Here is a 47164-nt window from a genome sequence, read left to right as displayed (position 1 = left end):
GACGTTGGCGGCGAGCGTGTGGCTGATGGTGCTGATCACGGCGTCGGTGCCTTCGCTGCTGTTCTCCACGATCACGTCGCCCGCGTTGTCCACGTAGTAGGTGTCGTCACCCCACTTGCCAATCATCGTATCTGCGCCGGCTCCGCCATTCAGCGTGTCGTGGCTATATGCGGCCGCCGCCGTCAGCACGTTGTTGAGATCGTTGCCTGTCCCGCTCATGTTAGAGAGGTAAGTTCCATTCAGCGTCAGATTCTCGACGTTCGCGCCCAGGGTGAAGCTCATGTTGCTGATCACCGTGTCCGTGCCTTCGCCCGCGTTCTCGACGATGACGTCGCCGGTGTTATCAACGGTGTAGGTGTCGTCGCCATCGCCGCCCGACATCGTGTCGGCACCCGCTTGGCCGTCCAGACTGTTGTTGCCGTCATTGCCGTACAACTCATTCGCCAGTGCGTTGCCGGTGCCGGAGAGGTTGGCAGAGCCCATCAGCACGAGGTTTTCGAGGTTGTTGCCGAGCGTATAGCTGACACTGCTCTGAACGGTATCGGTTCCTTCGCCTGCGAGTTCGGTGAGGATGTCAGTCGTGATGTCGACGACATAGGTGTCGTTTCCGGCGCCGCCGGTCATCGTGTCGCTTCCCGTGCCGCCGTCGAGATAGTCGTTGCCGAGACCTCCGATAAGGGAGTCGCTGCCCGCATCGCCGAACAGCAGGTCGTTGCCGTCACCGCCATTGAGAATGTCATTGCCCTGGCGGCCATAGAGCTGGTCGTCGGCGCTGCCGCCGGTGAGGGTGTCGTTCCTCTTGGATCCGTTCAGAATTGCCATCGTTTGATTTTCCCGTGGTTACAAACAGTTAAATGAGCTGTTCGTCTGATGCGAAAGATTTGCCGCCATGTGTTTTTTCGCTGCAAGGCGGCTGATGTTACGCAAAAGGGATATCAATGACAATGCGATTGCCATACTGAATATGCAAGTGACGAAAAGGCTGACGAGTGCCAGCGGACCTGTCGCGGCGCGATCAGGTTTGCTGTGCCACAGGTACTTCGGGATGAAGGCGAATATCGGCGTCGATGCCGAGTTGGACTGTGTGAATGTGATGGCCGCGACAGCCGCCAATGTGAGCCATCACAATGTGGCCAGCCACGTTGCCATTCAGTGCACCAAGTGCAAGGGGATGCCAAGGGGATGCACCGATGAGGCGCCAGGGCGCGGAAATCGGGCCGAGTACGGCCGAACCGCATCGCATCGGGCGAAAATGCCGAAGATCTGAAAGATCGTTTACCGGCTCGCGTTCGTGACGAGTTTGTCACCGGTTGAAACCGGCTTGTTCAGCGATTCCTTGGTTCCCACGGAGTAGGTGGGTGGGGATGCGGGAGTTCGTCCCGCCCTGAGCCGGGTGATCGGTGCGGGGTATTACTGCGCCTTGCCGAGCCCGAGTGGCGCGGGCGTGAGGCTGAGGATGCGCTGGTACAGCGTCTCGGCCTCGTCCTTGGGCTTGATGCCGAAGAGCGGGTTGTCGTTCTCGCGGAAGGCGATGGCGATCTCGGCCCAGTCCTCCGCGGTGAGCACGCGTTCGGCGATCGGAATCAGCGCGTCTTCCTCGGTGCGCAGGTGCTCCCATTCGAACTCGGCATAGCGTTCCGCGGTGTCGTAGAAGGCCTCTCCGGCTTGGGCATCGCCGCCCTGGAAGGCGACGAGCTGCTTCTTGAGGTCTTCGACCATCGGGTAGCCCAGCGTGTGCTCGCGTTCGAGGCGGCCGATGAGGCCGTCGGCCTCGCGCGTGCGCCGCTGCACGGCGGAGAACAGGTACTTGTCCTCCTTCGGGTGGTGCCAGCGGTCGGGGTAGGACACGATGTAGTCGAGGATCGCGCGCAGCAGCGGGAAATTGGGCGCCTCGCCCTTGCGCATGCCCTTGACGAGGTAGCGCAGCGAGTACAGCACCGCGCTGATCGCGAGGTGCTCGTCGCGGATGATCTGGACGGCTTCCGGTTTCACGTTCGTCTCTCTCTCCGGTGCTGCATGTTGTTGTGAGGCTGCGTCTTTCAGACGCGCTCGAAGGCGAGCGCGATGCCCTGGCCGACGCCGATGCACATGGTGGCGAGGCCGAAACGGCCGCCGGTGGTCTCGAGCTGGTTGAGCGCGGTGGTGACCAGGCGCGCGCCCGAGGCGCCGAGCGGATGGCCGATCGCGATCGCGCCGCCGTTCGGGTTCACGTGCTCGCCGTCATCGGGCAGCCCGAGCTGGCGCAGCACCGCGAGCCCTTGGGCGGCGAAGGCTTCGTTGAGTTCGATGGTGTCGAACTGGCCGATGTTCATGCCCAGGCGCGCCAGGAGCTTCTGCGTCGCCGGTGCGGGACCGATGCCCATGATGCGCGGCGACACGCCCGCGGCGGCGGAGCCGAGGACGCGCGCGCGCGGCGTGAGGCCATGGCGGCGCGCGGCGTCCTCGGAGGCGAGGAGCAGCGCGCAGGCGCCGTCATTGACGCCCGAGGCGTTGCCGGCGGTGACGCTGCCGTCCGGGCGCACGACGCCCTTGAGCTTCGCCAACGCTTCCAGCGTGGTGTCGGGACGCGGGTGTTCGTCGGCGCCGAAGATCAGCGGATCGCCCTTCTTGCGCGCGATCTCGACCGGCAGGATCTCGCGCGCGAAGAAACCGCGCTCGTTCGCGGCGGCCCAGCGCTGCTGGCTGCGCAGCGCGAAGGCGTCCTGGTCGGCACGCGCGACACCGAATTCCTGCGCGACGTTCTCGGCGGTCTCGGGCATCGAGTCGATGCCGAACTGCGCCTTCATCAGCGGGTTCACGAAGCGCCAGCCGATGGTCGTGTCCTCGATCTTCGCGCTGCGCGAGAAGGCGTTGTCGGCCTTGCCCAGCACGAAGGGGGCGCGGCTCATGCTTTCGACGCCGCCGGCGATCATCAGCTCGGCTTCGCCGGAGGCGATCGCGCGCGCGGCCATGCCCAGCGTGTCGAGGCTGGAGCCGCACAGGCGGTTGACGGTGGTGCCGGGCACTTCGACCGGCAGGCCGGCCAGCAGCGCGGCCATGCGCGCGACGTTGCGGTTGTCCTCGCCGGCCTGGTTGGCGCAGCCGTAGATGACGTCATCTACGGCTGTCCAGTCGACGGCGGCGTTGCGCGCGACGAGGGCGCGGATCGGCAGCGCGGCGAGGTCGTCGGCGCGCACCGACGAGAGGGTGCCGCCGTAGCGGCCGAACGGGGTGCGGATGGCGTCGCAGATGTAGACGGGGCGGGTCATGGAGGAAGTCCTCGATGGGGTGGGCGAGGCGCCGGTCCGGTAAGGCGCCCGCGTTTTATAGGGCGGAAAAGCCGGAGTCGCCTTCCGCCGCATGCGTCGCCCCCGGGGTGTGAGGAGCCGGCAACATCCGGCGGAAGGCGCTTCGCCTTTCCGCGCTGCTCTTAATAGGTCTCGACGTGGAAGCGCGCCTTCGCGAGCAGCTGCGGGCGCAGTGCGTCCCAGTCGGCGCCGTTCGCGCGGCAGATGTCGCGGAAGGCTTCCAGGACGCCGGCTTCCATGCCTTTGAGGCCGCAGATGTAAATGTAGCAGTTGTCGTCCTGTAACATCGCGAAGACTTTTTCGGCGCGCTCGCGTATCGCATCCTGCACGTAGCGCTTCGGCTCGCCCGGCACGCGCGAGAACGCGAAGTTGATGTCGATGAAGTCCTTCGGCAGCTTCTGCAGCGGGCCGAAGTAGGGCAGTTCCTCGGGCGCGCGGGCGCCGAAGAAGAGCATCAGCTCGCCGCCTTCCTTGCGGTCCATGCGGCGGCGGCGGCGTTCGGTCATCGCGCGCATCGGCGCCGAGCCGGTGCCGGTGCAGATCATCATGATCGACGAGCCGGGGTGGTTGGGCATCAGGTAGGTCGCGCCGTAGGGGCCGGTGACCTGCACCTTGTCGCCCTTCTTGAGGTCGCACACGTAATTCGACGCGACGCCGCGGGTCGGATTGCCTTCGTGGTCCTCGACGACGCGCTTCACCGTCAGCGACAGGTTGTTGTAGTGCGGACGCTCGCCGTCGCGCGGGCTGGCGACGGAGTACATGCGCAGCAGGTGCGGCTTGCCCTTTTCGTCGGTGCCCGGCGGGATGATGCCGATCGACTGGCCTTCGAGCACCGGGAAGGGCGTGGTGCCGAAGTCGAGCACGATGTGGTGGATGTCGCTCGATGCATCCTCGGCGGTGAGGCGGTAGTTGCCGGTGACCGTCGCGGTGATCGGGGCGGCCGGCGAGTAGATATTCACGTAGGGGTGCGAGGCGGACCACGGCGCCATCGCCGGGCCGCCCTGGCCGGCGGTCGCAACTTCGGTGATCTGCTGCACTTCGGCAGGCAGTTCGGCCGCGCCCATGACGGTCGCTTCGAGCTGGTCGAGCTCGGTGGTGTCGGGCAGGTAGTCCCAGGAATACTGGTCGGCGAGGCTGTGCGGCGCGGCCTTGTCGACGTTGCGCCATGAATCGATCGCGCCCGTCGGACAGGGCGAGATGCAGGCGAGGCAGCCGTTGCAGGTCTCGAACTTGACGACGTAGTTGCGGCTGTCGTGGGTGATCGCATCGACCGGGCAGATCTCTTCGCAGGTGTTGCAGCGGATGCAGATCTCGGGATCGATGAGGTGTTGCCTGGCGAGGTTGGCGTGCTCTGCGGGCGCGTTCATGGTTGTCTCTCTCCACGGCGGGAAACTGCGTTCCCGTTCTTATCCTGTTTAGGCAGAGGGTCGAAGAAGGCGTAGTGAGCGGGTCGAGGTCGTGACGAGAAACGCAGCCGTACAACTGTACGGCGAGTATCGCAGTCGCGAGATCGACCCGCGCAGTAGCCTTATTCGTGCCCTCTTAATTAAAGCGCACGTACTCGAAGTTGACCGGCTGGTTGTTGATACCACGGCCCGGCGCTGCGATCCAGTTCGCGAACTTGCCCGGCTCGATGCAGCGGCCCATCAGCGAATGCACGTACAGGCGGTCGCTTTCGGTCGGCAGCCAGTTGTTGTGCTGGTGCGTCCATTCGGCTTCCGACAGCAGACGGCCGTCGGGGCTGACGTGCGAGCCGGCGAACATGCCGATGCGGCGGTGGAAGCCCTTGTGCGGCAGCGTGAAGCGGAAGCCGAAGCCGAACTTGGCCGGGATGCGGTTCCAGCGGTCGACGCCGGCCTGCACGTCGGTGATCCAGTCGTCGCGCAGGCGCTCGTTGAGCGCCGACAGCGCGGGCACGTGGCGGGTCAGGATCTTGTCGCCGGCCACATCCATGACCTCGTATTCCGAGTTTTGCAGCGTGTGGTCGTCGGCGATCTTCTCTTCCTCGAAGCGGCCCTTGAGGCCGTTCGTGTAGTAGGTCGCGGCGTTCGACGAGATTTCGGCGCCGTACAGGTCGCTGGTGACGCTGTAGTGGAAGTTGAGGTACTTCTGCAGCGTGGGCAGGTCGATGACGCCGGCGGCGCGCAGCTTGGCGGGGTCGTCGGTGCCGAGTTCCTTCATCACTTCGCAGGTGCGCTGGATGACGCGGGCGATGCCCGATTCGCCGACGAAGAGGTGGTGCGCTTCCTCGGTGAGCATGAACTTGCAGGTGCGCGCCAGCGGATCGAACGCCGATTCGGCGAGCGAGGCGAGCTGGTATTTGCCGTCACGGTCGGTGATGAAGGTGAACATGAAGAACGACAGCCAGTCGGGGGTCTTCTCGTTGAACGCGGTGAGGATGCGGGGGTTGTCCGCGTCGCCCGAACGGCGCTCTAGCAGCGCTTCGCCTTCCTCGCGGCCGTCGCGGCCGAAGTGTGCATGCAGGAGGTAGACCATCGCCCACAGGTGGCGGCCTTCCTCGACGTTCACCTGGAACAGGTTGCGCAGGTCGTACAGCGACGGGGCGGTCAGGCCGAGGTGGCGCTGCTGCTCGACGGATGCGGGTTCGGTGTCGCCCTGGGTGACGATGATGCGACGCAGGGTCGAGCGGTATTCGCCCGGCACTTCCTGCCACACGTCCTGGCCCTTGTGCTCGCCGAAGGTGATCTTCTTCTCGCCTTCCTGCGGCGCGAGGAAGATGCCCCAGCGGTAGTCGTGCATCTTCACGTAGCCGAAGTCGGCCCAGCCCTTGGGATCGACGCTGACCGCGGTACGCAGGTAGACGTCGTAGTTGGTCGAGTTTTCCGGACCCATGTCGTCCCACCAGTTCAGGAAGGACGGCTGCCACTGTTCGAGGGCGCGCTGCAGGGTCTTGTTCTCGTTGAGATTGACGTTGTTGGGGATGCGTTCGCTGTAATTGATCATCTCTGTACTCCTCCGGATTTATCGTCTCGGCCCGGGGCTCGTCGGCTCGCCGGGTCTGTTATTGCTGCTCGCGTTTGCTGCGTTCTCCGCGCCGCGCCAGGGCGCCGGCTGCAACGGCAGCGGGACGGCCTGCCGCGCGGCGGCGGAGTGATTCGGGTGTGTGCTTACACGCGGTTCCAGTCGAACTGGGCCTTCTTGCCGGAGCCGAAGAGCTTCAGCGCGCCGTTCTCGCCGACGGCGTTGGGGCGGTTGAAGATCCAGTTCTGCCACGCTGACAGGCGGCCGAAGATGCGCGTGTTCATCGTCTCGACGGGGCCGAAGCGCAGGTTGGCTTCGAGGCCGGTGAGCGCGTCGGGCGACAGCGCGGCGCGTTCCTCGATGGCGATACGCACTTCGTCGGCCCAGTCGAGGTCGTCCGGGATCGCGGTGACGAGGCCCAGTTCCATCGCCTCGGCGGGCGACAGCAGGCTGCCTTCCTTCGCCTTCACGGCGGCGATCGGGCCTTCTTCCTGGTAGAAGCGGGCACTGATGCGCGACAGCCCGTTCACCATCGGCAGCGGGCCGAAGTTCATCGCCGACAGGCCGATGCGGTTGTCGGCGTCGGCGGCGTCGCGCATGTAAGTGCGGTCGGCGGCGAGGGCGACTTCCAGCAGCGTGCCGGCGAAGCACGAGCCCGGCTCGATCAGCGCGTACAGGCTGCGCGAGGAGACGTCGATGCGGGCCAGCGTGCGGCGCAGCATGCCGAGCGTTTCACGCACGAACCAGTTGTCCTGGTTGGCGACGATCGTCGCGTCCATGTCGAGCACGACCTGGGCGTCGCCGGTCGTGCGCAGCTGCCACAGGCCGACGTCGAGGTGGTTGGTGCGCAGGTTCAGGATCGCGTCGTCGAGTTCGCGCGCCATCTGCAGCGGCCACCACTTGATGCCCTGGGCTTCGATCTCGGCGGCGGTCCTGGCGGTGACGGCGGACGGCGCACGCACGGTCAGGGTCACGGTGCGACCGTCGGCGTCGATCGTCGCGTCGACGAACTCGTAGTGGTAGCCCGTCGCGTCGGTGGTGCGTTCGAGGCGGGCGAGCTGCACGCCCTTGGCGCCGGCGGGGCGGTCGGAGGTCTTGGCGAGTTCCTTGGCGCGGGCCTGGATGTGTTCGGCGAACTGCTGCTGCTTGACGACGTCGTCGACCAGGCGCCAGTCCTTGGCGCGGTTGCCGCGCACGCCTTCGGAGATGGTGCAGAAGATGTCGGCATGGTCGCGGCGCACGCGGCGCTTGTCGGTGACGCGGGTGAGGCCGCCGGTGCCGGGCAGCACGCCCAGCAGTGGCACTTCGGGCAGCGACACCGAGGAGTTGCGGTCGTCGACCAGCACGATTTCGTCGCAGGCGAGCGCCAGCTCGTAGCCGCCGCCGGCGGTGGTGCCGTTGCACGCGGCGAGGAACTTGAGGCCGGAGTACTGGCTGGAGTCCTCGATGCCGTTACGCGTCTCGTTGGTGAATTTGCAGAAGTTCACCTTCCACGCGTGGGTCGACAGGCCCAGCATGTAGATGTTGGCGCCGGAGCAGAAGATCTTCGGCTTGCCCGAGGTGACCACCACGGTGCGCACTTCCGGATGCTCGAAGCGGACGCGCTGCAGGGCGTCATGGAGTTCGATGTCCACGCCCAGGTCGTACGAGTTGAGCTTGAGCTTGTAGCCCGGGCGGATGCCGCCGTCCTCGTCGATGTTGAGCGTCAGGGTGGCGATCTCGCCATCGGTCGCAAGCGACCAGTGACGGTACTTCGACGGCTCGGTACGGTAATCCACCAGTTCTCCGACCGGCTTGTTCGCGACTGCTTCCATGGTTGTCTCCTCTCTCTCTGTTTGTGGCTCAGCCCAATACGAGCTGGCGTAACTTGATGAAACTCTGGTCGACCGTCTCGCCCGAGGTGTCGAGCACGGTGTCTGCCTTGGCATAGAGGGGCAAGCGCGCCTCGAGGATGCGCTTGAGGTCCTCCATCGCCTCGTCGTTGCCCGCCATCGGCCGCAGGTCGCCCTGGGCCATCACGCGGGCCATGTGTTCTTCCGGCTGCGCCTTGACCCACACGGTCATGCATTGCGACAGCAGCATCTCGAAGCTTTCCGGCTGCGACACGACGCCGCCGCCGACCGAGATCACCGCGCGCGGGTTGTCGCGCAGCACGCGCTCCAGCGTGCGCTTCTCGATGCGGCGGTAACCCGACTGGCCGTACAGCGAGAAGATCTCGCGCCCCGGGATGCCGGTTTCCTTCTCGATCTCGCGGTCGAGCTCGATGAAGGGCATCGTTTCTTCCTGCGCGAGGCGCTTGCCCAGCGTCGACTTGCCGGCGCCGCGCAGGCCGATCAGCGCGATGCGCTTGCGGCGCACGGCCTCCTCGTGGCCGAAGTCGCGCATCAGGCGGAACACGACTTCTTCCAGGCGATGCTGCGGCAGGCGCTCGAGGAAGCGGCGGATCAGGCGCTTCTCGACGGTGTCTTCGGTTTCCGGCGCGAGCAGCTCGATCAGCGAGACGTTGAGCGCGCGGGCGATGTTGTGCAGCAGGACGATGGACACGTTGCCGTCGCCGCCTTCGAGGTGGGCGAGATGGCGTTCGGACACGCCGGCTTCGCGGGCCACGAGCTTTCTCGTCATGCCACGGCGGTCGCGGATCTCGCGGACACGCTTGCCGAGCGTCGGCAGGATATTGCTCTCGGTGACCTGTTCGGCCGCCGGAAGCGCTTCCTGCTGCGATTCGGTAGTGGGTTCGAGGCTCATCGGGGTTCCTTTCTTGCAGCGAACTGCATCGGTTGAGTTGAACAATAGTGCAGCAAGATCGATGCGTCAACACCTAAAGTGCAGTTTAATTTGTGCTGCACTGCAGTAATCTGCGGTTTTCATCCAGTATAGGATGGCGGTGGTGGTGATGCTGTGTCAAAAACTGCAGCTTTGGATGACTTGTTTGAAACGAAGTGGAAGTAAAGTGCTTGACGAAGAATTTCGCGCGTGTATTCTATCTCCACCGATTGCGCTCTGGGCGCGACGCCAGAACATCAGACATCCGGCGCAAGACCGTGATGCCTCAACAGAGAGAGGAGACAGACAGGTGAAGCTGGCCAATTACGTATACGGGCAATGGATCGAAGGCGCGGGCGAAGGCACGGCGCTGACCGACCCCGTCACCGGCGAGGAGCTGGTGCGGGTCTCTTCGGACGGCATCGACGTCGCACATGCACTGGAGTTCGCCCGCACGGCTGGCGGTGCTGCACTGAAGGCCCTCACCTACGAGGAGCGTGCGGCGAAGCTGGCGGCGATCGCCGAGTTGCTGACGGCCAAACGTGCAGAATATTTCGACATCTCGCTGCGCAACTCCGGTGCGACCGAAGGCGACGCGGCCTTCGATGTCGATGGCGCCATCTTCACCGTCAAGAGCTACGCCCGTGCCGGCAAGGCGCTGGGCGCTGCGCGCCACCTGAAGGAAGGCAGCCGCGTGGCGCTGGCCAAGACCGATGTCTTCCAGGCCCAGCACTTCCTGATGCCGCTCACCGGCGCCGCCGTATTCATCAACGCGTTCAACTTCCCGGCCTGGGGCCTGTGGGAGAAGGCCGCCCCGGCGCTGCTCGCGGGCGTGCCGGTGTTCGCGAAGCCGGCGACGCCGACCGCGTGGCTCGCCCAGCGCATGGTTGCCGACGTCGTCGAAGCGGGCATCCTGCCGCCGGGGGCGATCTCCATCGTGTGCGGATCGGCGCGCGACCTGCTCGACCACGTCACCGAATGCGACGTCGTGTCCTTCACCGGTTCGGCGGACACCGCGGCGCGCATGCGCACGCATCCGAACGTCGTTGCGCGCTCGGTGCGCCTCAACGTCGAGGCCGACAGCGTGAACTCGGCGATCCTGGGACCGGATGCCAAGCCCGGCACGGCCGAGTTCGATCTCGCGGTGAAGGAGATCGTGCGCGAGATGACGATCAAGACCGGCCAGAAATGCACCGCGATCCGCCGCATCCTGGCGCCCAACGGCACGGCGCGTGCGCTCGCCGATGCGGTGTCCGGCAAGCTCGCCGGCTGCAAGGTCGGCGATCCGCGCAGCGAAGGCGTGCGCGTCGGGCCGCTGGTGAGCAAGGCGCAGCAGGCCGCGGCCTTCGAGGGCCTGGCGAAGCTGAAGCAGGAGTGCGAAGTCGTGTTCGGCGGCGATCCGGAATTCGAGCCGGTCGGCGCCGACGCTGCGGTGTCCGCCTTCGTGCAGCCGACGCTGCTCTTCTGCGACAAGGGCCTTGCAGCGCGCTTCGTCCATGACGTCGAAGTCTTCGGCCCGGTCGCGACCATCGTCCCCTATGCCGGCACCGCCGATGCGATCGCGATCGCGCGGCGCGGCCACGGCTCGCTTGTCGCCTCGGTGTATTCGGGCGACGCGGCCTTCCTCGGAGAACTCGTGCCGGCGATCGCCGACCTGCACGGCCGGGTGATGGTCGTCGATGCCGCGGTCGGCGCAAACCACACCGGCCACGGCAACGTGATGCCGACCTGCCTGCACGGCGGCCCCGGGCGCGCCGGCGGCGGCGAGGAGCTGGGCGGCCTGCGCGCGCTGGCGATGTACCACCGCCGCTGCGTCGTGCAGGGCGGTCCCGCCGTGCTCGACGCCCTGTCGCGTGACGCAGTCGACGCCGCACTGCTCGGTGCATGAACTATAAAGCCTATACGCATCCCGCCCCCTGACCCCAACCCCCAGTTCCGACGGAGAGACGGAGACATGACGCCAGACCAGTTCCAGGCGCTGATCGCGAAGGTGACCGGCGAGATCGCCGGCCGCCCCCTCGACGGCCAGCTCGCCGACTTCCTCAACGAACGCTTCCCGGCCACCGGCGCCGAGTTCCAGGCCATTGCCCAGGCCTGTGCCGACGCCGTCGCGGCCGGGTGGATGTGCGAACGCGAGCACGGCGGCATCAAGTTCGGCCGCGTCATCAAGCCCTGTGACGCGCTCCACGGCTTCAGCGTCGACGTCGTCGAGATGCAGGACCTCGTCGGCCCGCAGCATGCGCACCCCAACGGCGAGATCGACATGATCATGCCGCTCGAAGGCGACGCGAAGTTCGACGGCCACGGCGCGGGCTGGTTCGTGTATGGCCCCGGCAGCGTGCACCGGCCGACGGTGAGCGACGGCCGCGCCTATGTGTTGTACCTGCTGCCGCAGGGCGCGATCGAGTTCACCAAGCAGTAACGCGATGCCCGCAGCCGCATGGCGCATGAAATCGGGCACGGCGCAGCCCCCGGCGCGGGGTGTTTCGTGCCGAGGCGTCCGCCACGCGCCAACGAGGCGCGGAATACCCCGTGACGGGGGCGGGTTTTCGCCACGCGACCCCGGAAAACCCGTCGCATACGGGTAACACCGAAGCACGCAACGACGCCGGCACCAAGACCGGCACGGAATACCCCCGGCAGCCGCCGGAAGAACGGAGGAGAGAAGGAATGACCACGCTCAGCGCAGCGGACCACAGCACCAGTCCGCCGACCATCACCCTGCCGCGCCAGTACAACGCCGCGGACGACCTCATCGGCCGCAACCTCGACGCCGGCCGCGGCAGCAAGATCGCCTACATCGACGACCTCGGCCGCTACAGCTTCGACGAACTCGCGGCGCGCGTGAACCGCTTCGCCAACGCGCTCGGTGCACTGGGCATCACGCGCGAGCAGCGCATCCTGGTGTGCGTGCATGACACGATAGACTTCCCGACCGTGTTCCTCGGCGCGATCAAGGCGGGTGTCGTGCCGATCGCGGTGAACACCCTGCTGACGCAGTCCGACTACGAATACATGCTCGGCGACAGCCGCGCGCGTATCGCCGTCGTCTCGGCGCCGCTGTATGACACCTTCGCGCCCCTGCTGGGCAAGGTCGAGTCGCTCGAGCGCATCGTCGTCGCGGGCGGCGAGGGAGCGGATTCGGTCGCGGGGCTCATGGCCAATGCCTCCGACAAGTTCGAGGCGGTCGCGACGACCTGCGACGATCCGTGCTTCTGGCTGTATTCGTCGGGTTCGACCGGTGCGCCCAAGGGCACCGTGCATATCCAGTCCAGCCTGATCCACACTGCGGAGCTGTACGCCAAGCCCATCCTCGGCATCCGCGAGGACGACGTCGTGTACTCGGCGGCCAAGCTGTTCTTCGCCTACGGCCTGGGCAACGGCCTGACCTTCCCGCTGTCGGTCGGTGCGACCGCGGTGCTGATGGCCGAGCGCCCGACGCCCGCGGCCGCCTTCAAGCGCCTGCGCGAGCACAAGCCGACGATCTTCTACGGCGTACCGACCCTGTACGCGTCGATGCTCGCGGATGCCGACTGTCCGACGCGCGACGAACTCGCGATCCGCATGTGCACGTCGGCCGGCGAAGCGCTGCCGGAAGAAATCGGCCTGCGCTGGACCGAGCGCTTCGGCGTCGAGATCCTCGACGGCATCGGCTCGACCGAGATGCTGCACATCTTCCTGTCGAACCGCCCCGGCGACGTGCATTACGGCACCACCGGCAAGCCGGTGCCGGGCTACCAGGTGCGACTCATCGACGACGACGGCAATGTCGTCGAAGGCCCCGACGAGCCGGGCGAGCTGCAGATCTCGGGGCCGACCAGCGCGGTGATGTACTGGAACAACCGCGAGAAGACGCGCGCCACCTTCCAGGGCCCGTGGACGCGCAGCGGCGACAAGTATTCGCGCAACGCTGAGGGCTATTATGTGTACGCGGGGCGCAACGACGACATGCTCAAGGTCAGCGGCATCTACGTGTCGCCGATCGAGGTCGAGTCCTGCCTGATCCAGCACCCGGCGATCCTCGAGGCGGCGGTGGTTGGCCACGAGGACGAGGAGCGCCTGATCAAGCCCAAGGCCTTCATCGTGCTCAAGCCCGGATACAACCGCTCGGAGCAGCTCGCCGCCGAGATCAAGGCGCACGTGAAGGCGCATCTCGCGCCCTACAAGTATCCGCGCTGGATGGAGTTCGTCGATGAGCTGCCAAAGACGGCGACGGGCAAGATCCAGAGGTTCAAGTTGCGCGCGCTGGCAGGAAAGCCTTGATCTGGAAACGAGATAACCGTTCGGGCTGAGCCTGTCGAAGCCCTAAGTGCCCTTCGACAGGCTCAGGGCGAACGGATGTGCTTGATCACCGGGCCAAAGACAGTACGAACGAACCGAATACAAGGGGCAAAACCCCACCCATCCCCGTGGAGGAGACACCATGAAGACGATGCATAACACCCGCCGTACCCTGATGCAGGCGGCGATCGGCGTGATCGCCGGCACCCTGCTGCCCCTGGCCGCCGCGCAGGCCGCCGAGAAGATCAAGGTCGGCCTGATGCTGCCCTACACCGGCACCTACGCCGCACTGGGCACGGCGATCACCAACGGCTTCAAGCAGTACGTGCAGGAGCAGGGCGGCAAGCTGGGGGGCTACGAGGTCGAGTACTCGGTCGTCGATGACGAGTCCGATCCCTCCAAGGCGACCGAAAACGCATCCAAGCTCGTGAAGCGCGACAACGTCGACGTGCTGGTCGGCACCGTGCACTCGGGCGTCGCGCTGGCGATGGCCAAGGTCGCGCGCGACACCAAGACGCTGCTGATCATCCCCAACGCCGGCGCGGACGAGCTGACCGGTCCGCTGTGTGCGCCGAACGTGTTCCGCAGCTCCTTCTCGGCGTGGCAACCGGCCTATGCGATGGGCAAGATCGTCGCCGAGCGCGGCCACAAGAACGTCGTCACGGTGAGCTGGAAGTACTCCTTCGGCGAGCAGTCGGTTGCGGGGTTCAAGGAAGCCTTCGAGAAGGCCGGCGGAAAGGTCGCGAAGGAACTGTATCTCCCCTTCCCGAACGTCGAGTTCCAGCCCTTCCTGACCGAGATCGCGTCGCTCAAGCCGGACGCCGTTTTCGTGTTCTTCGCCGGCGGCGGCGCGGTCAAGTTCGTGAAGGACTACGACGCCGCGGGGCTGAAGAAGTCCATCCCGCTGTACGGCTCGGGCTTCCTCACCGACGGCACGATCGACGCGATGGGCGGCTCGGGCGAGGGCGTGATGACGACGCTGCACTACGCCGACAACCTGACCAATCCGAAGGATCAGGCGTTCCGCAAGGCCTACGCGCTCAGTTACAAGGCGCAGCCCGACGTGTATGCGGTGCAGGGCTACGACGCGGCGCAGATGCTGAAGACCGGCCTCGATTCGCTGAAGGGCGGCAAGTTCGACAAGGACGCCGTCGCGAAGGCCATGGAAACGGCGAAGATCGACAGCCCGCGCGGCGCCTTCACGTTGTCGAAGGCGCACAACCCGGTGCAGGACATCTACCTGCGCAAGGTCGAAGGCCGCGACAACAAGCTCGTCGGCGTCGCCGAGAAGGGCCTGGCCGATCCGGCGCGCGGGTGTCGCATGTAAGCCTTGTTGGTTTGGCGAGGTTCGGTTGAGCTGCACGGATGACTCCCTCCCCTTCAAGGGGAGGGCTGGGGTGGGGGATGGGTTTCGGATAAGGTTGCTACAACCGCCGGGTAGTCCCGCCGGAAACCCATCCCCCTCCTAACCTCCCCCTTGAAGGGGGAGGAACAAAGGCTCCCGACGTCATCCGGCTGATTGCCTGGTCGCTCGCAAGTCCTTCCGCTTTACTCCAACATATCCAGGCGCCGGCAACGGCGCCCGGAGGGGAAGACTCATGGATTTCGTTTCCTTCCTGATCCAGGTGCTGAACTCGCTGCAGTACGGCCTGCTGCTGTTCCTCGTGGCCAGCGGGCTGACGCTGGTGTTCGGCATCATGGGCATCATCAACCTCGCGCACGGCAGCTTCTACATGGTGGGCGCCTACCTCGCGTTCGCGCTGACGAGCCTGACGGGCAACCTGTTGCTGTCGATCGCGCTGGGCATCCCGCTCGCGTTCGTGTTCGGCGCGATCCTCGAATGGGCGCTGTTCTCGCATCTGTACAAGCGCGACCACCTCGAGCAGGTGCTGCTCACCTACGGCCTGATCCTGATCTTCGAGGAACTGCGCAGCCTCGCCGTCGGCGACGACGTGCATGGCGTGGCGATTCCCGAGCTGTTCTCGGCGTCGATCCCGCTCTCCGACAACCTCAGCTACCCGGTGTATCGGCTGGTGATCTCGGTCGTATGCCTCGCGCTCGCCGGCGGGCTGTACTGGCTGATCCAGAAGACGCGCCTCGGCATGATGATCCGCGCCGGTAGCCACGATCGCGACATGGTCAAGGCGCTCGGCATCGACATCAACGTGCTGTACCGCACCGTGTTCGCGCTGGGCGTCGCGCTCGCCGCGCTCGCCGGCATGCTCGCCGCGCCGATCTCGTCCGTCTATCCGGGCATGGGGTCGAGCGTGCTGATCATCTCCTTCGTCATCGTCGTGATCGGCGGCGTCGGTTCGGTGTGGGGCGCGCTGGTCGCCGCGCTGGTGATCGGCTTCGCGGACACCTTCGGCAAGGTGCTGCTGCCCGACCTGGCGGGCCTGATGGTCTACCTGGTGATGGCCGTGGTGCTGCTGTGGCGCCCCGAAGGCATCTTCAAGAAGGCTTGAGAGGAAGGATGAGGCAATGAATTCCCGTACAACCACGTTCTTCAAGCTGGCCGTGATGGCCGGCGTGCTCGCCTTCCCGGTTTTCGGCTCGGACTTCTATGCCGAGATGATCGCCAAGGTGATGATCCTGGCGATCTTCGCGATGAGCCTGGATCTGCTGGTCGGCTTCACCGGCCTGGTGAGCTTCGGCCACGCGGCCTACTTCGGCATCGCTGCCTACGCGGTGGCCCTCCTCACGCCGAAGTACGACCCGGCGAACCTGTGGCTGGCGCTGCCAGCCTCGGTGCTGGCTGCCGCCGTCGCCGCCTTCGTGATCGGGCTCTTCGTGCTCCGCACCAAGGGCATCTACTTCATCATGGTGACGCTCGCGTTCGCGCAGATGGCCTACTACGTGTTCCACGACACGCCGGTGGGCGGCGGCTCGGACGGCATCTACCTCAACTTCAAGCCCGACGCGGCGATCGCCGGCTGGGCGCCGTTCGACCTCAACGAGCCGCTGCATCTTTACTACTTCGTCGTCGCGGCGATGCTCTTCGCCTACGGCCTGTTGAAGCTCGTGCTGCGCTCGCCCTTCGGCCGCGTGCTGGTCGGCATCCGCAGCAACGAGCACCGCATGCTCTCGCTCGGCTATGCGACCTTCCGCTACAAGCTCGCCGCCTTCACGTTGGCGGGCGCCTTGGCGGGCCTCGCCGGCTTCCTGTACGCGGTGCTGTTCGGCTTCGTCACGCCCGAGTACCTGTCATGGCACAAGTCCGGCGACGTGCTGCTGATGGTGATCCTCGGCGGCATGGGCAACCTCGCCGGCGCGATCGCCGGGGCGGTGGCGCTGGTGGGCCTGCAGGAGATCTTCACCAGCGTCACCAAGCACTGGCAACTGCTGATGGGGCTCACGATCGTCGCCGCGGTGCTGTTCATGCCCGGCGGCCTGACCGCAACGCCGGCCCGCATCATGGCGCGCATCAACGGGGGAAAGGGCAATGTCTGAAGTCCTGCTCGCGTCGGAAGGCATGACGCGCCGTTTCGGCGGCCTGACGGCGAACCAGAACGTCAATATCCAGCTCGAGCGCGGCGTGCTGCATGCGCTGCTCGGGCCCAACGGTGCGGGCAAATCGACCTGCATCAACATGCTGTCGGGCGACCTGCCGCCGTCCGAGGGCGCGATCCGCTACAAGGGCGAGGACATCACCGGCCTGACCGCTTACCAGCGCTCGCGCATCGGCATCGGCCGCAGCTACCAGCGCACCAACATCTTCCCGAAGTTCACGGTGCTGGAAAACTGCCGGCTCGCCGCGCAGTCGCGCAAGCCCCGCCCGTGGAGCCTGTTCACCGATGCGCTGCGCATGCCCGAAGCGGTCGAGCGCGCGCGTGCGGCGATCAATGAAGCCGGTCTTTCCGGCCGCGAGGACCGCGTCGCCGGCACGATGTCGCACGGCGAGCAGCGGCAGCTCGAGATCGCGATGGTGCTCGCGACCGACGCCGAGGTGCTGCTGCTCGACGAACCGCTCGCCGGCATGGGCTCGGAGGAGTCGGCGCAGATGGTCACGCTGCTCAACCGCCTGAAGGCGACGCGCGCGATCCTGCTCGTCGAGCACGACATGGACGCGGTGTTCGCGGTCGCCGACCGCATCACCGTGATGGTCAACGGCCAGGTGCTGGAATCGGGCTCGCCGGAGCAGATCCGCAACAGCCCCGACGTGCAGGCGGCCTATCTGGGACACGAGGCGGAGCATGAATGACATGTCCATGTTCAGAGTGAACGAGGCGGCTCAGTGGGTCACCCCGGCGGCCGCGGAGCAGAGCCCCGACCAGCGCGAGATGCTGCTCGAGGCGATCGGCCTGCACACCTATTACGGCTCCAGCCACATCCTGCACGGCGTCAATTTCCACATCCGCAAGGGCGAGGCGCTCGGGCTGATGGGCCGCAATGGCATGGGCAAGACGACGCTGATCCGCACGATGATGGGCTTCCTGACGCCCAAGGCGGGCGGCGTGCTGGTGCGCGGCCAGCGCATGACCGGCGGGCCGACGCACAAGATCGCGAAGCTGGGCATCGCCTACGTGCCGGAAGGCCGCGGCATCTTCCCGAACCTCTCGGTGAAGGAAAACCTGCTGATGGCCGCGCGCGCGGGCGTCGAGGGCCAGCGCGAGTGGACTTTCGACCGCGTGATGGCGACCTTCCCGCGCCTCGCCGAGCGCCTCACGAACGGCGGCGGCCAGCTTTCGGGCGGCGAGCAGCAGATGCTGACGATCGGCCGCGCGCTGATGACGAACCCGGATCTGCTGATCCTCGACGAGGCGACGGAAGGTTTGGCGCCCTTGATCGTGCGCGAGATCTGGCGCGTGATCCGCGAGATCCGCGACAGCGGCATCGCGACGGTGATCGTCGACAAGAACCATTCGGCCGTCACCGCGCTGACCGACCGCTCGATGATCCTCGTGAAAGGCCAGGTCGTGTTCGACGGTCCGAGCGAGGAGGTGCGCAATAATCCCGAGCTCATCAAGAAACACTTGGGGGTCTGAATGAAACAGGTGCTGGTAGGCGGCAAGCGTCTCGAATACATCCGCCTGCCCTCGGCGCATCCGCGCGAGGGCGCGCCCGCGATCGTGTTCCTGCACGAGGGGCTGGGTTCGGTATCGATGTGGCGGGACTTCCCGCAAAAGGTCGCCGACGCGACCGGCTGCGAGGCCATTGTCTATTCGCGCGCGGGTTACGGGCGCTCCGACCCGGCCGAACTGCCGCGCACGACGCGCTACATGCACGACGAGGGGCTGACGGTGCTGCCTGCGCTGCTCGACGCGCTGCAGCTCGACCGGCCCATCCTCCTCGGTCACTCCGACGGCGGCTCGATCGCGCTGATCTGCGCCGGCGGCACCGGCACGCCGCTCGCGGGCGTGGTCCTGATGGCGCCGCACGTGCTGGTCGAGGACATCTCGGTCGAGAGCATCGCCAAGGCCAAGGTCGCGTGGCAGACCACCGACCTGCCGGCGCGCCTCGGCAAGTATCACGCCGACGTCGAGGCCGCGTTTTGGGGCTGGAACGACATCTGGCTGCATCCGGATTTCCGCGCGTGGAACATCGAGGAATACCTGCCCGGCATCGCCTGCCCGGTGCTCGCGATTCAGGGCGAGGACGATGAATATGGCACCATGGACCAGATCGACCGCATCGCCGCACAGGCGCGCGACGTGGATCTCGTCAAGCTCGCCGACTGCCGCCATTCCCCCCACAAGGACCAGCCTGCGGCCGTGATCGAGGCCGTCGGCGAATTCGTGAACCGCATCCTGGACTGAACGACCATGATTTTCGAATGCAAGAAACCCATCCGCTTCCACCACTGCGACCCGGCCGGCATCGTTTTCTATCCGCAATGCCTGGTGCTGTGCAATGAAGTGGTCGAGGACTGGTTCGACCACGGCATCGGCGTCGATTTCTACAAGCTGCATGCGGAGATCCGCCGCGGCGTGCCGATGCGCCACCTCGAAGTCGACTTCATCGCGCCGAGCATGCACGGCGACGAACTGACCTTCACGCTCTACGTCGCGCGCATCGGCGGCAGCTCGATGGATATCGTCACCACCGCATCGATGGGCGAGCAGGTGCGCTTTCGTGCGAAGCAGACGGTGGTATGGGCCGACCTCGGCGGCGCCCCGCGCGCGACGATGATCGACGACGAATGGCGCGCGCGCTTCGGGCGCTATCTGATTGCATCGAAGGACTGAAGCGATTGACCCGACCTCAAATACCGTTCGGGCTGAGCCTGTCGAAGCCCTGCCAATGCCCTTCGACAGGCTCAGGGCGAACGGGTGCGATTGACCGACGGGTTTAATAAAGGACAGACGATGGACTACAGCCGCTACACCAACCTCAAGGTCGAACTCCACGAGCACGGCATCGCTGAGGTGATCCTCGGCGAACCCGGCAAGCTGCCCGCTGCGGATGCGGCCGGCCACGGCGAGCTCGCCGACATCTGGCGCGACCTCGACCGCGACCCGGCCGTGTCGGTGATCGTCGTGCGCGGCCAGGACAAGGGCTTCTCGGCCGGCGGCACGCTGGACCTCGTCGCCGCGATGGTCGACGAGTTCGAGCACCGCGCCCGCGTGTGGAAGGAAGCGCGCGACATCGTCTACAACATGATCAACTGCTCGAAGGTGATCGTCTCCGCGATCAACGGCCCGGCGGTTGGCGGCGGGCTGGCGGTCGCCCTGCTGGCGGACATCTCGATCGCCGCGAAGAACGCGCGCCTGATCGACGGTCACACGCGCCTGGGTGTCGCCGCCGGCGACCACGCCGCGATCATCTGGCCGCTCTTGTGCGGCATGGCGAAAGCCAAGCTGCATCTGCTGCTGTCGAACGAGATCAGCGGCGAGGAAGCCGAGCGCATCGGCCTGGTGTCGATGGCGGTCGAAGCGGATCAGCTCCGCGACACCGCCTTCGACGTCGCGAAGAAACTCGCTGCCGGTCCGCAGACGGCGCTGCGCTGGACCAAGCACAGCCTCAACAACTGGCTGCGCCAGGCCGGCCCCATCTTCGACAACTCCGTCGCGCTGGAGATGCTCGGCTTCACCGGTCCCGAAGTGCGCGAAGGCCTGGCGGCCGTGCGCGAGAGAAGGACGCCGAATTTCCCGGCAGGCTCGCCGATATGACCTCAGCGCGATCCCGCACGTCCCTGCCCGTAGGGCGGGAGGAGCGCAGCGCATCCCGCCACGCGGCGGTGCCGGCTCGATACGCCCATTTGGCGGGATAGCTCCCGCCCTACGAAAAACCGCAATCCCACAACGGCGCCGCAGAGCGCCCGAACCCACCCCCAACGACCGAGAGAGAACCGCCATCATGACCACCTACCAGTGCAGCGCCTGCTACTTCCCCTACAACGAGGCCGACGGCCTGCCCGACGACGGCATCGCGCCCGGCACCAAGTGGGAAGATGTGCCCGAGGACTGGGTGTGCCCGGACTGCGGCAACGGCAAGGAACACTTCAACCCGGCGCCCGAGCAGGAGGGCTGAGGCACGGCGATGACTGCAGTGGCTTCGGACGTCCAGGCGCCTGTAGTCGGCCCGGGCTTGATGGACGCGCCCGGCGTGCCCATCAGCCCATCATGCCGCACTCCTGGCGTTATGCATGTGCAGTGCTTCGGCGCCTTTCCCGTTCGGCGAGAATGCGCGCCTCATCGCAGAAGATGGCGCGTTGATCATGCAGTGCACAGGGCCATTCGGTAAAGTGTGCGACCGAATCGTGGACGTGCTCGGCCATGAAAATTTCGACCGCTGCCGGGAGCACTGACCGATCGTCCCAAGTGGCGATGATCAAGTTTTCGTAGCTGGTGCGAGGGCGGCTCCATTTGGTGTCGCCCTGCCATTCGACCGGCTCGCGGATGGCCGGAATCTGGCGCACCAGACGCCGATGCTCGGCCAGAAGCTGTTTCGCCTGCACGTCCGGTTTGCGCGGCAGTTCGTATGTCCAGGTTGTCGGTGAACACGTCTGATGGTTGTCGTGCGCCGCTACCGCGTCACACAACACGGGGTCGACGCTGCGGTGCAGCGTTCCAAGCACGCGGCTGTCGCTGTTCGTCCGCGTGAGCGCGGCGCGCCAGCGAAACTTCAGCTTGCGGTGTGCGTGCAGCAGCGACTCCAGTGAGCCATCCGCCGCCGGCAGGGACTCCTGTGAGCTGTCGGCCGCCGGTAGGGCCGCCATGTAGGCGTGATAGGCAGGTAACAGCGGTGCATCGGGCGGCAGCGCGATTTCCATGCGAACTTCGAGCGGCGCGTCGGAAAGCCTGCGCAGCATCACCCCGCTGTTCAGGGCCTCGGCGTACATGTCGCGCAAGGGAATGCGCGAAAGCGAATTGGAGCGGCCCTGAAAGCCGTCGAAATAGCCACCTCCCACGTCCGAATGCACGCCGGGGTAGATCACCTCTTCGCACTTTTTCGGGTATTCGCTGCCCACGCGAACCGAATCGAGCGGGAAGGCTTGCCGTACTTCATGCCCCGAAACGAAATGCAGGCAGCGCTCGACGCCTTCGGGAATCGCCAGTTCCGAGCCCCAGCCCATATGCAGCCCGGGGCCCCCGACCGATGCCACGGTGTCGAACAGGCCCATGAAGATAATGCGCAGGGGCACCCGCTCGCCGTAACGTGCCTTCCACATCAAACACTTGTCGGCATCACGTTCGCATTGCTCGGCGATCAGGCGGCGGACGAACGCGCGGGCGAGGGTCGCGCCGCGCGAAAAACCGAAGACCGATAGCGTGATCCATTCCATGTGCCGCACGGCGCCTGCGCTCCAGTCGATCTCGAGGAGGCGCCGGAACTCGTACAGTGCGGCTTCGAGGCGCATCTTGCCACCGGCGCCGAAACCCAGCCCCAGAGCGCCACCTTTGTCTTCGTCTGGCGAGATGTTGCCGTTCGCGTAGCGATACGGCGTGCCGACGCCGGGGATGTAGGTGGGTACCGCCTCCAGTCCGTCCTTGTCCTTTATCGCCGCCTGATAGAGCTTCGCAATGTTTGACAGTGCCCGTTCGGCCGCGGGTTTGGCCATCTCCTGGTACAGGTTGTTGCCAGTGCCGTCGAAGAAGAAGGACAGCTTGGGATAGAGGCGGCAGCGGGCGCGGTCGGCGGGCGTCGATTCGGCCGTCCACCAGGCCATCTTGTCTTCCATACGCTTCTTCGCGCCTTGCTGCCAGGCGCTTGCCAGCTCATCGTCGGTGGTGGGGGTGCCGGCTTGTCTGACACTCATGTCTCGAACTTTGCAATGAAACTATTTGGTGGTGCATCCGCTGCGCGTGGAGGAGAACGCGAACTCGACCGTATCGACCGTCCGGAAGATCACGCACAGATAGATCTCGTCGGCGAGGAAGTCCTCGCGTGACCAGTCGTCCTTGATGCTCTTGTTGATGCGATGCGGGGCACGGGGGAAGGGGACGAGGGCGGAGCGGTCTTCGCCGGCGACGGTGATCTTCCCGGTGGCGGGATCGTCCTCGGCGCCCCAGCGCCACTGCACCAGGGCCGGTTTCGACCAGTCCTTGCGGCCAGCGATGCAGCACGTAGCGCCACCTCCCCCTCCATGTGCATCTACGTTTCCCGCCCATGCGTCCTCGACGAAGATATTGGGCGCATAGCGGTGGGTGTGGTTCACGGGCACCAGCATCTGGCCGGGCTCATTGCCGGAGTCGAAGGGGGTCGCGCAGGACGAGAGGGAGAGGGCGGCCAGCGCCCCGAGGGCAGGTTTCCAGATTTTCATGTTTGTGTGACAGGTGCGTAGCCGGAAGGTAGTTCTTTGCGCCTGGCGACGGTGAGCAACGGCGATCCCCGCGCAGCGGACAGTGTACCGCGCGCTGCCGAACTAATGACAAATGAAAATTGCCACGAGCGGGCGGGGCAGGGGCGATGGTGCATCTGGACACGCCCTTGAAGTGTTCGTGATCGATGTCGAGGCCGGCTAACCGGTCGCGCGCGGCGAACGTCCGCATGCACTCTGCTGCATGAGAATGAATAATTGTTCATTCAGTGCTTGATTTCGGAAAATTCCGCGGGTAGAGTGAACGAGCGTTCAGTCAGTTGATGGACATCAAACGGACTGGAATGGAGGCAGGACCGGAACTACTTGGCCGGACAGGCTCCCCGACAGGGCGGGGCAATCAACAGGAGACAGTTTCATGAACGACGGATTGTTTGACCAGTTCAAGGAGTGGTACGAGAAGCGCCACGACTACGCCCGCGACTGGAAGGCGCGGACAGGTGGCCAGGTCGTCGCGACGATGTGCACCTACACGCCGGAAGAGCTGCTGATCGCGGCGGGCATGCTGCCGGTGCGCGTGCTCGGCGCGCACGAGCCGCAGAACGTGACCGAGCCGCACATCTTCGGCATGTTCTGCCCGTTCTGTCGCGACTCGCTCGCGCAGGGCCTGCTGGGCCGCTTCGACTACGCCGAAGGCGTCACGCTGACCCAGTCGTGCATCCAGTACCGCCAGGCCTACAGTTCGTGGCGCCAGAACGTGCCGACGGTGCAATGGGACTACTACGTCGCGATGCCCAACGACGTGCAGTCGCCGCATTCGCGCAAGGCGCATTACGCCGAGATCCAGCAGTTCCGCGTGTTCCTGCAGACGCTCACGGGCAAGACGCTCACCGACGACATGCTGCGCGACGCGCTCGCGGTGATGGACGAGAACCGCCGCCTGCTGCGCGAGCTGTTCGACTATCGCAAGGCGGACGAGCCCAAGGTCACCGGTGTCGAGGCGCTGTACGCGTCGATCACCGCGCAGTTCATCGACAAGCGCGAGCACAACGAGGTGCTCAGGAAGGTGCTCGCCGCGCTGCCTGCGCGCAAGGTGACGCGCCCGACCGGCGCCCGCTTCATGACGATCGGTTCGGAAAACGACGACGTTTCCTTCATGGCGATGGTGGAGTCGGTCGGCGCCACGATCGTCATCGACGACCAGTGCTCGGGCACGCGCTACTTCTGGAACGCCTCGAAGAACGACGACGACGTGATCAAGGCCATCGCGGAACGCTACTGCGACCGCCCGGCCTGCCCGACCAAGGACTACCCGGCGCACACCCGCTTCGACCACGTTCTGAATCTCGCCAAGGAATACAAGGTGCAGGCGGCGGTCTTCCTGCAGCAGAAGTTCTGCGATCCGCACGAGGGCGACTACCCCGACCTGAAGCGTCACCTCGAGGCCAATGGAATCCCCACGCTGTTCCTCGAATTCGACATCACGAACCCGATCGGCCCGTTCCGCATCCGCATCGAAGCGATGCTCGAGACGCTGAGCGAAGAAGAGCTGTTCTGAGCCCCAAGGAGACAAGTCATGGACATGAAAGCGCTTTATCCGACCGAACCGCTCAAGCTGTGGGGCAAGGCCAAGCAGCTGCGCGAGCAGTACTACCAGAACTACGCCCGGGCGAAGGACAACGGCGGAATCCGCTGGTCCGCCGCCGGCTGGTCCTTCGACGCGATCCCGACCTCCCTCGGCGACGACGTCTATCCGCTGACCGGCGAGCCGTATTCGGCCGGCGTGTCGCTCGACAAGAAGTTCACCCAGCGCTGCCTCGACGCCGCCGAGTCCTACGGCTTCGCCCGCGACATGTGCTCCTACATGCGCATCTACTGGGGCAGCATGCACCTCGATGAGTACTTCTACGGCGGCAAGTGGCCGAAGTCGGACTTCATCTACCAGACGCAGATCTGCTGCTCGCACGCCAAGTGGTACCAGCACGTGTCGCGCGTGAAGAACATCCCCGACTTCTATGTCGACGTCTCGGTCGGCGCGTACAAGGACCTCACGCCCGAACGGCTCGACTACGTGACGGCGCAGCTGCACGACTCGATCGAGTTCGTCGAGAAGGCGACCGGGCGCAAGTGCGACGACGAGCTGCTGATCCGCGCGATCAAGAACGAGATGCGCTCGACCAGCCGCTGGGCGCAGATCTGCGAGCTGCAGAAGGATCGGCCCGCGCCGCTCGACGAGAAGACGATGTACTCGCTGTACGTGCTGTGCATCCTGCACAAGTCGTCGCAGTGGTGTGCGGATTACATGGACGAGCTGTACGACGAAGTGAAGGACCGCGTCGCGCGCGGCATTGCCGCGGTGCCCAACGAGCGCTGCCGCCTGATGTCCGACACGCAGCCGCCGTGGCCCTTCCTGAAGATCTTCCGCTACCTCGAGAGCTACGGTGCGGTGTCGATCGGCTCGCTCTACACCTTCGGCCTCGAAGGTACCTGGGAGTACAAGGAGGATGGCTCCTGGGGCGCGCGCACCGTGCCGTGGGAGAAGGGCATCGAGATGAACGATCGCGACACGGCGCTGCGCCTGTATGCGGACTGGAACCTCTCGAAGCCGCTGTGGCAGCAGTTCTTCGACCCGTCGGTGAAGTCCGAGATGATGCTCAACATCGCGCGCGACTGGGGTGTCGACGGCTGCATGATGCACCTCAACCGCGGCTGCGAAGGGCTCTCGGTCGGCATCATGGAAAACCGCCAGGCGATGGCCAAGGCCGGCATCCCGATCATGACTTACGAGGGGAACATGGGCGACGAGCGCGAGTTCGACGAGGTGCGCACGCAGGGGCGCGTCGATGCCTTCATGGAGCAGCTCGGACTGCGCAAGCTGGCCGTCTGATCCGCAGCGCACCCCCAAAAAACCGATAGAGAGCGGCCCTGCGCCGCCGCCGCCCGGGGCCGCCTTCCGTCATGGAACCGGCTACCGGTGTCGGCGCGCGCCCGCAAGACGCGTACAAGCAATGGCAACGAGATGAGGACATGAAGATGATCACAGCAGGAATCGACATGGGTTCGCGCAGCGTGAAGGTCGTGCTGCTCGAAGAGCTGGACCTGGAAGGCAAGCCGCAGCTGTTCGTCAAGAAGGCGCACATGATGCTGCCGGGCGACCTCGATGCGGACCAGGCCGCCGAACGGGCCTACGACGATGCGTTGAAGGCGGCGGGCGTGAGCCGCGACCAGGTGAAGTCGGTGTTCGCCACCGGCGCAGGCCGCAGCCAGGTCGCCTTCGCGACCGAAGGCGTCACCGAGATGACGGCGGGGGCGCGCGGCGCCGTGTACATGTATCCGCAGGCCCGCACCGTGGTGGACGTCGGTGCCGAGGAAGGTCGCGGCATCAAGACCGACTCGGACGGCAAAGCGATCGACTTCGCCGGCAACGAGAAGTGCGCCGCCGGCGCCGGCTCCTTCGCCGAGGCGATGAGCCGCGCGCTGCAGCTGTCGCTCAAGGAGTTCGGCGAGGCGAGCTTGAAGTCGGACAAGAGCATCCCGATGAACGCGCAATGCACGGTGTTCGCGGAGTCCGAAGTGGTGTCGCTGATCCACTCCTCGACGCCCAAGGAAGACATCGCCAAGGCGGTGCTGGATGCGGTGGCGAGCCGCGTGTGCGCGATGGTCCGTCGCGTCGGCATCGAAGGCAACGTCGTGCTGATCGGCGGCATGGGCCACAACCCCGGTTTCGTCCAGTCGCTGAAGAACGCGATGGAGGTGGACGAGGTGCTGCTGCCCGAACTGCCCGAATTCGCCAGCGCGCTGGGTTGCGCGCTGATCGCGGCCGAGCGCCTGCACTGAACCGACCGGACATGAATCGAGGAGCACGCAAATGAATGCAGGAATCGACGAAGCAAAGCTGGCCACGGCCACCCCCGAGAAGAAGGAATTCTGGCGCTGGCAGGAAAACACCTGGTACGACGAGACCAAGAACTGGAAGGACGCCAAGATCATCACCTGCGGCATCGACGTCGGCTCGGTGTCCTCGCAGGCGGTGCTGGTCTGTGACGGCGAGCTGTACGGCTACAACAGCATGCGCACCGGCAACAACTCGCCGGACTCGGCCAAGAACGCCCTGCAGGGCATCATGGACAAGATCGGCATGAAGCTCGAGGACATCAACTATGTCGTCGGCACCGGCTACGGCCGGGTGAACGTGCCCTTTGCCCACAAGGCGATCACCGAGATCGCCTGCCATGCCCGCGGCGCGAACTACATGGGCGGCAACCAGGTGCGCACCATCCTCGACATGGGCGGCCAGGACTGCAAGGCCATCCACTGCGACGAGAAGGGCAAGGTCACGAACTTCCTGATGAACGACAAGTGCGCAGCCGGTACCGGTCGCGGCATGGAAGTCATCTCCGACCTGATGCAGATCCCCATCGCCGAACTGGGCCCGCGTTCGTTCGACGTCGAAACCGAACCGGAAGCGGTGTCGTCGATCTGCGTGGTGTTCGCGAAGTCCGAAGCGCTGGGTCTGCTGAAGGCCGGCTACACGAAGAACATGGTGATCGCGGCTTACTGCCAGGCGATGGCCGAGCGCGTCGTGAGCCTGCTGGAGCGGATCGGTGTCGAGGAAGGCTTCTTCATCACCGGCGGCATCGCGAAGAACCCGGGCGTCGTGAAGCGGATCGAGCGGCTGCTGGGCATCAAACAGGTCGATACCAAGATCGACAGCCAGATCGCGGGCGCGCTCGGCGCGGCACTGTTCGGCTACACACTGATGCAGAAGCAGGCCACCAAGGCCTGAGCTTGAGGCGCGCCCGGCCCGGGCGCGCCATCCACGGAGGAAAGACACATGGCGAACCAGAAGCGGGTCATGCGGGTGCTCAGGAAGGACGATCTGGACGCGATCGTCCGCATCGACCAGGTAGCCTCGAAGCAGAACCGGCGCGAGTACTACACGCGCAAGATCGAGGCGATGCTGAACCCGAATCACAACATCAACGTGTCGCTCGTTTGCGAGATCGACGGCCGCCTCGCCGGTTTCGTCATGGGCGACGTCTATTTCGGCGAGTTCGGCATTCCCGAGACCTCTGCGACGATCGACACCATTGGCGTGGATCCTGAGCTGCAGGCACACGGGGTCGGCAGCGAACTGTTGGACCAGTTCATGACCAACATGAAGGCCGCTGGCGTGAAGAAGGTGTACACCTCGGTGAACTGGGACAACTTCGCACTGGCGCGCTTCTTCGCGCGCCAGCGCTTCGCCCCGTCGAAGCGCGTCAACCTGGAATACGAGCTGGCCTGAGGCGGCACGCAGGACCGCCGAACGCGGCAGAGGCCGGATTTCCGGCCTCGCTTTTTGTGGCGAGGCGCGCGTGCGGGCGGCGGGCATGAACGCCTTTTCACGCCGGTGAACGCCGCGTGTGGCAACGGGAATTCCGCCGCGACGAACAGGCAGATTCCCGTTGACCTTCAAAGCAAAATGAACGAGTATTCATTCAACGAGTCGCGACGCACTACCGTATCGGAAACGCGGCGAGCTCGCCCAGCAGGGCAACCGAAGTTGGAGGAAGTGATGGCGACAGAATCGGGTCGTGCGCTCTCAGGCAAACACGCTGTGATCACCGGCGGCGGCCGTGGCATCGGTGCCGCGATCGCCGCAGCGCTGGCCGGGCAGGGGGCGAAGCTCACGCTGATGGGGCGCTCCCTCGGGCAGCTCGAGGAGCGCGCCGCGGCGCTGCGCGCCGTCGGTGGCGAGTCCTGCGAAGTGCAGTGCGAGGCGGTCGACGTCGCCGACGAGGCCTCGGTCGTCGCGGCCTTCGCCTCCGCCGCGCGCCGCCTCGGCCCGGTCGCAGTGCTGGTCAACAACGCCGGCCAGGCGGGAAGTGCGCCTTTCCTGCGTACCGACCGGGCGCTGTGGCAGCAGATGCTGGACGTGAATCTCACGGGCACCTACCTCGCGACCCGCGCCGCGCTGCCCGACATGCTCGCGGCCGGCTGGGGCCGCATCATCAACGTTGCCAGCACCGCGGGGGAGAAGGGCTATCCCTACGTCTCCGCCTACTGCGCCGCAAAGCATGGCGTGATCGGCATGACGCGCGCGCTGGCGCTGGAAGTGGCGCACAAGCACGTCACCGTGAATGCCGTGTGCCCCGGCTACACCGACACCGACATCGTGCGCGACGCGATCGCGAACATCCGCGAGAAGACCGGCCGCAGCGAGGCCGAGGCGCTCGCCGAGCTGGCGAAACACAACCCGCAGGGCCGCCTGGTGCGACCGGAAGAGGTCGCGAACGCGGTGCTGTGGCTGTGCCTGCCCGGTTCCGAGGCCATCACCGGACAGGCGATCTCGGTGTCCGGCGGCGAGGTGATGTAAGGGGCACGCCCGGTCGCAGTGACCCTGGCAGCCAAGCGAGTAAAAAAAGCCGTTCGGGCTGAGCCTGTCGAAGCCCCGCTTATGCCCTTCGACAGGCTCGGGGCGAACGGTGCAACAGACACACGCGGCACAGACCCGCCCGAGCGGGCGCCGCAGCGACGACAACATGAGGAGGGCGGGCGCCTGCGGCGCACCGACCCGAGAGGAGACGCAAGGATGAGCGATCGGACCTATCTGGAGTGGCCCTTCTTCGAAGAGCGCCACCGCGGCATGCAAGTCGAACTGGAGGCCTGGGCCGCCGCCCACATCGACGGCCACCCGCACGGCGACCTCGACGACGCCTGCCGTGCGCTGGTCAGGAAGCTCGGCGCCGACGGCTGGCTGCGCTACATGGTCGGCGGCACGGCCTACGGCGGCCGCTTCGACAAGATCGACACGCGTGCCGTGTGTCTGCTGCGCGAGACGCTGGCGCGCCATTCGGGCCTCGCCGATTTCGCGCTGGGCATGCAGGGGCTGGGCTCGGGCGCGATCACGCTGCACGGCACCGATGCGCAGAAGCGCCAGTACCTGACCGAAGTCGCCGCCGGCCGCGCGATCCCGGCCTTCGCGCTGTCGGAGCCGGACTCGGGTTCGGACGTCGCGGCAATGGCGTGCAGCGCGCGCCGCGACGGCAAGGACTACGTGCTCGACGGCGAGAAGACCTGGATCTCCAACGGCGGCATCGCCGACTTCTACGTCGTGTTCGCCCGCACCGGCGAGGCGCCGGGCGCGCGCGGCCTGTCCGCCTTCATCGTCGAAGCCAATCTTCCCGGCTTCGAGATCGCCGAGCGCATCGACGTGATCGCGCCGCACCCGCTCGCGCGCCTGCGCTTTTCCGGCTGCCGCGTGCCCGCGGCGAACCTGCTCGGCGAACCGGGGCAGGGCTTCAAGGTCGCGATGCAGACGCTCGACATCTTCCGCACCTCGGTCGCCGCCGCCGCGCTCGGTTTCGCGCGCCGTGCGCTCGACGAAGGCCTGCGCCGCGCGACCACGCGCGACATGTTCGGCAAGAAGCTCGCCGACTTCCAGATCACGCAGGCCAAGCTCGCGCAGATGGCGACCCACGTCGACACCGCGGCGCTGCTCACTTACCGCGCCGCGTGGATGCGCGACCAGGGCAAGAACATCACCGGCGCCGCGGCGATGGCCAAGATGACCTCCACCGAGACCGCGCAGCAGGTGATCGACGCCGCGGTGCAGCTGTGGGGCGGTTGCGGCGTCGTCAGCGAGCACCCGGTCGAGCGCCTGTACCGGGAGATCCGTGCGCTGCGCATCTACGAGGGAGCGACCGAGGTGCAGCAGCTCATCATCGCCCGGCAGACCCTCTCCGCATACGAGCAGGAACAGGCCGCCTGAGCCTGGAAAAGGTTCGCGGCGGGCGTCGTGCGGCGCCCGCCGCGGCCATTATTTTCTCCGCATGTGTAGTGAGTGAACGTTCAATCAAATGAACGCATCGAGGAGGAGACAGAACATGTATTCAAGCGTAGCGAGTCTGGACGCAGCCGCGGGGCTGCGAGACGCGGAGGCATCCCCGAGGGGCGCTCCCGGCATCGACGCGGACGCCGGCGTGCAGCTCGAGCCTGGCTCGATCGAGCACGTCGCCCACCCCGAAGCCCTGCCGCACGGGCCGTGGGGCCGGCGGCTGTACGCGGCGAGCAGGGCGTCCGCGCTGATGGGCGGGACCCTGTTCATGCTGCTGGTCGGCATGTCGCTCGTCTCGATCGTCGGGCGCAAGCTGTTCGCGCTGCCGGTGCCGGGCGACTTCGAAGTCCTGCAGATGGGCGCGGCGGTCGCGTCGGCGACCTTCTTCTCCTACTGCCAGATGGTCGACGGCCACGTGCGCGTCGACTTCTTCACCAACTGGCTGCCGCTGCGCGTGCGCTCGCTGCTCGACGGCATCGCGGCGCTGCTGATGGGGACGGTCGCTCTGCTGATCGCGTGGCGCACGGGCGTTGCGGCGGTGGCGTCCTACGAATCGGGCGAGGCCTCGCTGATGCTGGGCTGGCCGGGCTGGGTGTCGATCGCGCTGATCGTGCCGGCCTTCCTGCTGTTCGCGACCACCAGCCTGTACATCGCGGGGCGCCGCTTCCGCGTCGTGGCCGGAGGTGTGCAATGAGCGGCATTGCGATCGGCGCGACGATGTTCGCGATCCTGCTGGTGCTGCTGGTGCTGCGCGTGCATATCGGCATCACCATGTTCATCGTCGGCGCGGGCGGCTACCTGACGATGATGGGCGGCGAGCTCCCTCCCTTCCTCAACATGCTGAAGAACCTCGCCTATGCGCGGCTCTCCAACTACGATCTGGCCGTCATCCCGATGTTCCTGCTGATGGGCCAGTTTGCGACCCACGGCGGCCTGTCGCGCGCGCTGTTCCGCTGCGTGAGCTCGCTCGTCGGGCACTGGCGCGGCGGTGTGGCGATCGCTTCGACCGGCGCCTGTGCGGGCTTCGGCGCGATCTGCGGCTCGTCGCTCGCGACCGCAGCGACGATGGGGCAGGTCGCGCTGCCCGAGTTGAAGCGCTACAACTACTCGGGCGCATTGGCGACCGGCGCGCTCGCCGCCGGCGGCACGCTCGGCATCCTGATCCCGCCGTCCGTGCCGCTGGTGATCTACGCGGTGCTCACGCAGGAGTCGATCGGCAAGCTCTTCATGGCGGCGGTGCTGCCGGGCCTGATCGCGATGCTCGGCTACATGCTGGTGATCCGCATCATCGTCACGCTCAAGCCCGAGGCCGGTCCGGCCGGTCCGCGCGTGCCGCTGGCGGAGAAGCTGCGCTCGATCGCCAACGTCACGCCGGTCGCGCTGATCTTCCTCGTCGTCATCGTCGGCATCTACGGCGGCTGGGCGAACCCGACCGAGGCGGCCTCGATCGGCGCGGCGGCCTGCGGCATCCTCGCGGTGGTCACGGGCGGCATGCGCGGCGAGGGCATCCGCGAAAGCGTCCTCGGCGCCGCCGAGGCCACCGCGATGATCTTCCTCGTGCTGCTCGGCGCCGACATGCTCAACACCGGCCTCGCGCTCACGCAGATGCCCGTCGAGCTCGCGAACTGGGTCAGGGACAGCGGCCTGTCGCCGCTGCTGGTGCTGACGACGATCCTGCTGATCTACGTCTTCCTCGGCTGCGTCATGGATGCGCTGGCGATGATCCTGCTGACCATTCCCATCTTCTATCCGATGGTGATGGGGCTGGAGTTCTGGGGACTGACGCCGGACGAGAAGTCGATCTGGTTCGGCATCCTCGTGCTGATGGTGGTCGAGATCGGGCTCGTGCATCCGCCGGTCGGCATGAACATCTACATCATCAACAAGGCCGCGAAGGACGTACCGCTCACCGACACCTTCCGCGGTGTGATGCCCTTCCTCGCGTCCGACCTGATGCGCATCACGCTGCTGCTGTTCTTCCCTGCCATCTCGCTGTACCTGGTGCGGACCTTCGGCGGCTGAACGCCCGGGCCGGCCCATCCACAACAAAGGAGACGCGATGAATACCGGAAAACTGCTCAAGCCGCTGCTGGCGGCCCTGCTGCTCGCGGGCGGCGCCGCCCAGGCCCAGTCGGACAAGGTCGTGACGCTGCGCGTGCATCACTTCCTGCCGCCTTCGTCGAACACGCAGGTCAAGTTCCTCGAACCGTGGTGCGCCAAGATCAACGCCGAGTCGGGCGGACGCCTGAAGTGCCAGATCTACCCGGCGATGCAGATGGGCGGCACGCCGCCGCAACTGTTCGACCAGGCCAAGGACGGCGTCGCCGACATCGTGTGGGCGGTGCCCGGCTACCAGGCAGGCCGTTTCCTCGTCTCGGAAGCCTTCGAGCTGCCGTTCATGGGCGTGTCGGGCGAAAAATCCAGCCGCGCGCTATGGACCTACGCGACGAAGAACGCGACCGCCGAGTACAAGGGCGTGCGTCCGTTGGTGTTCCACGTGATTTCGGGCATGGCGCTGCATACCACGACGAAGCAGGTGCGCACGATGGCCGACCTCAGCGGCATGAAGCTGCGCGCGCCGACCCGCCTGGCGACGCGCATGCTCACGGCGCTGGGGGCGACCCCGGTACCGATGCCGGTGCCGATGGTCACGGAGAGCCTCGCGAAGGGCGTGATCGACGGCGCGATGATCCCGTGGGAGGTCGTGCCGGCGATGAAGGTCCAGGAAGTCGTCAAGTTCCATACCGAGACCGACCCGTCGATGCCGCTGCTGTCGACGACGACCTTCATCCTCGCGATGAATCCCGCGAAATACGACAGCCTGCCGCCCGAGCTGAAGCAGGTCATCGACGCCAACAGCGGCCCGGAAGTCTCCGCATGGGCCGGCAAGATCTGGGACGACGCGACGCTGACCGGGCGGCAGGCTGGCGTCGAGCGCAAGAACACTTTCTACACCGTGCCTGCGGCCGAGGTGAGCAAGTGGCAGAGGGCGTCCGAGTCGGTCACGGCCGACTGGGTCAAGGAGGTCAGCGCCAAGGGCTACGACGGCCAGAAGCTGCTGGCCGAAGCCCAGGCCCTCCTCAAGAATTGAGCGGCGTGCGGCCTGCCTTGCTCCCCGGCGTGCCCGCCGGGGATCCCTTCGGTCGTCCTGGAGCAGACATGAGTTTTGACAATACCGCGCGCTGCGGCGCGATGAACGCCGCCGACGAGATCATCGGCCGTCCCCTCGCGCTGGGCCTCGCCGGACAACCCGCGATCGTCGGCGCCGGCCGTTCGGTCACCTACGGCGAACTCGATGCGCTGGTCAATCGCACCGGCAACGCGATGAAGGCGCATGGCGTCGCCCGCGGCGAGCGCGTCCTCTTCCTGATGGACGATTCGCCCGAGATGGTGGCGGCCTACCTCGGCACCATGCGCATCGGCGCGGTCGCCGTGGCGCTCAACGTGCGCCTCGCCCCGCGCGACGTGCGCTACGTGATCGAGGACAGCGACTGCCGCCTGCTGTTCGTCGATGCCGAGTTCGCTCACCTCTACCACGAGATCGCCGCCGAGCTCGCGAACCCGCCGCAGCTCGTCGTGCGCGGTGCCGCGCCACGCAGCGGCGGCGTGCCGCTCGACGAGTTCCTCGCGGGGCAGCCCGAGACGCTGGCATCCGAGCCGGCCGCGCCCGACGACATCGCCTTCTGGGTGTATTCCTCGGGCACGACGGGGCGGCCCAAGGCGGTGATGCACGCGCACGCCTGCGTGCTGATCGCCGAGCGCATGGAGGCCGAGTACTTCGGCGTACGTCCCGGCGACCGCATCTTCGCCACCTCGAAGATGTTCTTCGGCTGGGCGCTGGGCCATTCGCTGATGGGCGGGCTGCGCTGCGGCGCGACCGTCGTCGTCGCCGCCGGCTGGCCCGACCCCGTGCGCATGATCCAGGTGGTCGAAGAGCATCGCCCGACGATCTTCTTCAGCACGCCGGTGATGTACCGCAACCTGCTGCGCGAAGGGGCAGGGGGGAGCGAGGCCTTCCGCGACGTACGCCATTTCCTGTCGGCCGGCGAAAAACTGCCCGAGACGCTGTACCAGTCCTGGCTGGAAGCGACCGGCAAGCCCCTCGTCGACGGCATCGGCGCCTCGGAGACGATCTTCCTCTTCCTCGTCAATGACGGGGGCGTGCAGCGGCCCGGCTCCTGCGGCAAGCCCGTGCCGTGGGCCGAAGTGCGCCTCGTCGACGAGACCGGCGGTGACATCGTCGAGCCCGGCGTGCCCGGCCAGATCGCGATCCGCATGACTTCGCAGTTCAGCGGCTACTGGAAGCAGCCCGAGCAGACGAAGCGCGCGCTGCGCGACGGCTGGTACTTCCCCGGCGACATGTTCAGCTTCGACCGCGACGGCTACTGGTACCACAACGGCCGCGCCGACGACATGCTGAAGATCTCGGGGCAGTGGGTGAGCCCGTCCGAGATCGAGGCCTGCGCGATGACCGCGCCCGGTGTCGCCGAAGCCGTCGTCGTCGGCGTGCCGCAGGAGGACGGCCTGACCCGCCTCGTGCTGGTGGCCGTGGCGAAGGAGCCCTCGGCGAGCCATTCGCGGCTGTCCACGCAGGTGCAGGACACCCTGATGGCCAACCTCTCGATCTACAAATGCCCGCGCACGGTGCGTTTCGTGGACGAGCTGCCGCGCACCGCGACCGGCAAGATCCAGAAATTCCGCCTGCGCGAGCTGCTCCAGGCGGGGCGGCTGTAGGGGCGCCCGGCCGCCTGTCGGCCCGTGCCACGGGCGTTGCACGCACGGACGTAGGGCGGGAGGAGCGCAGCGTATCCCGCCAATCCCAACGCCGAAGGCCGCCCAATCGCCGCATGGCGGGATCCCCCTTCGGCTCCTCTTGCCCTACGCAAATGATTGAGCATTCATTTCAAACGGCCGGATCTCCGGCCGTTTGCATTCATGCGTCGGGCATCGGGATGTCCGTGACAACGCGTTAGCACAAGCGGCCACTGTGCGAATGCGGTTCTTCCGATTTTCGCGTAAAGGGGTTGACTAAATTCAGTGACTGAACAATCATTCATTCAACTGCCGGTGTCGCAGAAAACACGACACTGCAGCAAACAGGTAGCGGGGCGACGTTCGCGGCGATAGCCGGGCGCCCCGGAAACGCAAGACGGGTGAATCAGGAGACAGACAAATGAACCTGCAAGGCAAAACGGCCGTCGTCACCGGCGGCGCATCGGGGATCGGGTATGCGACGGCCGAGACACTGGCCCGGGCGGGCGCGAAGGTCGTGATCGGCGACATCGACGCGGACAAGGGCGCGGCTGCCGCCGGCCAGCTCGCGGAGCAACACCTCGACGTCGACTTCGTCCGGCTCGACGTGACCGACATCGACTCCATTCACGCCTTCCGTGACGAAACCTATCGCCGCCATCCCCAGGTCGACATCGTCGCCAACGTCGCCGGCTGGGGCAAGATCCAGCCCTTCATGGAAAACACGCCGGACTTCTGGCGCAAGGTCATCGACCTCAACCTGCTCGGGCCGGTGGCGGTGTCGCACGCCTTCCTGCAGCAGATGATCGAGCGCGGCTCGGGCAAGATCGTCACGGTGTCGAGCGACGCCGGCCGCGTCGGCAGCCTCGGCGAAACCGTGTATTCGGGCGCCAAGGGCGGCGCGATCGCCTTCACCAAGTCGCTCGCCCGCGAAGTCGCGCGCTACAACATCAACGTCAACTGCGTGTGCCCCGGCCCGACCGACACGCCGCTGCTGCAGGCGGTGCCCGAGAAGCACCGCGAGGCCTTCATCAAGGCCACGCCGATGCGCCGCCTCGCCAAGCCGTCCGAACTCGCCGACGCCGTGCTGTTCTTCGCCAGCGACCGCGCGAGTTTCGTCACCGGCCAGGTCATCAGCGTCAGCGGCGGTCTCACGCTCGCAGGATGAGTGAATGTTCAGTCGCAGGAGTGTCTTCCTGTCGGTTTCACGAGGTGATGTCAGGTTGATTGCTGCACGGTAACTCCCTCCCCTTCAAGGGGAGGAAAGCAGGCTCCACACACCTACCCGATTTGTCTCAAGGAGAATCACATGTGCAAGCTCAAAGCCGCCGAATGGCGTCCGGAACACTTCAAGCTCGAAGTCGCCGACCGTGTCGCGACCATCACGCTCAACCGCCCCGAGCGCAAGAATCCGCTCACCTTCGAGAGCTACGCCGAACTGCGCGACACCTTCATCAAGCTGCAGTACGCCGAGGACGTGCGCGCGGTCGTGATGACCGGCGCCGGCGGCAACTTCTGCTCGGGCGGCGACGTGCATGACATCATCGGCCCGCTGACCAAGATGGACATGACCGGCCTGCTGGCCTTCACGCGCATGACCGGCAACCTGGTCAAGGAAATGCGCAACTGCCCGCAACCCATCATCTCGGCGGTCGACGGCGTGTGCGCCGGCGCCGGCGCGATCATCTCGATGGCCTCCGACCTGCGCTACGCGACGCCGGAAGCGAAGACCGCCTTCCTGTTCGTGCGCGTGGGCCTTGCCGGCTGCGACATGGGCGCATGCAGCATCCTGCCGCGCATCATCGGCCAGGGCCGCGCCTCCGAGCTGCTCTACACCGGCCGCTCGATGAGCGCCGAGGAGGGCCGCGCCTGGGGCTACTTCAACGACGTCGTGCCGGCCGAGAAGGTGCTGGCGAAGGCGCAGGAGATGGCGCTGTCGCTCGCCAACGGCCCGGCCTTTGCGCATTCGATGACGAAGAAGTGCCTGCACCAGGAATGGAACCAGACCATCGAGCAGGCGCTCGAGACCGAGGCCGAAGCCCAGGCCATCTGCATGCAGACGCAGGACTTCACGCGCGCCTACAACGCCTTCGTGAACAAGCAGGTGCCGAAGTTCGAAGGCAATTGACGTTCCGGCGCACCAGGCGGCCGTCCCCGCCGCCCGGTTGCGTCCTGTCGTACGGTCGCGCGTGGTGCAGCCAAGCGCCGGCCGTTTTCCCAGGGGCGTCGCGTCAACGGCCGGTGCGTTCCTGCCAACGATATCTCCTCCGATGTGCGCAGAGGCCGGCGACGCCCCGTTTTTTTCAAGGCGCGAATCGAACACACAACCGTTCGCCTGAGCCTGTCGAAGGGCGCTGCCAGGGCTTCGACAGATTCAGCCTGAACGGTCCCTGCTTGACGGGGCACAGGCTCCAGAGGACACCGCAATGATTTCGCTGAGAATCGATGATTCCGTCGCAACCGTCACGCTCTGCCGCTCGCCGGTCAATGCCATCAACGAGGACTGGATCGACACATTCGACCGCATCCTCGCCGAACTCGAGCACACGCCGCGCGTCAATGTGCTGTGGATCCGCAGCGCCGAGCGCGTGTTCTGCGCCGGCGCCGACCTCGACGTGATCGGCTCGCTGTTCGGCACCGAAGCCGGGCGCGTGAAGATGATAGACATCACGCGGCGCATGCAGCAGCTCTACGCCCGCCTCGAACGCCTGCCGCAGGTCACGATCGCCGAGATCGGCGGCGCAGCGATGGGCGGCGGCTTCGAGCTCGCGCTCGCGTGCGACCTGCGCGTCGTCGCCGACACCGCCAAGGTCGGCCTGCCCGAGGCGCGCCTGGGCCTGCTCCCGGCCGCGGGCGGCACGCAGCGCATGACGCGCATCTGCGGCGAGGCCGTCGCGCGGCGCCTGATCCTCGGCGCCGAGGTCGTCGGCGGCGCGGAGGCCGTGAAGCTCGGCTGCGCGCACTGGGTGGCTCCGGCCGCCGAGCTGGAGGACTTCACGCGCGCCATCGTCGCGCGCATCGCCGCCCTTCCGGCGCTGGCCCTGTCCGAGTGCAAGCGCTGCATCACGGTCGCGGTGGAAGGCAATGAAGACGGCTACGCAGTCGAACTCGCGGGCAGCGCGGCGCTGCTGGCGGACGGCGAAACGCAGGCGCGCGTGCAAGGCTTCCTGAACCGTCAGTAAGGCCGGGGTGACGGCGACGCGGAAACCCGGCTGCACCGGTGGCACAATACGGCGTACGGCCCGATGCCGGACAGTTGTGGCAATGGTTCACCCGAGGGAATGGACATGAGTTCAGCAGAAAGCGTCAAAAGCGTCGTGACGGACCCCAAGCTGGTCGAGGAGCGCCGTCACCAGATCATCAGCGCGGCCACCAAGCTCTTCTCCGAGCAGGGCTACTACACGACGACGATTCTGCAGATCGCCCGCGAAGCCAAGGTCAGCACCGGCCTGATCTACCAGTACTTCGGCGACAAGGACGACATCCTGTTCCTGACGCTGAAGAACGTGCTCGACACCTATGAACAGGAAATCCCGCGCCAGATCGAAGGTCTGACGCATCCCGTCGAGCGCCTGTGTCACGCGGTGTGGGCCTACTGCGCGGTCGTCGACGCCCAGCGCGACGCGACGGTGCTCGCCTACCGCTCGACCAAGTCCCTGCGCGCCGACCGGCGCGTGCTGATCAAGGACGGCGAGACGCGCACCAACCGCATGATCGAGAAGTCGATCCGCGCGTGCACCTCCGGCGGCTTCATGCGGCCGGTGAACGAATATCTACTGTGCTACCAGATCGTCAATTTCGCCCACGCCTGGGCGCTCAAGCACTGGGCCTTCGTCGACCGCTTCAGCCTCGCCGAATACGTCGAGGAAGGCCTGCTGCTCCTCGTCGAACCCTTCCTCACCGCCAAGGGCAAGACCGCAATGGCGAAAGTCCCGCGGAGCGCCGAGGCGCTGGTGCGCGAACCCACCTGAAGCTGCGCAGTGCGGGGCGCAAGCGGCAAACATGGACCGATGACCGGCTAACCATAGCGACCAGAAGCGGGAATTTGTCCTACTGTATTTGCGGCCGTCGTCATTCCTCGAACAGTTCCGAATGCGTGCCCGCTCGCACAAAGATGATGACATCCCCATCCAGGCGGTAAATCAGCAGAAAGTCGCCTCCTATGTGACATTCCCGGTGATCAGCCCAGTCGCCCTTTAGTGGGTGATCAAGCGACTCGGGGCCAAGAGGCGCATCGCTGGCGACGAGAAGCAGCATCGCCTCTTTCAGACGCTTGAGGTCATAACGGCCCGAGCGGGAAAGGCGGTCCCAGTCTTTGCGGAAGGTCTTGGTGTAGTCGCACGCCCTGGGCGGCGTGGCCCGCTTACTGCTGGCGGGTCTTTTGGAGGTCATCGATCAGGGCGTCAGCAGACTCAAAGCGCGCAGCGCGGGCCTTCATCATCGCGCGGGCTTCTTCCATCGCCGCACGAGTCTGTGCATTCGGAACCTTGAGTTCCAGCGGGAACGCCTGATCGTTGACAACGCGCTTGAGCAGGATACGCACCGCATCCGACACAGACAGCCCCATGGCTTCCAACGCCTCGCTGGCTTGCGCCTTGAGTTCATCGTCGACCCGGACGTGCAGCATCGTGGAGTGGGCCATGGCTGAATCCTCCTTATCTGTATACGTGCAGTCTGTATCTCTAATGCGATACAGTCAAGCGGCAGGCGCTCGGGGGCGGGGGGCTCGGAGGGGGCTTGGCGTGGGGGCTCCGTTCCGACGCTGTCCCGCCCAAGTGCACTTTTCCTCCTTCGTCATATGTGTGCGAATGTAAAATGCACGCTCAAACGCCATCGACATGAACACGTAGTCATCGTCCGAGCTGCCCGTTGACCCCGTGCCCTATCCGATCGAATGGCGACGGATGACAACGGAGAACGGATTCGCGACATGGCCAAGTTCCTCAACACCCGCGTCACCAACTACTTCCTCGAAGAACTGATCAAGCCCGCCAAGGATCGCCTGATCCTGGTCAGCCGTCGCCATTGATCCGGCGTCCGCAACGTGATCGACATGACCCCGGTCCTGGCGCCGCTCTGGAACGCCGCCTGGTTCCTGATCATCGCGGCGGTGATCGCCGGCATCCTGCGCTCGCCCATCGTCAAGGGCTGGTTTGGTGAAGCGCAAGGTGCCCTCGCCAAGCACCTGCTGCTCGACAAGAGCATCTACACCACCCTCAACAACATCACCATTCCGACCGCGAACGGCACCACCCAGATCGACCACGTCGTCGTCTCGAAATACGGCATCTTCGTCATCGAGACGAAGAACATGAAGGGCTGGATCTTCGGCGACGAAAAGAGCGCGCAGTGGACGCAAAACATTTACGGCCGAAAGTTCCGCTTCCAGAACCCGTTGCGCCAGAACTACCGCCACATCCGCGCCCTCGCCGACTTCCTCGAACTCGACGACACCCACTTCCACTCCGTCGTGATGTTCTGGGGCGATGCCAAATTCAAGACCGCGATGCCGGAAAACGTCATGACTTCCGGTTACACGAGCTACATCAAGCGCAAGCGGAAAGTGCTCTTTTCCGACGATGACGTCCGCTCCATCGTCGCAGCGATCCAGACGGGGGCGCTGCCGAAAACCTGGGCCACAAGAACCGCGCACGTCGAATCGCTCAAGGCCAGACATTCGAGCACGACGACGTGCCCGAAGTGTTCCAGCGACCTGGTGTTGAGGACGGCGAAATCGGGGGCGAATGCGGGGAAGCAGTTTTATGGATGTTCTAGCTTTCCCACGTGCCGGTATATGCGGAATGTTTGAAGGGATTTCGATGAACTAGATGTGGAAACGTGCAATTGACGCTGCGCGATAAACTTGTACAGCGTCTCTGACCTTGAACGTTGGGCCTTAATCGAGGAAGAATAGATGGCAGCCGAGATAACTTTTATCGAACAAAATGCTCCGATTGATGAGTATGGACGCGCACTGTATGCGGTGAGCCGGTCAGTCCTTAGGGCGCTGCTCGATTCCCTGTCGAATGAAGATCTTACGGATCTCAATACCCCGCTTGAGGAGGTTCGTATGCGTCAACTTGCTAAGGTCGTGCGACTGGAGCGGGATAAAGGCATGAAGGGCGATGGATTCGAATGGGCAGTCCACGAAGCGTTAATGGGAGGCGAGCCTTCGGTGCTGGGTCCTATCAGTCACGCGTTGCGTAAAGCCTCAAAGTTCGTAAAAGACGCTCCTCCAAGTTCGCTCTTATTCGGGTATGAGCGTGCCAAGTACCTTGGTTTCTTGGATGCAGTGGTAGATGAGGCAGGCAACGATTCATTCTTGTTGCCCGAAGGGAGTGGAAGACCGTTCAAGTTCGGTCCATGGGTCTCCAAGGCCGCGTTGGGCGCGGCCTCCGAACCAATGCTCAATGAGCGAATTAAGAAGATCTGGAAGACGGATCTGTTTCTTTCTGCTGAAGGCGATCCGCGATATTTTGCAGCGACTGTCAAGTCGAACTACGCCCTCTTAGAAGGAGGTCGCGGTCTTCGAGTCGGGATCGTCCCGGAGTCAACGCACGCCGGAAATCACAGCGGAGTTCGATACAGCCAAAAGCATGGGCTCTGGCTGGTTTCCCTTGCCGATCCAAATGGATTCATGGGAATGTTTGCAGACGCATATCATGCAATGGGGCGCGCAATGTGTACTCTCGGAAAACAACCTCCTCCCGTTTATTACGTCAAACCAACCGCTAAGGCGCAGCGGGTTCAGGAGCAACTTGAAAAATATCCGGATGCAAAAGTTATGGATATTGAAGATGCATTGAATGAAGCGGCGCAGCAGGACTTGGTGGCTCAGAGGCATCAACTTATCGGTGTTAACGCACCGGATTGGCTACACATTAAGCAGATGGCGCCGAAAGTGATTTGCCCCAATCGTCTAAATGCCTGTCTAGGCGCCTCAATTAATGAGTACCTGACTATGTTTCGTGGGCAGAAGGTGTTCAAGCGCGGAAACGATATGCTGGAGTATAGATTACTACTTTTGATTGAAACCGCATTCAATGGGGTCATACCTGATGAGAGAACCGTTAGCAGTCTATTTCAGACGACATTGACAGAGAGCCGCTCACTCATTCGCGCAGTAATCTCAAAGTACCAGTATCAGCTTAGAAGCTATGTTGCGCGCACTCTCAGTGCGTCACTTACAGCTGCAAGTCGGCAGACCAATGGGCAAGACTATACAGTCGTGATTAATAGCCAGAACGTAGTTGACGAGTTGAATAAATCCCTCGCCGACATTGATGGGAGCCTCTCGCCCGTCGGCAAGAAGAAAGGCAGTGTTTCGACGTACGAAATATCGCCGTCTTCCTATAACCGGCTGTGCTCGAAGTTCGGTGTCCATCCGAATCCGTGATAGCAATGAGCGATCTACTCTCAGCGTCAAGCCTGCTTATGGCTATCGCAGCAATACTGTTTAGTCTTTGGTATGCAGAGATTGCAAAAGCGCTTGAAACAGCGCCGAGGCCGTACAAAGAGGACAACGTTGCAGCTAGAAAGATAGTAACCTCGGTGCTTCTTGCCAAAGCCTTGCCCGTCGCCATAATGGCGCTTGCGGTTGCAATAATCTTTACCCCGGACGCTTTCAAACTCGGCACGGAGTCCTTTCTAGCGTACAGGCGGAGTGGCTATGCGGCACTTGAGAAGTACGACGCGGTTCGTACTGCCTACTGTCTCGTAACGATCCTGTCTGCCGCGCTTGCGATATATATGTGGGCGCTGGTTGCAAAACTTTGGTTGCTTCGCAAACAACTTAGTTAGGCGAATTTGGGGAGAAATGGGGTTAGACTCGATTTTCCGCGATTTTCTCGTCGAATACACGCCGAAAACGGCGCGTCGTATCCGCTATCCGCCAGCCTCTTTCTGGTGACGAATCGCCAAGATGATCACATCTTCGGCGCCGTCGCAGGGGAAAAAGGGGTCAGACTCGATTTTTCCACGCACGCGCCAGTCGAAGGATTTCGGCTGAACGAACTGGACGCGCCTGCTTACCACCGCTCGGCCCCCACCTCCGGGCGCGCCATGGCCTCGCCGCCATGGCGCTGCGAATCGAAACGCGCAAGCCGCTGCTCGAGGCTCAGGTTCTCCCGCGCGAGCGGGGTTATCACGACGCGGCCGTCCTCGACCGTGATTCGCACCTGCTGGCGGGCATTCAGGCGAGCCTCGCGCACTACGGCCGCGGGCAGGCGCACGCCAAGGCTGTTGCCCCAATACTTGATGGCGACAATGGCTTCGGTCATGACGGTCATCCGGTGGATGTATTTAAAGGCAGTATAAGCATCGGGCCGGTTGGCACATGTTCTTGGAAGGGGGCGCGGAGTGAGTCACCGCCCGCTCACCTTCACCCCATCCCGTAGCCGGTCATCCGGATGCACGACCACGCTAGCGCCTTCCGCGAGTCCCGACATCACCTGCGCCGCGAGCCCGTTGCGCTGGCCGGTGTCGACGCGCCGGCGCACCGCGCGGCCTTCCTCGACGGCGAACACCGCCCAGCCTTCGCCGTCGCGAAACAGCGCGCTCGCGGGCACCTGCAGCACATCCTCTTCTTCCCACAGCACGAAGCTCGCCTCCACGCGGTAGCCGTCGCCGAGGCGCTGCCACTGCTCGGCCGGTGACGTGAAATCGACGATCACCCACACGCGCTGTTCCTCGACGCCCAGCGCCGACACCTTGGTGAAGCCGGCCGGCTCGACGACGCGCACCTTGCCTTCGAGCGCCCCTTCGCCGCCCCAGCGCTCGAACAGCACGCGCGTGCCGGGGCGGATGCGCACCGCGTCGGCGGAGAGCACGTCGACCTCGACTTCCAGCGCGCGCGGATCGCCGATCTCGATCAGCGCCTGGCCGACCTCGACCGCCCCTTCGCTTTTGCGCGGGATCTTCAGCACCCGCCCGGCGACTGGCGCACGCACCAGCAGCGGGTCGCCCCGCCCGCTGGCCGCGGCGTAGCCCAGCGCGGTGCGCGCGGCTTCCAGCTCGTGACGCGCAGTCGCGACGTTGAAGCGCGCCGAGCGCAGCTCGGCTGCGGCGCGTTCGTCCTCGGCTGCGGCGCGGTCCTCGGCGTCCAAGGTGACGTGGCCGGCGGCTCGCAGGCGGCGGATGCGTTCCAGCTCCCTGCGCGCGAGCGTCGCGCCGGCCTCGGCTGCCTGTACGCGCTGCCCGACCGCCGCGAGGTTCGCCTGCGTCGCCGCGACCCGCGCCTCGGCCTCGGCGCGCCGGCGCGCGTCCAGCACCTCGGAGCGCTGCGCCTCCAGCACGGCCAGCGCGTCGCCGGCCTCGACCGCGTCGCCCACCTCCAGCTCGATGCGCCGCGCGTAGCCGTCGACCGGCGCGGCGACGACGTAGCGGTCGGCGACGCGCGTGCGGCCTTCCTGTTCGACCGCGACGCGCATCGGCGCGCGTACCGCGCTGCCCAGATCGACGACTACCGGCTGCGGCCGGAAGCCGGAGTAGAGTCCCCACGCGATCGCCGCGACGATCAGCGCGAACACGATCTGCCTGCGCCACTGCACCTTGGTCTTCATTTCCTCACTCCGGTGTCTTCAATACGGCGACGAGATCCAGATGGTCGAGGCGCCGCCGCACCACGAGCCCCGACAGCGCCGCCGACACGAGCACCACCGCGACCGCGAACGCATAGGTCTGCGGCACCAGCACGACCGGCACGCGGAACAGCTCGGTCTGCATCGTGTGCGCGATGTAGTAGCACATGCCCTCGCCCAGCCACAGCCCGACCGGGATCGCGGCGAGCGTCAGGATACCCAGCTCGCCGAGCAGGATGTAGCCGATCTCGCCGCGCGTGAAACCCAGCACGCGCAGGCTCGCGAGCTCGCGCCCGCGCTCGGTCAGCGCGATGCGGGCGCTGTTGTAGACGACGCCGAAGGCGATGATCACGGCGAACACCGTCGATACGTAGGTGAAGAACAGCATCGTCTCGTCCATCAGGCGGTTGAAGTTGCGGATCTCCTGCACGCGCTCGGCGACCCCGGCGACGCGCGGGATGCCTTTCAGCTCGCCGTACAGCGCGTGCAACTGCGCCGCATCGACGGCCAGCCACGCGCCCGAAATCGTCGGCCCCTCGTGCATGAAGTGGTTCAGCGCCGTGAGCTCCATGTAGGCCGACACGCCCAGGTACTCCTTCACCAGCCCCGCGACCGTCGCCTCGCGCAGCGGTCGGTTGCCTTCCATCACCTCGACGACGATGCGGTCGCCGGCGCGCACGCCCAGCATCTTGCCGAGATGGTCGGTGAGCAGGATGCCGTCCGCAGGCAGCGCGACCTGCCGCAGGTCTGCGTCGAGCAGACGCTGCAGCTCGCCGCCCGCCTCGATGCCGCGGATTGCCGTGCGGTGTTCCAGATGCCCGTGGCGCAGGCGCACCGGCACCGAGCGGAATACCTCGACGTGTTCCACCGCCGGCAGGCCCATCAGGTCGAAGCGCGCGCGGTAGGCGGTGGGGTCGGTGAACGCCACCGACAGGTCCTCGCGCTGCGCCATGCCGTAATGCACGTTCATCATGTAGCCGACGGTGTCGCGCTGGAACAGGCCGGTCAGGATGATCCCGCACGCGAGCGCGATGCCCACCACGGTCAGGGCGGACTTCAGCGGCCGGCGCCAGATGTGGCGCAGGATCATGCGCGTCGGCTGCGACAGCCAGCGTTTGAGACCCAGCTTCTCGATCGCTGTCTCGCGGTAGCGCGCCGGCGGCTCGGGCCGCATCGCCTGCGCGGGCTTCAGGCTCGCCGCGCGCCACACCGCGACGACGGTGCCCGCGCCGGCCGCAATGAGGCTCGCGCCCGCGGCCTCGACGATGGTCATCGGTTCGAGGCTGAACTTCAGCCACGGGAAGTAGTAGAACTCCATGTAGATCCGCGACAGCGCCGCCCCCAGCCACACCCCCAGCACCGTGCCGCCGAGGACCCCCGCGCCGGTGATCACCGCGACGAGCTTCAGGTAATGCAGCATCACCGCCGCGTTGCCGTAGCCGAAGGCCTTGAGCGTCGCGATCTGCTCGCGCTGCATCGTCACCAGCCGCCCGATCACGACGTTGAGCAGGAAGGCCGCGACGCCCATGAACATGGTCGGGAACAGGCTCGCGAGCGTGCCGAGCTGGTCCAGCTCCTGGTCCAGGAAGCGGTGCGAGCGCTGGTCCTTGCGCGCATACGCACCGAGGCCGCCGAAGGGCGTGATCAGTTCATCGACGCGATCGATCACGTCCTGCGCGTCCGCGCCGGGGCGCAGGCTCAGCGCGAGGTCGTTGAACGCGCCGTCGAGATCGTAGGCCTGCCCCAGCGCCTTGCGCCCCATCCACATCACGCCGTAGCGCTTGGTGTCGGGAAAGGCCGAACCGGGCCGCAGCTGCTGCACGAACTCGGGCGACAGCGCGGTGCCGACCACCGTCAGCGCCTGCCGCCGGCCGTTGAGGATGGCGTGGAAGCGGCTGCCCGGATGCAGCGTGTGCGCCTTCGCGAACGGCGTGCTGACGACCACCTCGTCGGGGCGGCCGGGCAGCGGCAGCCGGCCCTCGCGCAGGTGCAGGCCGTTGAG

Annotated in this window: 45 protein-coding genes (1 of these 45 running past the window's edge); 31 read left to right on the top strand and 14 right to left on the bottom strand. The window is 65.5% G+C overall.

Annotated features, from left to right (window positions below; translation table 11 throughout):
• Positions 1 to 822, bottom strand: an 822-nt coding sequence (locus tag BW991_RS02555) for a calcium-binding protein (RefSeq protein ID WP_139335882.1), incomplete at its 3' end; no start/stop codon positions are given.
• Between the two features lie 67 nt (positions 823 to 889).
• Here BW991_RS02555 and BW991_RS02550 point away from each other — a divergent pair.
• Positions 890 to 1267, top strand: coding sequence for a hypothetical protein (locus BW991_RS02550; RefSeq protein WP_076600507.1), 378 nt, complete (start codon positions 890 to 892; stop codon positions 1265 to 1267).
• Between the two features lie 143 nt (positions 1268 to 1410).
• Here BW991_RS02550 and BW991_RS02545 read toward each other — a convergent pair whose 3' ends face one another.
• The 6 genes from BW991_RS02545 to BW991_RS02520 form a co-directional block, all read right to left on the bottom strand.
• Positions 1411 to 1992, bottom strand: coding sequence for a hemerythrin domain-containing protein (locus tag BW991_RS02545; protein ID WP_076600506.1), 582 nt, complete (start codon positions 1990 to 1992; stop codon positions 1411 to 1413).
• Positions 1993 to 2039: 47 nt separating this feature from the next.
• Positions 2040 to 3248, bottom strand: coding sequence for a 3-oxoadipyl-CoA thiolase (gene pcaF, locus BW991_RS02540; RefSeq protein ID WP_076600505.1), 1209 nt, complete (start codon positions 3246 to 3248; stop codon positions 2040 to 2042).
• A gap of 161 nt (positions 3249 to 3409) precedes the next feature.
• A complete protein-coding gene (gene boxA / locus BW991_RS02535; RefSeq protein ID WP_076600504.1) occupies positions 3410 to 4654 on the bottom strand; it encodes a benzoyl-CoA 2,3-epoxidase subunit BoxA in 1245 nt (414 codons plus the stop codon).
• Between the two features lie 175 nt (positions 4655 to 4829).
• The gene (boxB, locus tag BW991_RS02530) at positions 4830 to 6251 is read right to left on the bottom strand and encodes a benzoyl-CoA 2,3-epoxidase subunit BoxB (RefSeq protein WP_076600503.1); all 1422 of its coding nucleotides are present in this window, start codon (positions 6249 to 6251) and stop codon (positions 4830 to 4832) included.
• Between the two features lie 164 nt (positions 6252 to 6415).
• Positions 6416 to 8083: a 2,3-epoxybenzoyl-CoA dihydrolase gene (boxC, locus tag BW991_RS02525; RefSeq protein WP_076600502.1), complete on the bottom strand. Its 1668-nt coding sequence runs from the start codon at positions 8081 to 8083 to the stop codon at positions 6416 to 6418.
• Positions 8084 to 8111: 28 nt separating this feature from the next.
• Positions 8112 to 9014 (bottom strand): helix-turn-helix transcriptional regulator, encoded by a 903-nt coding sequence (locus BW991_RS02520; RefSeq protein ID WP_076600501.1) that lies wholly within the window; start codon positions 9012 to 9014, stop codon positions 8112 to 8114.
• 328 nt (positions 9015 to 9342) lie between these two features.
• Here BW991_RS02520 and BW991_RS02515 point away from each other — a divergent pair, with 328 nt between their 5' ends.
• The 12 genes from BW991_RS02515 (at position 9343) to BW991_RS02460 (ending at position 20783) form a co-directional block, all read left to right on the top strand.
• The gene (locus BW991_RS02515; protein ID WP_076600500.1) at positions 9343 to 10920 is read left to right on the top strand and encodes a 3,4-dehydroadipyl-CoA semialdehyde dehydrogenase; all 1578 of its coding nucleotides are present in this window, start codon (positions 9343 to 9345) and stop codon (positions 10918 to 10920) included.
• Between the two features lie 66 nt (positions 10921 to 10986).
• Entirely contained in the window at positions 10987 to 11454 is a 468-nt protein-coding gene (locus tag BW991_RS02510) for a 4-hydroxylaminobenzoate lyase (protein ID WP_076600499.1), read from the top strand.
• Positions 11455 to 11702: 248 nt separating this feature from the next.
• On the top strand, positions 11703 to 13295 hold the full coding sequence (locus BW991_RS02505; protein WP_076600498.1) for a benzoate-CoA ligase family protein: 1593 nt from the start codon (positions 11703 to 11705) through the stop codon (positions 13293 to 13295).
• A gap of 169 nt (positions 13296 to 13464) precedes the next feature.
• On the top strand, positions 13465 to 14640 hold the full coding sequence (locus BW991_RS02500) for an ABC transporter substrate-binding protein (RefSeq protein WP_425290200.1): 1176 nt from the start codon (positions 13465 to 13467) through the stop codon (positions 14638 to 14640).
• Positions 14641 to 14911: 271 nt separating this feature from the next.
• A complete protein-coding gene (locus BW991_RS02495) occupies positions 14912 to 15778 on the top strand; it encodes a branched-chain amino acid ABC transporter permease (RefSeq protein ID WP_076600496.1) in 867 nt (288 codons plus the stop codon).
• Positions 15779 to 15794: 16 nt separating this feature from the next.
• Positions 15795 to 16763 carry a branched-chain amino acid ABC transporter permease gene (locus BW991_RS02490; protein WP_076600495.1) on the top strand — a complete coding sequence of 323 codons (969 nt, stop codon included), beginning with the start codon at positions 15795 to 15797 and terminating at the stop codon, positions 16761 to 16763.
• Positions 16756 to 17514: an ABC transporter ATP-binding protein gene (locus BW991_RS02485; RefSeq protein ID WP_076600494.1), complete on the top strand. Its 759-nt coding sequence runs from the start codon at positions 16756 to 16758 to the stop codon at positions 17512 to 17514. The genes BW991_RS02490 and BW991_RS02485 overlap by 8 nt, the downstream gene beginning before the upstream one ends.
• A gap of 79 nt (positions 17515 to 17593) precedes the next feature.
• Positions 17594 to 18298, top strand: a complete 705-nt coding sequence (locus BW991_RS02480) for an ABC transporter ATP-binding protein (protein WP_076600543.1) — start codon at positions 17594 to 17596, stop codon at positions 18296 to 18298.
• A complete protein-coding gene (locus BW991_RS02475) occupies positions 18299 to 19069 on the top strand; it encodes an alpha/beta fold hydrolase (protein WP_076600493.1) in 771 nt (256 codons plus the stop codon). It begins immediately after the preceding gene.
• A gap of 6 nt (positions 19070 to 19075) precedes the next feature.
• Entirely contained in the window at positions 19076 to 19498 is a 423-nt protein-coding gene (locus tag BW991_RS02470) for a benzoyl-CoA thioesterase (protein WP_076600492.1), read from the top strand.
• A gap of 120 nt (positions 19499 to 19618) precedes the next feature.
• Entirely contained in the window at positions 19619 to 20422 is an 804-nt protein-coding gene (locus tag BW991_RS02465; RefSeq protein WP_076600491.1) for an enoyl-CoA hydratase/isomerase family protein, read from the top strand.
• 187 nt (positions 20423 to 20609) lie between these two features.
• The gene (locus tag BW991_RS02460) at positions 20610 to 20783 is read left to right on the top strand and encodes a rubredoxin (RefSeq protein WP_050418032.1); all 174 of its coding nucleotides are present in this window, start codon (positions 20610 to 20612) and stop codon (positions 20781 to 20783) included.
• A gap of 109 nt (positions 20784 to 20892) precedes the next feature.
• On the opposite strand, the gene BW991_RS02455 is transcribed toward BW991_RS02460, so the two are convergent.
• Both BW991_RS02455 and BW991_RS02450 read right to left on the bottom strand, forming a co-directional pair.
• Positions 20893 to 22512, bottom strand: a complete 1620-nt coding sequence (locus tag BW991_RS02455; RefSeq protein ID WP_076600490.1) for a T6SS phospholipase effector Tle1-like catalytic domain-containing protein — start codon at positions 22510 to 22512, stop codon at positions 20893 to 20895.
• A gap of 21 nt (positions 22513 to 22533) precedes the next feature.
• Positions 22534 to 23016 (bottom strand): DUF3304 domain-containing protein, encoded by a 483-nt coding sequence (locus tag BW991_RS02450; protein WP_076600489.1) that lies wholly within the window; start codon positions 23014 to 23016, stop codon positions 22534 to 22536.
• Positions 23017 to 23431: 415 nt separating this feature from the next.
• Here BW991_RS02450 and bzdN point away from each other — a divergent pair, with 415 nt between their 5' ends.
• From bzdN to hbdR, 15 genes are all read left to right on the top strand, one after another.
• Positions 23432 to 24571 (top strand): benzoyl-CoA reductase, bzd-type, subunit N, encoded by a 1140-nt coding sequence (gene bzdN, locus BW991_RS02445; RefSeq protein ID WP_076600488.1) that lies wholly within the window; start codon positions 23432 to 23434, stop codon positions 24569 to 24571.
• 18 nt (positions 24572 to 24589) lie between these two features.
• Complete coding sequence (gene bzdO, locus BW991_RS02440; protein ID WP_244551577.1) at positions 24590 to 25900, top strand: benzoyl-CoA reductase, bzd-type, subunit O; 1311 nt, start codon at positions 24590 to 24592, stop codon at positions 25898 to 25900.
• Positions 25901 to 26040: 140 nt separating this feature from the next.
• Positions 26041 to 26850 carry an acyl-CoA dehydratase activase gene (locus BW991_RS02435; RefSeq protein ID WP_244551576.1) on the top strand — a complete coding sequence of 270 codons (810 nt, stop codon included), beginning with the start codon at positions 26041 to 26043 and terminating at the stop codon, positions 26848 to 26850.
• A gap of 31 nt (positions 26851 to 26881) precedes the next feature.
• Positions 26882 to 27799 (top strand): benzoyl-CoA reductase, bzd-type, subunit Q, encoded by a 918-nt coding sequence (gene bzdQ / locus BW991_RS02430; RefSeq protein ID WP_076600487.1) that lies wholly within the window; start codon positions 26882 to 26884, stop codon positions 27797 to 27799.
• 48 nt (positions 27800 to 27847) lie between these two features.
• Positions 27848 to 28300: a GNAT family N-acetyltransferase gene (locus tag BW991_RS02425; RefSeq protein ID WP_076600486.1), complete on the top strand. Its 453-nt coding sequence runs from the start codon at positions 27848 to 27850 to the stop codon at positions 28298 to 28300.
• A 270-nt stretch (positions 28301 to 28570) separates the two neighbouring features.
• Positions 28571 to 29371, top strand: coding sequence for an SDR family NAD(P)-dependent oxidoreductase (locus BW991_RS02420; protein ID WP_076600485.1), 801 nt, complete (start codon positions 28571 to 28573; stop codon positions 29369 to 29371).
• Positions 29372 to 29587: 216 nt separating this feature from the next.
• On the top strand, positions 29588 to 30766 hold the full coding sequence (locus BW991_RS02415; protein WP_076600484.1) for an acyl-CoA dehydrogenase family protein: 1179 nt from the start codon (positions 29588 to 29590) through the stop codon (positions 30764 to 30766).
• Positions 30767 to 30881: 115 nt separating this feature from the next.
• Positions 30882 to 31526 (top strand): TRAP transporter small permease, encoded by a 645-nt coding sequence (locus BW991_RS02410; RefSeq protein WP_076600483.1) that lies wholly within the window; start codon positions 30882 to 30884, stop codon positions 31524 to 31526.
• Positions 31523 to 32854 (top strand): TRAP transporter large permease, encoded by a 1332-nt coding sequence (locus BW991_RS02405; protein ID WP_076600482.1) that lies wholly within the window; start codon positions 31523 to 31525, stop codon positions 32852 to 32854. The genes BW991_RS02410 and BW991_RS02405 overlap by 4 nt, the downstream gene beginning before the upstream one ends.
• Before the next feature lie 37 nt (positions 32855 to 32891).
• Positions 32892 to 33923: a TRAP transporter substrate-binding protein gene (locus BW991_RS02400; protein WP_076600481.1), complete on the top strand. Its 1032-nt coding sequence runs from the start codon at positions 32892 to 32894 to the stop codon at positions 33921 to 33923.
• Positions 33924 to 33991: 68 nt separating this feature from the next.
• On the top strand, positions 33992 to 35566 hold the full coding sequence (gene hbdA / locus BW991_RS02395; RefSeq protein WP_084204922.1) for a 3-hydroxybenzoate--CoA ligase HbdA: 1575 nt from the start codon (positions 33992 to 33994) through the stop codon (positions 35564 to 35566).
• A gap of 439 nt (positions 35567 to 36005) precedes the next feature.
• Positions 36006 to 36752, top strand: a complete 747-nt coding sequence (locus tag BW991_RS02390; protein ID WP_076600480.1) for an SDR family NAD(P)-dependent oxidoreductase — start codon at positions 36006 to 36008, stop codon at positions 36750 to 36752.
• A 141-nt stretch (positions 36753 to 36893) separates the two neighbouring features.
• Positions 36894 to 37712 carry an enoyl-CoA hydratase family protein gene (locus BW991_RS02385; RefSeq protein ID WP_076600479.1) on the top strand — a complete coding sequence of 273 codons (819 nt, stop codon included), beginning with the start codon at positions 36894 to 36896 and terminating at the stop codon, positions 37710 to 37712.
• A gap of 298 nt (positions 37713 to 38010) precedes the next feature.
• A complete protein-coding gene (locus BW991_RS02380) occupies positions 38011 to 38766 on the top strand; it encodes an enoyl-CoA hydratase/isomerase family protein (protein ID WP_076600478.1) in 756 nt (251 codons plus the stop codon).
• A 99-nt stretch (positions 38767 to 38865) separates the two neighbouring features.
• A complete protein-coding gene (gene hbdR / locus BW991_RS02375; protein ID WP_483188939.1) occupies positions 38866 to 39555 on the top strand; it encodes an HTH-type transcriptional regulator HbdR in 690 nt (229 codons plus the stop codon).
• A 100-nt stretch (positions 39556 to 39655) separates the two neighbouring features.
• Here the strand turns inward: hbdR and BW991_RS02370 are convergent, their stop codons facing one another.
• The gene (locus BW991_RS02370; protein WP_076600476.1) at positions 39656 to 39976 is read right to left on the bottom strand and encodes a type II toxin-antitoxin system YafQ family toxin; all 321 of its coding nucleotides are present in this window, start codon (positions 39974 to 39976) and stop codon (positions 39656 to 39658) included.
• Positions 39948 to 40226, bottom strand: coding sequence for a type II toxin-antitoxin system RelB/DinJ family antitoxin (locus tag BW991_RS02365; RefSeq protein ID WP_076600475.1), 279 nt, complete (start codon positions 40224 to 40226; stop codon positions 39948 to 39950). Before BW991_RS02365 ends, BW991_RS02370 begins: the two co-directional genes overlap by 29 nt.
• A 411-nt stretch (positions 40227 to 40637) precedes the next feature.
• On the opposite strand from BW991_RS02365, the gene BW991_RS02360 reads away from it, so the two are divergent.
• The 3 genes from BW991_RS02360 to BW991_RS02350 all read left to right on the top strand — a co-directional run bounded on the left by BW991_RS02360 (position 40638) and on the right by BW991_RS02350 (position 43384).
• The gene (locus BW991_RS02360; RefSeq protein WP_084204926.1) at positions 40638 to 41393 is read left to right on the top strand and encodes a nuclease-related domain-containing protein; all 756 of its coding nucleotides are present in this window, start codon (positions 40638 to 40640) and stop codon (positions 41391 to 41393) included.
• Positions 41394 to 41498: 105 nt separating this feature from the next.
• Positions 41499 to 42980 (top strand): hypothetical protein, encoded by a 1482-nt coding sequence (locus BW991_RS23985; protein ID WP_212566845.1) that lies wholly within the window; start codon positions 41499 to 41501, stop codon positions 42978 to 42980.
• A 5-nt stretch (positions 42981 to 42985) separates the two neighbouring features.
• Positions 42986 to 43384, top strand: a complete 399-nt coding sequence (locus BW991_RS02350; RefSeq protein ID WP_076600474.1) for a hypothetical protein — start codon at positions 42986 to 42988, stop codon at positions 43382 to 43384.
• A 227-nt stretch (positions 43385 to 43611) separates the two neighbouring features.
• Here BW991_RS02350 and BW991_RS02345 read toward each other — a convergent pair whose 3' ends face one another.
• The 3 genes from BW991_RS02345 to BW991_RS02335 all read right to left on the bottom strand — a co-directional run.
• Positions 43612 to 43863: an AbrB/MazE/SpoVT family DNA-binding domain-containing protein gene (locus BW991_RS02345; RefSeq protein ID WP_076600473.1), complete on the bottom strand. Its 252-nt coding sequence runs from the start codon at positions 43861 to 43863 to the stop codon at positions 43612 to 43614.
• A gap of 84 nt (positions 43864 to 43947) precedes the next feature.
• Positions 43948 to 45144, bottom strand: a complete 1197-nt coding sequence (locus BW991_RS02340) for an efflux RND transporter periplasmic adaptor subunit (RefSeq protein ID WP_076600472.1) — start codon at positions 45142 to 45144, stop codon at positions 43948 to 43950.
• Positions 45145 to 45148: 4 nt separating this feature from the next.
• Positions 45149 to 47164, bottom strand: the 3' portion of a protein-coding gene (locus BW991_RS02335) for an ABC transporter permease (protein ID WP_076600471.1). 348 nt of this gene lie beyond the right edge of the window; 2016 of the gene's 2364 nt are visible here — the last part of the coding sequence; its start codon lies beyond the right edge, outside the window; the stop codon is at positions 45149 to 45151.

It is taken from the genome of Aromatoleum tolulyticum (assembly GCF_900156155.1).
Taxonomy (GTDB): Bacteria; Pseudomonadota; Gammaproteobacteria; order Burkholderiales; family Rhodocyclaceae; genus Aromatoleum; species Aromatoleum tolulyticum.
Note: the sequence above shows the minus strand (reverse complement) of the source record. Positions and strands in the feature narration are given on the sequence as shown.

Excerpts from the sequence above, each read along its gene's own strand:
- BW991_RS02550 (WP_076600507.1), top strand. The coding sequence starts at position 890 with ATGTGTTTTTTCGCTGCAAGGCGGCTGATGTTACGCAAAAGGGATATC.
- pcaF (WP_076600505.1), bottom strand. The coding sequence starts at position 3,248 with ATGACCCGCCCCGTCTACATCTGCGACGCCATCCGCACCCCGTTCGGC.
- boxA (WP_076600504.1), bottom strand. The coding sequence starts at position 4,654 with ATGAACGCGCCCGCAGAGCACGCCAACCTCGCCAGGCAACACCTCATC.
- boxB (WP_076600503.1), bottom strand. The coding sequence starts at position 6,251 with ATGATCAATTACAGCGAACGCATCCCCAACAACGTCAATCTCAACGAG.
- boxC (WP_076600502.1), bottom strand. The coding sequence starts at position 8,083 with ATGGAAGCAGTCGCGAACAAGCCGGTCGGAGAACTGGTGGATTACCGT.
- BW991_RS02520 (WP_076600501.1), bottom strand. The coding sequence starts at position 9,014 with ATGAGCCTCGAACCCACTACCGAATCGCAGCAGGAAGCGCTTCCGGCG.
- BW991_RS02510 (WP_076600499.1), top strand. The coding sequence starts at position 10,987 with ATGACGCCAGACCAGTTCCAGGCGCTGATCGCGAAGGTGACCGGCGAG.
- BW991_RS02505 (WP_076600498.1), top strand. The coding sequence starts at position 11,703 with ATGACCACGCTCAGCGCAGCGGACCACAGCACCAGTCCGCCGACCATC.
- BW991_RS02500 (WP_425290200.1), top strand. The coding sequence starts at position 13,465 with ATGCATAACACCCGCCGTACCCTGATGCAGGCGGCGATCGGCGTGATC.
- BW991_RS02495 (WP_076600496.1), top strand. The coding sequence starts at position 14,912 with ATGGATTTCGTTTCCTTCCTGATCCAGGTGCTGAACTCGCTGCAGTAC.
- BW991_RS02490 (WP_076600495.1), top strand. The coding sequence starts at position 15,795 with ATGAATTCCCGTACAACCACGTTCTTCAAGCTGGCCGTGATGGCCGGC.
- BW991_RS02485 (WP_076600494.1), top strand. The coding sequence starts at position 16,756 with ATGTCTGAAGTCCTGCTCGCGTCGGAAGGCATGACGCGCCGTTTCGGC.
- BW991_RS02480 (WP_076600543.1), top strand. The coding sequence starts at position 17,594 with ATGCTGCTCGAGGCGATCGGCCTGCACACCTATTACGGCTCCAGCCAC.
- BW991_RS02475 (WP_076600493.1), top strand. The coding sequence starts at position 18,299 with ATGAAACAGGTGCTGGTAGGCGGCAAGCGTCTCGAATACATCCGCCTG.
- BW991_RS02470 (WP_076600492.1), top strand. The coding sequence starts at position 19,076 with ATGATTTTCGAATGCAAGAAACCCATCCGCTTCCACCACTGCGACCCG.
- BW991_RS02465 (WP_076600491.1), top strand. The coding sequence starts at position 19,619 with ATGGACTACAGCCGCTACACCAACCTCAAGGTCGAACTCCACGAGCAC.
- BW991_RS02460 (WP_050418032.1), top strand. The coding sequence starts at position 20,610 with ATGACCACCTACCAGTGCAGCGCCTGCTACTTCCCCTACAACGAGGCC.
- BW991_RS02455 (WP_076600490.1), bottom strand. The coding sequence starts at position 22,512 with ATGAGTGTCAGACAAGCCGGCACCCCCACCACCGACGATGAGCTGGCA.
- BW991_RS02450 (WP_076600489.1), bottom strand. The coding sequence starts at position 23,016 with ATGAAAATCTGGAAACCTGCCCTCGGGGCGCTGGCCGCCCTCTCCCTC.
- bzdN (WP_076600488.1), top strand. The coding sequence starts at position 23,432 with ATGAACGACGGATTGTTTGACCAGTTCAAGGAGTGGTACGAGAAGCGC.
- bzdO (WP_244551577.1), top strand. The coding sequence starts at position 24,590 with ATGGACATGAAAGCGCTTTATCCGACCGAACCGCTCAAGCTGTGGGGC.
- BW991_RS02435 (WP_244551576.1), top strand. The coding sequence starts at position 26,041 with ATGAAGATGATCACAGCAGGAATCGACATGGGTTCGCGCAGCGTGAAG.
- bzdQ (WP_076600487.1), top strand. The coding sequence starts at position 26,882 with ATGAATGCAGGAATCGACGAAGCAAAGCTGGCCACGGCCACCCCCGAG.
- BW991_RS02425 (WP_076600486.1), top strand. The coding sequence starts at position 27,848 with ATGGCGAACCAGAAGCGGGTCATGCGGGTGCTCAGGAAGGACGATCTG.
- BW991_RS02420 (WP_076600485.1), top strand. The coding sequence starts at position 28,571 with ATGGCGACAGAATCGGGTCGTGCGCTCTCAGGCAAACACGCTGTGATC.
- BW991_RS02415 (WP_076600484.1), top strand. The coding sequence starts at position 29,588 with ATGAGCGATCGGACCTATCTGGAGTGGCCCTTCTTCGAAGAGCGCCAC.
- BW991_RS02410 (WP_076600483.1), top strand. The coding sequence starts at position 30,882 with ATGTATTCAAGCGTAGCGAGTCTGGACGCAGCCGCGGGGCTGCGAGAC.
- BW991_RS02405 (WP_076600482.1), top strand. The coding sequence starts at position 31,523 with ATGAGCGGCATTGCGATCGGCGCGACGATGTTCGCGATCCTGCTGGTG.
- BW991_RS02400 (WP_076600481.1), top strand. The coding sequence starts at position 32,892 with ATGAATACCGGAAAACTGCTCAAGCCGCTGCTGGCGGCCCTGCTGCTC.
- hbdA (WP_084204922.1), top strand. The coding sequence starts at position 33,992 with ATGAGTTTTGACAATACCGCGCGCTGCGGCGCGATGAACGCCGCCGAC.
- BW991_RS02390 (WP_076600480.1), top strand. The coding sequence starts at position 36,006 with ATGAACCTGCAAGGCAAAACGGCCGTCGTCACCGGCGGCGCATCGGGG.
- BW991_RS02385 (WP_076600479.1), top strand. The coding sequence starts at position 36,894 with ATGTGCAAGCTCAAAGCCGCCGAATGGCGTCCGGAACACTTCAAGCTC.
- BW991_RS02380 (WP_076600478.1), top strand. The coding sequence starts at position 38,011 with ATGATTTCGCTGAGAATCGATGATTCCGTCGCAACCGTCACGCTCTGC.
- hbdR (WP_483188939.1), top strand. The coding sequence starts at position 38,866 with ATGGACATGAGTTCAGCAGAAAGCGTCAAAAGCGTCGTGACGGACCCC.
- BW991_RS02370 (WP_076600476.1), bottom strand. The coding sequence starts at position 39,976 with ATGACCTCCAAAAGACCCGCCAGCAGTAAGCGGGCCACGCCGCCCAGG.
- BW991_RS02365 (WP_076600475.1), bottom strand. The coding sequence starts at position 40,226 with ATGGCCCACTCCACGATGCTGCACGTCCGGGTCGACGATGAACTCAAG.
- BW991_RS02360 (WP_084204926.1), top strand. The coding sequence starts at position 40,638 with ATGACCCCGGTCCTGGCGCCGCTCTGGAACGCCGCCTGGTTCCTGATC.
- BW991_RS23985 (WP_212566845.1), top strand. The coding sequence starts at position 41,499 with ATGGCAGCCGAGATAACTTTTATCGAACAAAATGCTCCGATTGATGAG.
- BW991_RS02350 (WP_076600474.1), top strand. The coding sequence starts at position 42,986 with ATGAGCGATCTACTCTCAGCGTCAAGCCTGCTTATGGCTATCGCAGCA.
- BW991_RS02345 (WP_076600473.1), bottom strand. The coding sequence starts at position 43,863 with ATGACCGAAGCCATTGTCGCCATCAAGTATTGGGGCAACAGCCTTGGC.
- BW991_RS02340 (WP_076600472.1), bottom strand. The coding sequence starts at position 45,144 with ATGAAGACCAAGGTGCAGTGGCGCAGGCAGATCGTGTTCGCGCTGATC.